A 55,114-nucleotide genomic window follows, 5' to 3' on the forward strand; every position below is an offset into this window, starting at 1 on the left:
GATCGAGCACTCCCGCCTTGTCGAGCACGTGGCGTGCGCGGATGCCGCTCGCCTTTTCGATGAAGCCGGTGCTCGAGGGTTCGAGGGGCGCGCGGGTGCCGGCGGCGATGGCGTCGGCGTGGACGGCGTTCTCCTGCTCCACCCAGGCGTTGAAGCTCGCCACCAGCTCTTCGTTCGAAATGCTGTCCGGGGGGGTGTAGAGGCCGGTGGCGCTGATGTGGACGCGGGTCATGCGCGTGCTTCTAGCGAAGCGCAGGGACGAGCGCGAGAGGGCGGGCGGACTACGGCGGCGACGGACTTACGCGGCGCGCTGGTGGACGACGACGCGGTTGCGGCCGCCGTTCTTGGCGGCGTAGAGCGCGGCGTCGGCCTCCCCCAGCAGCTGGTCGAGCCCGGCGAGCGGGTTGGCCGCGTCCTGCCGCGCGACGCCGACGCTGGCGGTCACCGGCACCGAGCGGCCGTCATGCTCCATCTCCAGCCGGGCGAGCGCTTCGCGCAACCGGTGGGCGAGCTCCACCCCGTCGCATCCGCGTGGCACGAGCACAGCGAATTCCTCGCCCCCCATGCGGACGACGGTGCCGTCGTTGGTGCTGTGTTCGATCGCCCGCGCGACGCGGCGCAGCACCTCGTCCCCGACGCTGTGGCCGTGGGTGTCGTTGATCGATTTGAAGTGGTCGAGGTCGATCATCACCACCGCGCCGATGCGGCCGTGGCGGTCGGCGATATCCTCCAGCGCGCGGCGGTTGGCGACGCCCGTCAGCGCGTCGCGATGGCTGCGATCGCGCGACCGGTGGGTGAGGTCGACGGTCAGCGCCATGGTCATCAGCAGCGCGCCGAGCAGGGCGGCGATGGCGACGAGCAGGTAGAAGAAATTCCAGTAGCTCGAAAACACCGGCGCGCTCGCGACCTCGGCCCCCATGGTCGATAGTTTGAGCGTCGCCGCCCGGCCGAGGTAGCTGAGCAGCGAGAGGAAGATGAACAGCGCAATCACGCGGTCGAGCGGGGTGCCGTTCCGCCGCCGCAGCCGGATCAGCGCCGGCACCAGCATCGCCGCCGCGGTCAGTGCGACGACCACGATCCGCTCCTCCGCAGCGCCGGCAAAGGTGGTCAGCGCGACCCCGACTCCGCCCAGCGCGATCACCGCCGCGGGGTAGCGCGAATCGAGCCGCTCGCCATGGCGGGCGAGGAAGGCGTTGCTGATCACCCACAGCGAAATCCAGTGCAGCGCGACCGCGACGAGGAAGCCGTAGCTCCAGGGAAAGGGGAACATCGGCGCGCGCATCATGTCGAGCGGGATGGCGACGATGCTGAGCGCGGAGCCGATCGCCGCCAGCCGCGCGGCGGGCAGCCGCTCCGCCCGCCAGATCCCGAAAAAGATCAGCGCGAACGCGACGTGCATCGCCGGCAGAAGATAGAAAAAACCCTGTGCCCTCATCCCGATAATCGATCTAGCGCGGGCTACGGCGGCTGTCATGCGAGGTAACGAACGCGCCGCGTCACTGCGCCGCGCGGCGGTTCGCGCTGTCCTACAACGCGCCGCTCCACCCATTGCCCCGTTCCGAGGGCGAAGTGGGGGAGTGGGATGAGCGACAGCGCAGCCGGTGATGAGCGACCGCCGCATCCGCGCACACGATTCGGGCCGCAGCGGCAGGCGCTGTTCCTCGAAGCGCTGGCGGAGACGAGCAATGTCGCGCGATCGGCGCGGGCGGCGGGGATCGGCCTCGCCACCGTGTGGCGCTGTCGCCGCGACCGGCCGGGCTTTGCCCGCGCGTGGGACGACGCGCTCGACCAGGGGCTCGCCGACCTCCACGCGCGGCTGATCGAGCGGGCGCGGTTCGGGACGGTCGAGGAGCAGACCACCTCGAAAGAGGGCGAAACCCAGCGCCGCACGACGCGCAAGGCCGACGACGCGCTCGCCCGCTGGCTGCTGGCGCGGCGGGCCGAGGACCGCGCGACGCTTGCCGCGGCGCGCGACGCGGCGGTGAGCGCGGATTATGACGAGGCGGCGCTGCGCCAGCGGGTGGTGGCGGCGATGGCGGCGCTGCGCACGGGCGAGCTCAGCGAAGCCGAGCTGGCGGACGCCGCGGCGCTCGACGCAGCGGTCGAGGAGCGCAAGGCGGAGATCGAGCGGAGCTGCATCGCGCAGGTGCTCGACGGGCTGAACTCCAGCGAGCGCGCGGTGGTCGACGCGGCGCTGTCGGTGCGCGACCGCGCCGAACTGGGGCGCGCGTGGAGCATCGTGGCGCGGCCCGAACAGCGCCCGCCCGCGGGCGACTGGAGCTGCTGGCTGCTGATGGCCGGGCGCGGCTTTGGCAAGACGCGCAGCGGGGCGGAGTGGATCGACGCCGCCGCGCGCGCGACGCCGCGGCTGCAGATCGCGCTGGTGGGCGCCACGCTCGACGATGCGCGGCGGGTGATGATCGAAGGCGAGAGCGGCCTCCTCTCCTGCGCGCGCGGGCGGACCGCGCCGGTGTGGGCGCCGTCGCTGAAGGCGCTGACCTGGCCCAACGGGTCGATCGCGCGCGTCTATTCGGCGGCGGACCCCGAAAGCCTGCGCGGCCCGGCGCATCACATCGCCTGGGTCGACGAACTCGCGCGTTGGGAAGCGGGGGGCGGGCGCGAGGGCGGCTCGCTCGACCCGCGCAGCGCGGGGCAGGCGGCGCTCGACAACCTCATCATGGGCTTGCGGCTGGGGGAGCGACCGCGGCTGGTCGCGACGACGACCCCGCGGCCGGTGCCTATCCTCAAGCAGCTGATGGCGCGGGCGGGAACGGTGGTGACGCGCGGCAGCACCGCGGACAATGCGGCGAACCTGCCGGCGGCGTTCATCGCCGATATGCGCGCCACCTATGGCGACACGCTGCTCGCGCGGCAGGAGCTGCTGGGTGAGCTGATCGAGGACGCGCCCGACGCGCTGTGGCCGCGCGCAGGCATCGAGGCGACGCGGGTGGCGGCGGTCGGGCCTGCGGATGCGGCGCGCTTCGAGCGCATCGTCATCGGCGTCGACCCGCCCGCGAGCGATCGCGGCGATGCCTGCGGGATCATTGTGTGCGGGATGCTGCGGGGCGAGGCCGAGGGGGCGGGGGAGGGTCCGCGCTACCTCGTGCTCGAGGATGCCAGCGTGGAGCGCGCGTCGCCCGAACGTTGGGCGAACGCGGTGGCGGCGGCGGCGGCGCGCTGGGCCGCGGACTGCGTGGTGGCGGAGGCGAATAACGGCGGGGCGATGGTCGGATCGGTGCTCGCCGCCGCCGACGCCGCGCTGCCGCTGCGACTGGTCCACGCCAGCCGCGGCAAGCACGCCCGCGCCGAGCCGATCGCGCTCAAATGGGCCAACGGCGAAGCGGGCTGCGCCGGCGTCCACGCGCGACTGGAGGACGAAATGTCGGGATTTTGCGGGCACGGCGGCTGGATCGGCCCCGGCCGCTCCCCCGACCGCGCCGACGCGATGGTGTGGGCGATGACCTCTTTGATCGGCGGCGCGCGCACCGCCCCGCGCGTGCGGCGACTTTGAGCGCATCAGCGGCAAGGCATAAGGAACCGATATGGCACAAACTCTGGCACAGCGCATGCGGCAATGGTTCGCCAAGGAGGAGCGGCTGCCGCTCGGCGTGAATGTGGCGACGGGGGCACCGAGCGCGTGGTGGCGCGGCGGGGACGAGCCCGCGCCGCTGCCGGTGAGCTATGCCGGGCGGGTGGCGGCGGCGGTCGACACCAACCCCATCGCCGCGCGGGCGGTGCGGCTGATCGGCGAGGCGCTGGCGGCGGCGCCGTTGCGCGTCGACGCCGACGATGCGGCCCTGGCGACGCGGGTGCGCTCGCTGGTGCGCGCGTCGAGCGGCGGGCAGACGCTGATCGAAAGCCTGGCGCAGGCGCTGCTGCTGCACGGCGATGCGTGGCTGCAGCTGATCGACCGCGGCGATGGGACGCTGGCGGAGCTGTTCGCGCTGCGGCCGGACCGCATGACGCTGGTCACCGGCGACGATGGCTGGCCGTTTGCCGCGGATTACCGGGTGGGCGATGGCCGCGTGACCGACGCGCGTCGCGTCCGGCGGCTGCTGATCGAGGATGCGCGGGGGCGCCCAAACCTCGTCCACCTCAAGGTCGGGCATCCGGCGCGCGACCATGACGGGGCGGGGGCGCTCAACGCGGCCGGCGCCGCCATCGCGCTCCACAACAGCGCGTCGCGCTGGAATCGCGCGCTGATCGACAATGCCGCGCGCCCGTCGGGGGCGCTGGTGCATGAAGGCGGCGCAGGCGTCCCGCTCGGCGACGCGCAGTTCGAGCGGCTCAAGGCGGAGATGGCGGCGCAATTCCAGGGCGCGGCCAACGCGGGACGCCCGCTGCTGCTCGACGGCGGGCTCCGGTGGCAGGCGATCAGCCTGACCCCGGCGGAGATGGACTTCGCCGCGCTGAAGGACGCGGCGGCGCGCGACATCGCCTGCGCCTTCGGGGTGCCGCCGATGCTGCTCGGCGTGCCGGGCGATGCGACCTACGCCAATTATGCGCAGGCGATGAAGGCGCTGTGGCGGCACACGCTGCTGCCGATGGCGGGGCGCATCCTTGGCGGGATCAACGAAGGACTCGCCGGCTGGGGGATCGCGGCGCGGGTGGCGGTCGACCTCGATGCGGTGCCCGAGCTCAGCGAAGACCGCGCGCGGCTGTGGGAAATGGTCGGCGCGGCAGATTTTCTGACGGCGGCGGAAAAGCGTGCGGCGCTCGGCCTCGGCACGCCAGACGACGAACCGCAACGGTGAAGAGGAGGAGAAAGCGATGACCGATCGGGAGATCGAGGCGCTGTGCCAGGCGGCGGCGACGGCGGGGGCGGAGCGCGCGCTGGCCGCGCTGGGGCTGGGCGACGCCGATGCGCGCGATGACGTGCGCGAACTGCGCGAGCTGCTCGGCGCGTGGCGCGATGCCAAGACGAGCGCGTGGAAGGCGACGGTGGACTGGCTGGTGCGCGGCACGCTCGCGCTGCTGCTGGTCGGGATTGCGCTCAAGATGGGGTTCGGCGCTTGGGTGCGCTGACCGCAACGCTCCGGTTCGAGGGGCACGCGGCGCTGTTCGACGTGCGCGATCGCGGCGGGGATGTGATCCGGGGCGGGGCGTTCGGCGATGCCGCCGCGCCGCTGCCGCTGCTGTGGCAGCACGACCCGCTTCGCCGCATCGGCACGGTCGAGGCGGTGGCGGAGGATGCCGCGGGGCTGCGCGTCACCGGGGTGGTCGACGGGGCGAGCGGCTGTTCGCGCGAGGTGGCGGCGCTGCTGCGCGAAGGAGCGGTGGACGGCCTCTCCTTTGGCTACCGCGTGATCGCCGCCGCGCCGGGCGCGAACCCAGGCCCCGGCGGTGCGCCGACGCGGGAGCTGACGCGGCTGGCGGTGGTCGAGGTGAGCATCGTCACCCGCCCGATGCAACCCGCCGCGCGGATCGAACGACTGCTCGGGTGACGCTACGCCAGCGACGCGCAAAACGCTGTCCTACAACCCCGCGATGCAACCAGATCGGCACATCAGCCAGGGAGAATCAGATTGATGCTCGAAGTCAAAGCCGCCGGCGTCTCCGGCGCCAACGCCCCCGCCGCCGTCACCGCCGCGCCGTCGGTCAGCGATGAGCTGGCGGCGTTGCGCACGCGGGTCGATGCGTTGTCGGCGCAGCGGAGCCGGCCGCCGCTCGACGGCGTGAAATCGGCAGACAGCGCGACGCGCGACGCCTTTGTCGACCGCTACCTGCGGCGTGGGAGCGATGTCGGGGTGGAGCTGAAAAGCGTCACCGGCATGACCGGCGCGGAGGGTGGCTTCGCCGTCCCGCGTGAGATTGACGCGGTGATCGGGGCAACGCTGAAAGCGATTTCGCCGATCCGCGCAATCGCCAATGTGGTTCGCACCGGCAGTGCAGGCTACCGCAAGCTGGTGACTCTGGGCGGGACGCCGTCGGGCTGGGCGAGCGAGGTCGCACCGCGGCCGATGACCGGCACCCCGAGCTTTGTCGAAGTGGCCCCGCCGACCGGCGACCTCTACGCCAACCCCGCCGCGAGCCAGGCAATGCTCGACGATGCGGCGTTCGACGTGGAAGGCTGGCTCGCCGACGAGATCGCGCGCGAGTTCGCGCGGGCGGAGGGCGCGGCGTTCGTCGCCGGGAGCGGGGTCAACCAGCCCAAGGGTTTCGTCACCTACGCGACGTCGGCGGACGGCGACGCGACGCGGGCGTTCGGGACGCTGCAGCATGTCGCGTCGGGCGCGGCGGGCAGTCTCGCCAGCGCGTCGCCGCAGGACCGGCTGATCGACCTCGTCCACAGCCTCAAGGCGCCGTATCGCCAGGGGGCGGTGTTCGTGATGTCGAGCGATACGCTCGCACGCGTCCGGAAGATGAAGACCAGCGACGGGCAGTTTCTGTGGAGCCCGGGCCTTAGCGAAGGGCGGGCGGACACGCTGCTCGGTTTTCCGGTGGTGGAGGCGGAGGAGATGCCGGCGATCGCGGCGGACAGCCTGTCGATCGCGTTCGGCAACTTCGCCGCGGGCTATGTCATCGCCGATCGGGGGGAGACGGCGATCCTGCGCGATCCGTACACCAACAAGCCGTTCGTCCACTTCTACGCGACGCGGCGCGTGGGCGGCGCGGTGGTCAACAGCGAGGCGATCAAGCTGATGCGCTTCAGCGCCAGCTAAGCGCGGCGGGCGGGCGGGCGGTCGCGAGCCGCTCGCCCGCGTCGCGGCGCGAACCGGACTGGCGATCTTCGTCGGACGTAAACCAACCAAAACGGCAAAGGGGGGGCGCATGACGCTCGATCAGGGGACGGTGCCGCATGCCGCACCGCTCGCCGAACTGCGCGCGTGGCTGCGTGCGCCGGTGGGCGACGGCAGCCGCGCCGACGACAAGGACGCCGATGCGATCGTGGCGGCGCTCCACGCCGCATCGGAGCAGGTCGAGGCGCTGCTCGGACGCGCGCTGTTGGCGCGCGGCGTGACCGAAAGGCGCGGGGTGACGGGCGGTTGGCAGCGGCTCGCCACGCAGCCGGTGCGGGCGATCACGGCGGTGGAGCGCGTGGCGGCGGACGGGACGCGCGCGGCGTTGCCGATGACGAGCTACGCCATCGAGATCGACGATGCGGGCGCGGGCTGGGTGCGGATCGCGGACACGAGCGTCGCCGGGCGGGTGGCGGTGACGCTGGTCGCAGGGATGGCGGAGCGCGCGGAGGACCTGCCCGCCGCCATCCGTCAGGCGGTGGTGTTGCAGGCGGCGACGCTGCTCGACGCGCGCGACGGTGCGGAGGCGCGGCGCGCGATCGACCCGGCGGCGGCAGGGCTGCTCGCGCCGTGGCGGAGGGCGCGGCTGTGAGCGGGGGCGAGACGATCGCGTCGGCGTGGAGCGCGATGCTGCGCGACACGCTGCGCCACGCGCCGGGGGTCGCGGGGCGGGTGGCGTTCGGTGATGCGAGCGGACGCGCGGGCGTCCCCGTGCTCACCCTCTCAGCCGTGGAGGCGAAACCGTGGCACGCGGCGGAGCGACCGGGGCGCGAGCTACGCGCGACGCTGACGCTGGCCGATCGCGGGGCGGCGGGGCGGCTCGAAGCCATCGTCGCAGCGGTCGAGGCGGCGGTGTTCGGCGCCCCGCGAACCGGGGCGGGCTGGGAAAGCGCAGGCGCGCGCGTGGTCGCGAGCCGCATCGGCCAGCGCAAGGACGGCGCGCGCGAGGCGCGGATCGATCTGCTGGCGCGGGCCTGGTCGGTGTGAGCACGACCCGCGCACTCGGACGACGGCGGCTTTTCAGGAAGGAACCAGGATGGTGATGGAAAAGGGCAGCGGGTTTCTGCTGCGGATCGCCGACGCGGGCGGTGCATATACGACGGTGGCCGGGCTGCGGACGACGCAGCTGTCGATCAACGGTGAGGCGGTCAACGTTACCAACAAGGGATCGGGCGGGTGGCGCGAGCTGCTGTCGGGGGCGGGGGTGCGGTCGGTCAGCATTGCCGGAGCGGGGGTGTTCACCGGCTCCAGTGCAGAGGCGGCGATCCAGGGTCATGCCCTCGCCGGGACGATCGCGCCCTATGAGGTGATGTTCGAGAGCGGCGCCAAGCTGCGCGGGCGATTCCTGGTGGCCCGGCTCGACCATGCGGGCGATTTCAACGGTGAGCGGCAATATACGCTGGCACTGGAAAGCTCCGGCGCGGTGGTGGGCGCGTGAGCGGGTCGGTGCGTGCCAACCCGGTTCGCGGCGAGACGGCGCTGGCGGGGGTGCTGCTGCGGCCGAGCTTCGGCGCGCTGGTCGCGGCGGAGGCGGAACTGGGATCGCTGTTCGCGCTGGTCGAGCGGGTCGCCGAGGGGCGGCTGACGCTGAACGAGGGCATCACGCTCGCCTGGGCGTGTCGTGTCGAACCGGTGCGGTTCACCTCGCGCGAGGCGTTCGCCGAAGCGGTGAGTGCGGGCGGGCTGGCGGCGCTGTCGCGGGCGCTGGCGCCGCTGCTCGCGGCGATCGTGCGCGGTGGGTGAGTTTGCCCGGCGCGCGGCGCGGCTGGCGGGGCTGATGGGCGCGCTGTTCGGTTGGCGGCCGGCGGAGTTCTGGGCGGCGACGCCCGCGGATGTGGCGGCCTTGGTCGACGCAGCGCGCGGGGATGAGGGCGCGGGCGCGGCGATGGACCGCGCGGGGCTGGCGCAGCTTGAGGCGGCGCTGACGGGAGAGCGGGGATGAGCGAGGAGAGGATCGACGTCGCGCTCGACCGCGAGGGCTTTGCTGGTGAGGTCGCGGCGATGCGTGCGACGCTGGAAGGCGTGCTTGGGGGCGCGGCGGACCGGGCGGGGCGCGGCATCGAAGGTGCGCTGCTGCGCGCCGCGCGGGGCGGCGCGGTGGGGTTCGAGGATCTGCGGCGCGTGGCGCTGGGGGTGTTCGACGACATTGCCCGCGCGGCGCTGCGACAGGGGCTGGCGTCGCTTGGGCTTGGCGGGCCCGGCAAGGGGCTCGGCGGCGGCGGCGGCGGGTTGCTCGGACTGGCGGCGGGGCTGCTCGGCGGGCTGGTCGGGGTCGGTGGGCGCGCGACGGGCGGGCCCGTCGCACCGGGCCAAGCCTATCGCGTGGGCGAGCGCGGACCGGAATGGTTCGTGCCGACCACCAGCGGGCGGGTCGAGACCGGCCTCGGCAGCGGGGCCCCGCGCGATGTGCGGATCACGGTCAACGTCGGCGGCGAGGCGGCGCGCGATCCCCAACGGTTCGCGGCGAGCGGGCGGCAGGTGGCGCTGGCGGTGAAGCGGGCGCTGGAGGGGTGAGAAGTTCCTTCGCCCTCCCCCCTGTGGGGAGGGTTCGGGGGATGAGGCTCGGGAGGATCTGCGGCGCGATGTCGCGATGGGTCTCCTCCGCTCGCAGACGCGAGCGGGCCCCCACCCCTGCCCCTCCCCACAAGGGGGAGGGGGATATTTGTCTGGGGACTGGCTTTGCCTTGTGGCTCGCCCCCTCACCCCCGGCCCCTCTCCCCGGGGGAGAGGGGAAGAAGAGGAGACGTTATGCCTTGGTATCTGGCGGCGCGTGAGGGCGTGGACCCGGCGCTCGATCGTGTGCGGGCGGTGCGCGACGTGAAGCGTTTTGCGGCGGAGGGGTGGACGGTCGATTTCCCTCGGCCGGCGATGGCGAGCGTGGTGACGACCGCGGCGGATGCGCTGCGGGTCGACGCGGCGTTTACCTCCCCGGACGAGCTGATCGGGCTGATCTGGGAGAGTGTCGATCGGTGGGACCATCCGCTGACCGCGCGGGCGACGTCGCGCAATTATCGGGGGTGCGTGCTCAGCTTTCGCTGGCGCTCGAGCGGGGTGACGCCGCTCGATGAGCGCAATGGGCCGGTGCTGACGATCGAGGGGCGCGATGCCGCAGGGGCGGCGCGGACCTGGTATGTGCGGCTGTGGAATTATGCGAGCGGCGCGCCCGAGGATGCGCGGGTGACGCTCGATTTCGATGCGCTCGCGGGTGGGTTCCTGCATCCCGACGAGGCGGAGCCGCTGCTCGCGGGCGACATCGACCGAATGTTCGTCAGCCTGACCCCGCCACGGCACGCCGACTTCGCGACGCGGCCGCACGAGGGCTGGGTGGAATTGTCGGGACTCGCCTGCGACGGGGCGGGGTCGGTGCTGAAGCGCGGCGATGCGCTGGTGCCGGCGTCGGCGCGCGGGATCGCGACCGGCTATGACGACCTCTACCACCTCACCCCCGCGCGGGTGTGGGGGATGATCGAGGCGCTCGGCTACGACGGGCCGACGGTGCATTATGTCGGCATGAGCCACTTTCCGGCGCTGGCGCGGGCGGGTGCGGCGTGGCTCGGCGGGGGCGAGGGCGAAGTGCTGAGCGGCCCGGCGCGGGCGTGGCACGTCGCGTTCGCGCAGGAAGCCGCGGCGCGCGGGCGGGAGGTCATTTTCTCGCTGAGCTTCGAGCTGTTTGCTGCGATGTGCCCGGCGGAATGGATGCAGCGCGCGGCCGATGGGGCGCCGGCGCTGACCGTGTGGGAGCCGCCGTCGGCGCTGCTTTCCCCCGCCAACCCGGACACGGTGGCGTGGCTAGGGCGGGTGATGGCGTCGCTCGCGCGGATCGCGCGCGATGCGGGGCTCAGCGTGAAGTTGCAGGTGGGCGAGCCGTGGTGGTGGGTGCAGCCGCAGACGGGCGCGCTGTGTGCCTATGATGCCGCGACGCGGGCGGTGCTGGCGGAGGCGCTGGTGCCGATCGAGGACCTGTCGGCGCCGATGAGCGCCGCGCAGATCGCGATGCTCGACCAGCTGGGCGTGCTGCTGAGCGAAGCGACGCGGGCGGTGCTCGACGCGGCGAAGGCGGCGGTGGCGCCGGCGGCGGTGGAGACGCACCTGCTCGCCTACCTCCCCAGCGTCGTCGATGCGCGGCGGCCGGAGCTGGTGCGCGCGAACCTGCCGGTGGGTTGGACGAGCCCGGCGTTCGATGTGTTGCAGCTCGAGGATTATGACGATGCGGCGCTGGGGCGCTTTGGCGCGAGTGCGGCCAATATTGCGGCGGCGGAGGCGCGGCTCGGCTACCCGCCGGCGCGGCAGCATTATTTCGCGGGCTTCGTGCTCCGCGGCGAGGATGCCGACCAATGGGCGGCGATCGAGGAGGCGGCGGCGCGGGCCGAAGCGCGCGGGGTCGCGGCGACGATCGTCTGGGCGCTGCCGCAGGTGGCGCGCGACGGCTTTACCGCATGGGCTCCGCCCGATCCCGATCCGACGCTGGAGGATGATGTGCTGCCCTTTGCCGATGTCGATTTTCCGCTGGCGCTCGGGCGCGAGGCGAGCGTCACCACCGAATTCTCCACTGCGATCGTCACCGGTCGGTCGGGGGCGGAGCAGCGCGGGGTCGAATGGGACGCGCCGCGGTTGAGCTTCGATGTCGGCGCAGGGGTGCGCGACGAGGCGGACGTAGCGGCGCTGGTCGCATTTTACCGCGCGCGGCGGGGGCCGGCGCAGGCGTTCCGCTTTCGCGACCCGCTCGATGCGGAGAGCGCGGCGGCGGGGGAGGTGCTGGGCGCCGGCGACGGGGTGCGCACGGACTTCGCGCTCGTGAAGCATTACCCCGGCGACGTCGCGCGGCGGATCACGCGGCCGGTGGGGTCGAGCGTGCGAGTGTGGCTTGGCGGGGTCGAGCAGGAGGACGGCTGGGTGCTGGGGGAGCGGGGCACGGTTGCGTTCGCGGTGGCGCCCTCTGCGGGGGTGGAGGTGCGCGCGGCGTTCGCGTTCGACGTGCCGGTGCGGTTCGCGGAGGACCGGCTGGAGGTCAGCCGCGCGACCTTCCTCGCGGGCGCGATCCCGGCGGTGCGGCTAGTCGAGGTGCGCGAGTGAACGGTTGAAGGACTTCTCCCCTCCCCCTTGTGGGGAGGGGCCGGGGGTGGGGGCCGAGCCGCGTCTGCGGCTCGATAAGGCCTGCGGCGCTGACCAAGAGTCTCTTCTGCTCGCGGACGCGAGCAGGACCCCCACCCCTACCCCTCCCCACAAGGGGGAGGGGGTGAGAGAAAGGGATCGAACGATGACCGCATGGCTTTCCGCGCCGTTGGTGCATCTTGCCTGGTGCTGGCGGCTGGCGCGGGGGGATGGCGTCGTGCTGGGGATGACGACGCACGATGCGCCGCTGCACTTCGGCGGGCTGACCTATCGCCCCGAGCCGGGAATCAAGCCCTCCGCCCTCCGCCAGCGGCGCGGCTTCGCGGGGGACAGCCTCGATGTCGAGGGCGCGCTGGCGAGCGCGGCGATCGCCGCGGGCGACCTCGTCGCGGGGCGCTGGAGCGGGGCGGCGGCGACGCTGTTCGTGGCCGACTGGAGCGATGCGGACGCTGCCCCGCTGCGGATCCTCGACGCGGTGGTGGGCGCGGTGACGACTGAGGGCGCGAGCTTCACCGCCGAGCTCGACGCGGATCGTGCGGCGCTCGATGCGCCCGCGGTGCCGCTGACCGCGAGCGGGTGCCGAGCGGAGCTGGGCGATGCGCTGTGCCGGGTGGACCTGGCGCCGCGGACGCATCGGCTGTCGGTGGCGGTGGTCGATGGGCTGGCGGTGACGCTCGGCGGGGCGGTGCCCGAGGGACTCACGCACGGGCGGCTGACGGTGCTCAGCGGGCGGGCGCGCGGGCTGGCCGCGCGAGTGGTGGCGCAGGAGGGCGCTCGGCTGTGGCTGAGCGGCGCGCTGTCCGGGCTGGCGCCTGGCGATGCGGTGCGGGTGAGCGAAGGCTGCGACCGCACCGCGGCGACGTGCAGCACGCGCTTTGCCAACATCGCCAATTTTCGCGGCGAACCGCATCTGCCGGGGATCGACCTGCTGACGCGGTTTCCGGGGGCATGAGCCGGGGGGAGCGGGCCGCCCACGCGGCGCTGGCGCTGGTCGGCGCGCGCTTTCGCCTCAACGGACGCGACGCGGCGCATGGGCTGGATTGCATCGGCGTGGTGCTGGCTGCGCTCGAAGCGGCGGGGGTGCGCGCGGAGGTGCCGCCGCGCCAGCGCTTTGGCGGGCCGGGGCTCGCGGCGGCGCGGGCGCTGGCGGCGACGCACGGGCTCGTGTGCGTGCCCGAGGCGGCGAGCGGCGATGTGCTGCTGGGCGAACTGGTGCCGGGGCGGTTTCACTGTGCCGTCGGGGTGCCCGGCGGGCGGGTCGAAGCGCACGCGTCGCTGCGGCGGGTGGTGCTGACGCCGGGCGCGGCCCCGCCTGAGCTGGAGGCCTGGCGGGTGGGGGCGTGACGCAACCGCTTCCCCCTCCCCGCAAGGGGGAGGGGGTTTTTGATAGGAGATACGAGGCATGGCGACGCTGGTGCTGGGCACGGTGGGGAGCCTGATCGGCGGGCCGGTCGGCGGCGCGATCGGGGCGATGCTGGGGCGCGCGGTGGACGGGCGGCTGTTCGCTCCGCCCGCCCGCGAAGGGCCGCGGCTCGACGAGCTGCGGGTGCAGACGTCGAGCTACGGCACGCCCATCCCCGCCATCTGGGGGCGGATGCGGGTGTCGGGGACGGTCATCTGGGCGAGCGAGATCGCCGAGCGGCGCGAGCAGTCGAGCGGCGGCAAGGGGCGCGCGTCGCAGGTCGATTACCGTTACAGCATCTCGATCGCGGTGGCGCTGTCGTCGCGGCCGGTCGCGGCGGTGCGGCGCGTGTGGGCGGAGGGGCAGCTGCTGGTCGGCGCGGACGGGCAGGCGACAAGTCCGGTGACGCTGCGCTTGCATCACGGTCACGAGGATCAGGCGGTCGACCCGCTGATCGCCGCAGCGGTGGGTGTGGCGGCGTGCCCGGCCTATCGCGGCATCGCTTATGTCGTGCTCGAGGATCTGGCGCTCGGGCCGTTCGGCAATCGGCTGCCGTCGCTGACGTTCGAGATGGAAGGCGAGGGTGACGCGCCGACGCTGGCGACGCCGCTGGTCGAGCGGTTGGGCGCTGCGGATGCGGACGCGCCGGCGGTGCAGGGCCTCGCGCTGACCGACCCCGACCTGTCCGCCCATGCCGAGCTGATCGCGCCGTTCGCGCCGCTGGAACGAGCGGCTGGCGCCGGCTGGCGGATCGGGGCGGACGCGCGCGCGCCGGTCTCGCTGAGCGAGGCGGCGGGGACGGTGGTGCGGCGCACGAGCGGCGCTCCGGCGCGTCCGCGCGCGCTGAGCGTCGACGTGTACGAGCCGGCGCGCGATTATCAGGCGGCGCGGGCGAGTGCGCCGGTGGTCGGCGGCGAGGGCGCGCCGCGCCGGATCGCGCTGCCCGCGGCGATGCCGCTCGGCACGGCGCAGGCGCTGGTAGAGGGCGAGGCGGCGCGGGCCGGCACGAACGCGCCCACCGAACGCTGGCCGCAGGGCTTTGCCGCGCTGGCGCTGGCGCCGGGGCGGGCGGTGCGCCTGTCCGACGGGTCGCTGCGCCATGTGCGCGAGCGCAACGTCGAGGGCGACGGCGTCGAACTGCTGCTCGAACATCCGCCGCTGCCCGTGCCGGCGCGCACGCTTCCCGCCGATCCCGGCACGCCGTGGCAGGCGCCCGATGCGAGCGCTGGCGAAGGCGTGCTGGCGATGGTGCGCGTGCCCGCCGGGGTCGGCGCGGCGGACGCGCCCCGGCTGCTGGTCGCGGCGGCGGGCAGCGGCGCGGGCTGGCGGCAGGGGGAGCTCGCGCTGGTAGCGTCGCCGGGCGCGCTCGAAACCGGGGTCGGGGCGGTTGCCGCCGCCGCGGTGGTCGGGCGCGTCGTCACGCTGCCGACGCCAGCGACAACGCTCGGCTGGGACGACGACAGCGCGGTCGAGGTCGAGCTGGCGGGCGAGCATATGGCGCTGACCGGCGCCGACGATGCGGCGTTGCTGGGCGGCGCGAACCTGATGGCCTGCGACGGCGAGCTGCTCCAGTTCGGGGTGGCGACGCCGCTGGGCGAGCAGCGCTGGCGGCTGACACGGTTGCTGCGCGGGCGCTTCGCCACCGAAGCCGACCAGCCTGGCGCCGGCGTGCTGCTGGTGCAGGACGCGGCGCTGGTGGCGCTGCCGATCGGAGATGCGCCGGGGGCGGTGGGCGGCGCCAGTGCCCTCGTCCTGCGACGCTGGGGCAGCGCGGAGGTTGCCCGCGAGGTGGGCGCAAGCGGCGAGGCGCACAACCTGCCGCTGGCGCCGGTGCATCTGCGCGCGGAGGCGCTCGACGATGGCGGGGCGGTGCTGCGCTGGACGCGGCGGTCGCGCGCCGGGTTCGGCTGGGGCGCGGATGAGGCGGCGCTTGAAGGCGGGGCGGTGGGCTGGCTGGTCACGCTCGGCGACGCAGCGCCGCTGCCGGTCGATGGACACGAGCTGCGGCTCGGCGCGGCGGCGGTGGCCGATCAGCGCGCCCGCGGGCCGCTCCGCCTGACCGTCCGCCAGACCGATTCGCGCGGACAATCGGCGCCCGCCAGCCGGACGCTGCGCCTCTGACACGCTCGTGATATTGCAGAAAAGGATTTGACCTCATGACCGACACCACCCCCCGCCTGTCGCTGCCGCTGCTCGTCCCCGGGCAGGCGCAGAAGGAGGTGACCGTCAACGACGCGCTGGCGACGATCGACGCGTTGCTCGTGCCGCGGGTCGAAGGCGTCGTGGACGCCCCGCCCGCCGCCGCCGAACCCGGGCAGAGCTGGTGCGTCGGGGGCGCACCGAGCGGCGGCTTCGCCGGGCAGGCGGGCGCGCTGGCGCTGCGGATCGCCGGGGGGTGGCGGTTTGCCCAGCTGCCGGTGGGGACGACGCTCCCCGCTGCCGACGGTCTGCGCTGGACGCGCGGTTCGAGCGGGTGGCAGCGCCCGCCGCTCTACACCGCGCCGCCGGCTCCCGCTGCCGGGGAGGTGCAGGACATCGGCGCGCGCGGGGCCCTGTCGATCCTCGCTCAGGCGATGGCAGGGGCCGGGCTGATCCGGCTCGACTGAGGCCGTCGCGCCGGTCACGGCACCGTTGCATGAAGGCAACAGTCGCAAGTTTCTCGTGCGGTCACGTCCCTTGCTCCGCAACCATTCGATCGATAGATGTTTATGCGAGCGTTCAATCGTTCACTGACTAAGGGGATTTCCTATGAGGAAGCTAGCCGTTGCGATGGCACTTGCCTCCACGGCCCTGGCGACGCCTGCGCTTGCGCGGGACAACGCCTGGTACGTGGGTGCCGAAGGTGGCGTGATGATTGTTGAGGACCTGAGCCTCAACGTCGGCGCGCTGCAGAACGCCGCCACTATCAATCACGATCCGGGCTATGACTTCGGTGGTTTCGTTGGTTATGATTTCGGCGCGTTCCGCGCGGAAGTCGAAGCCAGCTACCGCGAAGCGAACGTCACGGACGGCACCTTCAGCGCCGGTGGCATCACCAGCGGCACCGGAACCGGCACCCAGCTCGGCACCTATGACCTCGGCGGCTATTCGAGCGCGCTGTCGTTTATGCTCAACGGCATGCTCGACTTCGGCCCGGATGATGGCCTTCAGGGCTATGTCGGCGCCGGTGCGGGTATTGCCCGCGTGAAGCACTTCGCGGTGCTCGCGAACCCGACGTTCCTCGATGATTCGGACACCGGTTTCGCCTGGCAGGCGATCGCCGGCGTGCGCGCTCCGATCGGCCCGAACGCCGACGTCGGCCTGCGCTACCGCTTCTTCAACGCGGACGACATCCAGCTGAACGATCGCCTGGGTCGCGCCATCGACACGCGCTTCCGTTCGCACTCGCTGATGGGCACGGTGACGTTCAACTTCGGCGCGCCGGATCTTCCGCCGCCGCCGCCGGCTGTGGTTGCTCCGCCGCCCCCGCCGCCCCCGCCGCCCCCGCCGCCGCCGGCTCCCCTGCCGCCCGTCGTCCAGTGCAACACGGGTCCGTACATCGTGTTCTTCGACTGGGATCGCGACAACATCACGGCTGAAGCAGCGGCGACGCTCGACAACGCCGTGTCGGCCTACGCCAACTGCAACAACACGCAGGTGATGGTTGCGGGTCACGCGGACCGTTCGGGTTCGGCCACGTACAACGTCGGTCTCGCCCAGCGTCGTGCCAACAACGTCGCGTCGTACATGTCGTCGCGTGGCGTGTCGGCCGGTTCGATCACCACCCGTTCGTTCGGTGAAACGGTCAACCGCGTCCCGACCCCGGACGGCGTGCGCAACGACCAGAACCGCCGCGTCGAAGTCACTTACGGTCCGAACTCGGGCATGTAAGCCGACTTCCGGCGAGAGCTGGAACGAAGAAGGGCGGTCCTGCGGGGCCGCCCTTTTTTCGTGTGTCCGGGGTGCGTGGATTTGATCGTGGCGCGCGTCCGGCTGGGCGGGCTGGTGCCTTAAATGAGTTGAGGGTGACGAGGGGCTGGCCCAGCGGGATTGGGGAGCCGGAGCGTCACTCTTTCGAGGTTCGGGCGGTGGGATTGGGCAGTGTTCCCGCGTCGAACGACTTCGGGTGCGTTAGATGTCGGTCAGCGACGATGCTGTTCGGCGGTTCGGTTTTGCTGTGATCCGTTTCTCGTCGTGGCGAGCCGATTCAGTGTCACCCGGCGGCGCGTGTCGCGTGGACCCTGAAACAAGTTCAGGGTGACGGTTAGGTTCTTAACCGTCGGATTGGTCATCTGCTTTGTCAGCGTGGCGGTATTTGCGGTGTGTCGGCGTGTCGGCGTGTCGGCGTTCGCGGCGTGCGGGCGTGCGGGCGTGCGGGCGTGCGGGCGTGCGGGCGTGCGGGCGTGCGGTCGGGCGCGCCGCGCCGGCAGGACTGCGCGTGGGGCCATCCAGTCGATCGCCAGCGGTTGCGATGTGGGGCGGAGGCACGCAATATGTCTTTTAGCTCACCGCAATTTGCCTGGAGATCTGCTTGATGCGCCCGCGCTACGTCCTGCCCCTGATCGCTGCCGCCGCCATGTCCGTCGGCTGCACCCCCAACGGTGGCGCGGCGTCCGGCTCGAACCACAGCGGTGCGGAGGATGGGGCGAGGGGCGCGTCCTGGGGCGGCAACGCCGGGAGCATCGAGGGCGCGGCGCTGACCGCGGCGCCATTCACCCTGACCGAGGTCGCCCGGTTCAGCGATCCGTGGGCGATTGCCTTCCTCCCCGGCGACAATGGCGCGCTGGTCACGCAAAAGGGCGGGCGGTTGATGTGGTGGCGCCCCGGCGGGGCGGCGCGCGAGGTCGCGGGCGCGCCGCGTGTTGCGGCCGCGGGGCAGGGCGGGCTCGGCGATGTCGTGCTCGACCCCGATTTCGCGACCAATCGCCGCGTGTGGCTGAGCTGGGCGGCGGCGGGCGAAGGCCAGACCCGCGGTGCGGTGGTCGGTCACGCCACGCTCAGCGCGGACATGAGCCGCATCACCGGCCTGACTGAAGTGTGGCGACAGGTCCCGTTCGTGACCGGCGCGGGCCATTATGGCCACCGCATCGCCTTCGGTCCCGACGGCAAGCTCTACATCAGTTCGGGCGAACGGCAGAAGTTCGATCCGGCGCAGGACCGCGCGAGCAATCTCGGCAAGGTCGTCCGGCTTAATCGCGACGGCAGCGTGCCGGCGGACAACCCCTTTGCGCGGGAGGGCGGGGTGACCGCGCAGCTCTGGTCGACCGGGCATCGCAACCCGCTCGGGCTGGCGTTCACCGGGCAGCGGCTGTGGGTGCTGGAGATGGGGCCGCAGGGCGGGGACGAGCTGAACCTGATCCGGCGCGGCGCCAACTATGGCTATCCGCTGGCTTCCAACGGCGATCATTATGACGGCCGGGTCATCCCCGACCATCGCGAAGGCGACGGCTTTGCGGCCCCGGCGCTGTGGTGGAACCCGGCCATCTCGCCAGGATCGCTGCACATCGTGCGCGGGCAGGCGATGCGGGGCTGGCAGGGCACCGCGCTGATCGGCGCGCTCGGCGGGACCGGCTTGGTGCAGGTCGCGTTCGATGGCGATCAGGCGCGACAGGTGGCGCGCTGGAACCTCGACATGCGCATCCGCGCGATCGGCGAGGCGAGCGACGGGACACTCTACCTCGTCGAGGATGGCGGCAATCGCGGGCAGGGCCGGCTGTTCCGGCTGGCGCCGCGCGGTTAACCGAGCTTCGCGCGGCGCGCCTCTCGCGGACCCCACGTGCATGATGCGCGCGGGTCGCTTATAGCGCGAAGCCCACCGGCGGCGGCCGGTCGTTGAGGAACGAGAGTTCATGAAGATTGCGATGATCGGCTCGGGCTATGTCGGGCTCGTTTCGGGCGCCTGCTTTGCCGATTTCGGGCACGACGTCGTGTGCGTCGACAAGGATCAGGGCAAGATCGACGCCCTGCTCGCCGGGCGGATGCCGATCTACGAGCCGGGGCTGGATGCGCTGGTGGCGAGCAATGTGCGCGCCGGGCGGCTCGCCTTCACCACCGATCTGGCACCCGCGGTGCGCGATGCGGACGCGGTGTTCATCGCCGTCGGCACGCCCTCCCGGCGCGGCGACGGGCACGCCGATCTCAGCTATGTCGAGGCGGCGGCGCGGGAGATCGGGGCGGCCCTCGAAGGCTTCACCGTGGTCGTCAACAAATCGACCGTGCCCGTCGGCACCGGCGACAAGGTCGAGCGTATCCTGAAAGAGGTGAACCCGCATGCCGACGTCGCCGTCGTGTCCAACCCCGAATTCCTCCGCGAAGGCGCGGCCATCGGCGATTTTAAGCACCCCGACCGCATCGTCATCGGCGGCGACGAGCCGCGCGCGCTGGAGGTCATGCGACAGGTCTATCGCCCGCTGACGCTCAACAAGGCGCCGATCATCGAAATGAGCCGTCGCGGCGCGGAGCTCACCAAATATGCCGCCAACGCCTTCCTCGCGGTGAAGATCAGCTTCATCAACGAGATCGCCGACCTGTGCGAGAAAGTCGGCGCCGACGTGCAGGAGGTCGCGCGCGGCATCGGGCTCGACAACCGCATCGGCAGCAAATTCCTCCACGCCGGGCCGGGCTATGGCGGGAGCTGCTTTCCCAAGGACACGCTGGCGCTGCTCAAGACCGCGCAGGATTTCGAGGCACCGCAGCGGATCGTGGAGACCGTGGTCAGCGTCAACGACGCGCGCAAACGCGCGATGGGGCGCAAGGTGATCCACGCGATGGGCGACGACATCGCGGGGAAAACCGTCGCGGTGCTCGGCCTCACGTTCAAGCCCAACACCGACGACATGCGCGATTCGCCGGCGATCGCCATCGTGCAGACGCTGCAGGACGCGGGCGCGACGGTGCGCGCTTACGACCCCGAGGGGATGGAGGCGGCGAAGGCGGTGCTCGACAACGTCGCCTATTGCGACGGCCCCTATGCGGCGATGGAGGGCGCGGACGCGGTGGTGCTGGTGACCGAGTGGGACGCCTTCCGCGCGCTCGACCTCGACCGCGCCAAGGGGCTGCTGAAGGCGCCGATCATGGTCGACCTTCGCAACGTCTATCCGCGCGCCGAGCTTGAGGCCGCGGGCTGGCACTACACGGGTGTGGGGCGATGAGCGTGAAGACGGCGTTCGTCACCGGCGCCACTGCGGGAATCGGGCGCGCCTGCGTCGACCGGCTGGTGGCCGACGGCTGGCAGGTGGTGGCGACCGGGCGGCGGCAGGAGCGGCTCGACGCGCTGGCCGCGGCGCATGGCGACGCGGTCCATCCGCTGCGGCTCGACGCGGCGGACTGCGATGCCTGCGCGGGCGCGCTCGACCTGCTGCCCGAGCGGTTTCGCGCCATCGACCTGCTGGTCGCCAACGCGGGGCTGGCGCTCGGCACCGCGGTCGCGCAGGCGGCGGAGTTCGGCAACTGGCGGACGATGATCGACACCAACATCACCGGCCTTGCCGCGATCGTCCACGCGCTGCTGCCCACGCTGATCGAGCGGCGCGGGGGCGTCGTGCTGCTGTCATCGGTGGCGGCGACCTACCCCTATCGCGGCGGCAATGTGTACGGCGGGACCAAGGCGTTCGTGCGCCAGTTCGCGCTCGGCCTCAGGAGTGATCTCGCCGGAACCGGCGTGCGCGTGACCTCGGTCGAGCCGGGCATGGTCGAGACCGAGTTCACGCTGGTGCGCACCGGCGGCGACCAGGCGGCGTCGGACGCGCTCTATGCCGGCGCCGAGCCGATGACTGCCGCCGACATCGCCGAGACGATCGGCTGGATCGCCGCGCTGCCGCCGCACCTCAACATCAACACCATCGAGCTGATGCCGACGCGACAGAGCTTCGCGGGCTTCGCGGTGGAGCGCGGCTAGCGTTTGAGGAGGGCCACCCCGTCGGCTTCGAAGTAAGTTCCGTTCGGCGTGGTGCCGGAGAAGTTCAACGCGAACTGCTTCGATCCCCTGCGGGCCGAAAAACTAACCCCCGAAGCGGCCCGATATGCGTCCGCCGGAGATCACGCCGTCGAAGGATGCGGTGTTGCCATCGAGCTTGTCGGACCCGCGGAGCGTTCCCAACCTTTCCTCGGCATAGGTGCCGTCCGATCTCCGCAGGCGGCCGATCAGATCGACGGCCACGGTGACTTCGCCGGTGGCCGGATCGGCCTGCATGGTCACTTTGCTCGCTTCGAGATCGGTGAACGTTGGAGTCGCCGCCTGCTGCATCACGTGATTGGTGATGAAGGTCGACGTGCCCCACTGGACGATCTGTGCCGGTAGGCGGTCTGTGAGCCGTGTCGGCACGCCAAACACACACGCCGCTTCCAACCTCGGTCTGGACGACGCGGCAAACAGGGTGGCTGCGCGCACATAGTCGAAGCGGAGTCCCGCATAGGCGCGGTCGTCGATGACCAGACGATCGATCTCCCCCGTCGGCGATGTGCGTCGGAAGGATTCGACCAGTGTGTTGGCCGTGTTGCGATCCTGCTGTGTGAACGTCAGGTCGACCGTTGAAATGTTCGGCGGACTGGTAACGCGGTAGGTGGGACCGGACCGACCGGAGGTGATTACCAAGCCCTCCCCGAAAACGCTTGCGCTGCCAAACCGGGTTGCTAGCCTCGCGCGATGCGCCAGGTACTGATCGCCATCGCCGCCTGTGCCAGCCTTATCCCGATGAGCGCCGCTGCCCAGACGCGTGCTCCACAAACCGCCGACGTGCCGCTTGCGCCGGCGCGCAGCTATGCCGCGCTGATCGACCGGCGCGATCCGGTGTATGAGGCGGGGCGGGCGATGGCGGCGCGCACGCTGACGTCGGAGGCGATCGTGCGCGGGGCGCTCGCGCGCATCGCCGACCCGCGCATCGAAGGGCAGATCAACGCGGTGATCGCGGTCAGCCCCGATGCCATCACGCAGGCGCGGCGGCTCGACGCCGAACGGCGCGCAGGTCGCGTGCGCGGGCCGCTGCATGGCGTGCCAGTGCTGATCAAGGACAATATCGAAGTCGCCGGGCCGCTGCCGACGACGGCGGGGAGCCTCGCGCTCGCGCAGAACGTCACCAACCGCGATGCGCCGCTGGTGGCGCGGCTGCGGGCGGCGGGCGCGGTGATCCTCGGCAAGGCGAACCTCTCCGAATGGGCCAACATCCGCTCCGAAAACTCGTCGAGCGGGTGGAGCGCGGTGGGCGGGCTGACGCGCAACCCGCATGACCTGTCGCGCACCGCCTGCGGCTCGTCCTCGGGCAGCGGCGCGGGGGTCGCGGCGGGGCTCGCGCTGGCGGCGATCGGAACGGAAACCAACGGGTCGATCACCTGCCCCGCCGGGGTCAACGGCATCGCCGGGTTCAAGCCCACCGTCGGGCTCGTCAGCCGCACGCATGTCGTGCCGATCTCGGGCACGCAGGACACCGCGGGGCCGATGACGCTGTCGGCGCGCGATGCGGCGCTGGTGCTCGACGCCATCGCGGGAAGCGACCCCGCCGACGCCGCCACCCGCGAGGCTGATGCGCGGCGCGGCGCGGGCTATGCCGCGGGGCTGCGGCCCGACGGCTTGCGCGGGCTTCGCATCGGCGTTGTGCGCGGCGCGCTTGGGCGGCGGGCGGACATCGTTGCGCTGTTCGATGCCGCGCTCGCCCGGATGCGCGGGGCTGGCGCAACCATCGTCGAGCTGACCGACGAAGAGGGCGCCTATCGCGGGCTGGGCGAAGCGGAGACGGCGCTGCTGATGAGCGAGCTGCGCGGGACGATGGACGAATATCTGCGCACGCGTCCGGCGGGGGTGCCGGGGCCGCGCAGCCTTGACGAGGTGATCGCCTTCAACCGGCGGGAGGCCGCGCGCGAGCTGCGGTATTTTGGGCAGGACAGTTTCGAGCGGGCGGCGCGGTCGCCGGCGCTCGACAGCGCCGAATATCGCCGCAACCGCGATACGGCGGTGCGGCTGGCGACGACCGGGCTCGACCGGTTGCTGTCCGGGCGCGCGGGCGGGGGCGCGCCGCTCGACATGATCCTCGGCGTCACCAACGGGCCGGGGTGGAGCATCGACCTCCTCAACGGCGACAATTTCGCAGGGCCGTCGTCGAGCGGGCTGCCGGCGATCGCGGGCTACCCGCACCTCACCGTGCCGATGGGGACGGTGGAGGGGATGCCGATCGGGCTGAGCTTCATCGGCGCCAAGTGGAGCGACGCCCAGCTGCTGTCGGCGGGCGCCGCCTATGAAGCGCTGGCGCCGATGCGGCCGCGCCCCACCTTCCGCTCCGGCCTCGCCCCCGAACGCGCCGCCCCGCCGGTCGCGCGGCGACGGTGAACGGTGCGGGGGGGATCGGGGCGGGCGCGACAAAACTCGGCGTCAGTCGTCGTCGACCTCGTGGTCGAGCGCGTCCTGGCGCACGCCGATGGTGCGCGCGGCGAGGCGGACTTCGACCTGAAAGGTGACGAGCCCGGCGATCAGCAGCAGCATCGCGGCCATGAACATCAGCGCGATGACGGTGCCGAGCTCGAATTTGGTGAGCGCGGCGACGAACAGCAGCATGACCACGCTGGCGACGACGATCGCGGCCGCGACGGTCAGGAAAATCGCCCAATTAACGACGCGCATCCGCCGGTCGAGTCGGGCCAGCTCGCGTTGAATACGGTCGTGTTCAGGACCGCTTTCGTCGAAAATCTGCGTTTCGAGCTTGCGGGCGCGGTCGATCACCCGCGCCAGCCGACCGGTGCAAACGTTGAGAAACGCGCCGATGCCCGCGAGCAGGAATACCGGCGCCACCGCGAGCTGGATCGTCTGAGCGACGATGCGGACGGCGGGTTCGGACGGGATCATGCGGAAAACGCTAGGTGGACGGCGCGGGGGGGGGCAAAGTTCCCGGCCCGCGCCATCCGCCATCCGCCGGTCGGTCCGTTCGCGCCCGGAGCGGCGGTCGTCGCGTCCGCGCGGCGGTCGGCCGCGTCGGCGCGCACTTCGCGCACGCCAGTGCTGCGCAGGACCGCGCGATACTGGTCGGCCGCTTCGCCCCGTGCGCGCGCGGCACAAAGTTGATCGCCGGTGGCGACACGGCGACGCAGGCGGTCCGCACTGGCCGGGTCGGCGACCTGCGCGACGGCGGCGCGGGCCTGTTCGGCAAGCCCGGCGCAGCGATAATCGTCGGCGGCGCGGGCGGGGGAGGCGAGCAGGGCGGTCGCGCCGAGCGCGAAACCGATACCGGCAGAAACGACGGTCTTGTTCATGGGGGAGAGCTCCGGAGTTGCATCGCCCCCGCCCATGTCGCGCCGAAATGAGCCTCGGTCACGCCGCGCAGGTCGCGATGTTGCGGCGCACATAGGTTGGCGCGGGCGGGGCTTCAATCCACATATTCGGTTCAGCGTCATTCACCGGGTCACTGACGTGAGTGAGTGGCCCGCGGCTTTGGCGCGCAACGGTGCTGGTAGATGCGGATTGTGCGCTTATGGTCGGAGCGCCAGAGGCACGCATCGGCGAGCCGGGTGGGAGAGCGGCATTGATACGGATCGGGTTGAACATGACGCGGCCGGTGGCGCCTTGATCGACCTTGCCAGCATCGACTGGGCGGCGCTGCTGCCATTCATCGCGATCGGCTTTGCCGCGCAGCTGGTCGATGGCGCGCTGGGCATGGCGTTCGGCGTGATCACCTCGACGCTGCTGGTGGGGGTGATGGGGGTCCCCCCCGCGACGGCTTCGGCGCGGGTGCATGTGGTGGAGATTTTCACCACCGGCGTGTCGGGGATCAGCCACCTCATCCACCGCAATATCGATAAGCGGCTATTTCTGCGGCTGCTGGTGCCCGGCGTCGTGGGCGGGGTGGCGGGGGCCTATCTCGTCAGCCAGGTGGCGGGGGAGATCGTGAAGCCGCTGGTGCTCGCTTACCTGATCACGATCGGGCTGTTCCTGCTGTGGCGCGCGGCCAAGCACAAGCTGGAGGTGAAGGACCCGCGCATCGTCGCGCCGCTGGGGCTGATCGGCGGCTTCCTCGACGCGGCGGGCGGGGGCGGCTGGGGGCCGGTGGTGACGTCCAACTTGCTCGTGCAGGGGGCGGAACCGCGCAAAGTCGTCGGCACGGTGAGCGCGGTCGAATTTCTGCTGACGCTCGCCATTTCGGCGACCTTCATCAGCCAGCTGGGCATCGCCGATATCGCCGGCGCCACACTCGGCCTGTTGATCGGGGGGGTCTGCGCGGCGCCGGTCGGCGCGATCGTCGCGGGGCGGCTGCCGGCGCGGCTGATGCTCGGCATGGTCGGCACGGTGCTGGTGCTGACGAGCGGTTACGGCCTTTACCGCGCGCTGGTGTGAAGGGGGTCGGGGGCGACGCGACGCCGCCCCCGAATCCGGGTCAGGCGAGCGCGGACTTCAGCCGGTCGACCAGATCGACGCGCTCCCACGGGAAGCGATCGCCGTCCGCCTTGCGGCCGAAATGGCCGTACGCGGCGGTCTGGCGGTAGATCGGACGGTTGAGCGACAGGCCTTCGCGAATGCCGCGCGGGGTGAGGCCGCCGAGCAGCTCGAGCCGCATGATCGCGTCTTCGATGGCACTGTCCTCGAGCGTGCCGGTGCCGTGGGTGTCGACGTAGAGCGACAGCGGCTCAGAGACGCCGATCGCGTAGGCGAGCTGGATCGTGCAGCGCCTGGCAAGGCCGGCGGCGACGATGTTCTTGGCAAGATAGCGCGCGGCGTAGGCGGCGCTGCGGTCGACCTTGGTCGGATCCTTGCCGGAGAAAGCCCCGCCACCGTGCGGCGCGGCGCCGCCATAGGTGTCAACGATGATCTTGCGCCCGGTGAGCCCGGTGTCGCCGTCGGGTCCGCCGATCTCGAAGCGGCCGGTCGGGTTGATGTGATAGACGGTCTCGTCGCTCAGCCACGCGGCGGGCAGCACGCGCGCGACGACGTCCTTCACATAGGCGTGAAGCTCCGCCTCCTTGTCGCCCTCGTGATAGCCGGGCTTGTGCTGGGTGGAGACGACGATCGCGGTTGCCGCGACCGGGCAACCGTTCTCGAAGCGGAGCGTCACCTGGCTCTTGGCGTCGGGTTCGAGGAAGGGCGCGGCGCCCGAGTGGCGGTCCTTCGCCATTTCGGCGAGGATGAGGTGCGAATAATAGAGCGTCGCGGGCATCAGTTCGGGCGTGTCGTCGGTGGCAAAACCGAACATGATGCCCTGATCGCCCGCGCCTTCGTCCTTGTTTTCGGCAGAATCGACGCCCTGCGCGATTTCCGCCGACTGGCCGTGCAGATGGTTTTCGAACGAGAAGGTGTTCCAGTGGAAGCGATCCTGCTCGTAGCCGATGTCCTTTACCACCTGGCGAACGGCGGCCTCGACCTCGGACTCGACGCCATCGGCCCAGCGGTCTTCGGTCATGATGCCGCGGCCGCGGATTTCACCGGCGATGACGACGCGATCGGTCGTGCACAGCGTTTCGCAAGCGACGCGCGCTTCGGGATCCTTGGCGAGAAACAGGTCGACGATGGCGTCGCTGATCTGGTCGGCGACCTTGTCCGGGTGACCCTCCGACACCGATTCGGAGGTGAAGAGATAATCCGAGCGCATGCGGCCTCACGTCATATAAAGAATGCTTTAAGTGCCGCGCTCACTAGCGGCGCGGTCGGCGCGATGCAATGGCAGCCGCCACCAGCAGGACGAGCGCCAGCAGCAGCGGCAATGCGTTGCCGAAACGGGCGAACGGCGTCGGGGCGCGGGCGCCAGGCACGGCGCCGTCGATCCGCCCCGCTTCGCCGAGCGGGATGCGCGCAAGCACGCGACCGCTGGCGTCGATGATCGCGCTAACCCCGGTGGGGGTGGAGCGAATGACCGGCAGCCCCTCCTCGATCGCGCGCAGACGGGCCTGGGCGAGGTGTTGCGGCGGGCCGGCGGGACCGAACCAAGCATCGTTGCTAGGATTGAACAACCAGCGCGGGCGATGCGCGCGGTCGACCACACGGCCCGAAAAGATGATCTCGTAACAGACCGCCACGCCGACCCCGCCGGTCAGCGGCCAGTCGAGCGTGCGCGGGCCCGCACCCGGCCAGAAGTCGAAATCGCCGGGAGTCAGCCGCGCAAGGCCGAGCGGCTCCAGCATCGAGCGCATCGGCAGATATTCGCCATAGGGGACGAGGTGCGCCTTGTCGTAGCGCAGCGGATGCAGCCGCCCGCCCGGCGCAAGCGCGAACACCGCGTTGCGCGCGCCAATGACGCGGGTCCCCTGCGCGTCGGTCTCGAGCCGCGGCGCGCCCGACAGCAGCCAGTCGTTGCGCTCCAGCGCCGCAGTCGCATCGCGCCGCGCCCAGTCGGGGGCGATGTCGTAATAGTGCGGGGGGTAGCCGCTCTCGATATAGTCGGTGATGCCCGCTTCGGGCCACAGCAGGAGCCGCGGCGTGGCGTCGGGCAGCGAGGCCGGGCGCGCGCTCTGGCGCAGCAGGCGGCGCATATTGTCATCGCGGACGCGCGGGTCCCACTTGTCGCCCTGCGCGATGAGGGGCTGCACCACCGTCACCTGCGGCCCTGGCGGGAGCGTCGGGCTGAGCGCCAGCCAGGCGGCGCCGACGCCCCACGCCGCAAGCAACGCCAGTGCGGTCCGCATGGCGGCGGTGCGGTTGGTGGCAAGGAGGGTGAGCGCGCCGGCGGCGAGAACGATGAGGCCGCTCTGTCCGTAGCTGCCGATCATGGCGGCGGGCGCGGCGGCGGCGGGGGCGATCGCGGCGAGGGGATTCCAGGCAAAGCCCGAGAAGACCCAGCTTCTGAACCATTCGCCGACGATCCACGCCCCGGCGAAGGCGAGCACCAGCGGCAGGGAAGGCGCGCTCGCGCGGCGGCCGGCGACGGCCTTGGCGACCAGCGCGGCGAACCCGGGCCAGACCGCGAGATAGACCGCGAGCGCGGGCACCGCGAGCATCCCCAGCCAGGCGGGCATGTTCGACTGAAAGGTAAAGGCGGTGGCGATCCAGCCGTTGCCGATGGTGAAGATGCCGACGCCGAACCCCCAACCGCGCCAGAAGGCCGACGCCGGCGACTTCGCGCTTGCGATGCCGGTCACCAGCCCGGCGAGCGCGAGCAGAGTCAGCGGCCACAGATAGGTCGGCGCAAAGCCGAGAGCGGCCGCCGCTCCCAGCGCGGGCGGCAACCAGCGGCGCGCCGGGCTGTCCCACGCGACGGCGAGGCGGCGGGCGAGGGGGTGGGGCGGCGCTGCGGCGATGGGGGCGGACATTGCGTGGCGACATAGCGCGGGCGCGCGCGCTCCACCATCCGGCGCGACGCCGGTCTGCGGGAGGGGTGGGGTGGAAATCCGCGCCGTGAACCCCCTCGTCACCCTGAACTTGTTTCAGGGTCCTGTGCAGCGCCCCGCCGCGTGGATGCTGAAACAAGTTCAGCATGACGGAAGGGGGGAGGGGGGGGGATGGGATGGCGTGGCGCGGCCGTGCCAACGCTCCCCTGGACGCGCGGGGGTGCGAGAGCGATAGGGTGGGGCATGACCCTGCGCCCGTTCCACCTCGCCATTCCCGTCGATGATCTTGCCGCCGCGCGTGGCTTTTACGGCGGATTGCTCGGTTGCGCGGAGGGGCGGTCGTCGGAGCGCTGGGTGGATTTCGACTTTCGCGGGCATCAGCTGGTCGTCCATCGCGTCGAGCGGCGGGGCGATGCGGGCGTCAATCCGGTCGATGGGCAGCAAGTGCCGATCCCGCACTTCGGGCTAGTGCTGGCGCTCGACGATTTCGATGCGCTGGCGGAGAGGCTGACCGCTGCGGGGGTGGCGTTCGGCGTCCCGCCGACGACGCGCTTTGCCGGTCAGCCGGGGGAGCAGCGCACGATGTTTCTGCGCGATCCGGCGGGCAATGCGCTTGAGTTCAAAGCCTTTGCCGACGACGCGATGCTATTCGCGACCTAGCGCGCGGGCAGCGTTGGCGTCGGCGCGGTGGGCGTCATTGCGGGAGCGCTGCGGGCGGCGGGGGCCTCGCACGCGCCGTCCTGACCGCCGCCCGGCCCCTCGAGCAGCCCGGCGAGCGCAAAGCCGGCGACGATGAGGATGATGAAGCCCGCAGTCACCCAGCCGAGGTACCGGTCGATGAACGCCTTGATCGGCGCGCCGAACACGCGGAACAGCACGCCGACGCCAAAGAACAGCAGCGCCCGCGACAGAAGGCTCGCCCAGACGAAGGTGGCGAGGTCGAGCTGGATGAAGCCCGCGGTGATGGTGATCAGCTTGAACGGGATCGGCGTCGCGCCCTTGAGGATGATGATCTCCGCCCCGTAGGTGCGCAGCATGCAAGCCGCGGCGGGAAAGCTCTGCGCGAGCCCGAGCGCGTCGAGCATCGCGGTGCCGACGCTTTCGAACAGCAGATAACCGATGGCATAGCCGACGAGGCCACCCAGCACCGACGCGATGGTGCACACCCAGGCGTAACGCAGCGCCTTTTTGGGCTCGGCGAGGCACATCAGCCCGAGCAGCGGGTGCGGCGGGATGGGAAAGATGCTGGATTCGAGGAACGCCACCGCGAACAGCCACCAGACGGCGTGCGGATGCGAGGATTTGGTGAGAGTCCAGTCGTAGAGGCGACGCAGCATGTCCGCGCGCGCTTAGGCGGGGCTGAAGGCCTTGGCTAGGGGGTGTCGCTTCGCCCTCCCCACCTGGCAGGCGAGGGGCGCAAGATACGCCCCAAATGGGGGCTGTGCCCGACTGGGTGGATGGATGAAGCTGGGCGCATGTTTGAAGCCCTAGTTTTGCTCGCCCTCAGTGCCGCGCAAGCTACCGCGGCGCCGCCCGCGGCCCCGACCCAGGGACCGCCAGCGCCAGCCAGCGCGCCCGTCCCACGCCGGCCTGCTGCCGCCACGGCCCCGGCGACCGAGGATGCGGCTGCTGCGTCAACGCGGCGGGCCGCGGGTTGGACCCTCCCCCGCTCCCGGGCAAACAACGGTGAGGTGCCACCGGCGGCGCAGCTGGATCTCACCGAACCCGCACCTCCCGCAGCGTCGCCGTCGCCCGCCGCAGGATTTCGAGCGACGGAGCCGCGCACGCGCCGAATGCTTCGCCGCCCGCGTCCGCGGAGAGCGAAGGGTCTGCTCGAGCTAGCGAGCGGCCTGGCGCCGGATGCCCGGGAACGGACAGGGCGCGGTCAGACGAAGAATTGCGTGATCCATTCGGCGATCAGCGCGGGCTTTTCCTCGCCTTCGATTTCGACCGACAGTTCGAGCGTCTGCTGCCACTGGCCAGGGCGCTTTTCGGCGAGCTCGAGCAGCTTGAAATGGCCACGCACACGCTTGCCCGAGCGCACCGGCGTCAGGAAGCGGACTTTGTTGCCGCCGTAGTTGATGCCCATCTTCACGCCTTCGATGCCGGGCGCGTCGGATCGGGCCATCATCACCGGGAACAGCGAGAGGGTGAGGAAGCCGTGGGCAATCGTGCCGCCAAAGGGGGTCATCGCCGCCGCCGCAGCATCGACGTGGATGAACTGGTGGTCGCCGGTCGCGTCGGCGAATTTGTCGATCATCGCCTGGTCGATGGTGATCCAGTCGCTGGTGCCGATGGTCTGGCCGACCCGGGCCTGCATTTCCTGCGGGGTGATAGTGGATTTGCTCACGACGCGGTCTCCTGTTCGTTGGGCGGATGTGGCGCGGGCTCGGGGCCGAGCGACACCTGCATCGGCAGCGAGAAGATGATCGCTTCACGCTCGAACGCCTCGACCAACGCGACCGCCGCGCGGTGCCGCACCGCAGTCGCCTTTGTCATGTCGAGGTCGGGCACGTCGAACAGCCATTCATGGTCGAGGCTGGACGCGCCGAAGCCGGTGAAGCTGCAGCGCACCAGCTCCGCACCGACGCTCTCCGTCGCAGCGCGCACGACATCGGGCACGCGCGCGAGCTGCCGTGCCGACGTGTCGTTGTGCACCCCGAACGGCACCGAGAAACGCCGCCGGCTGAGGTCGGAGAGGTTGCGCACCTCCTGATCGAGCAGCTTCTGGTTCGAAATGATGATGCGCTCGCCGGTCAGCGCCCGCAGCCGGGTGGTCTTGAGGCCGATGCGCTCGACCGTGCCCGTCGTCTGCCCATAACCGATGGTGTCGCCGACATGGAACGGCCGGTCGAAGATGATCGCGAGCGCGGAAAACAGATCCTCGAACACGCCCTTGGCGGCGAGGCCGATGGCGATGCCGCCGATGCCGAGGCCGGCGATCAGCGCGGAGACGTTGACGCCGAAGCTGCCCAGCACCGCGATGCCGGCGATGGTGAACAGCGCGACCGTCACCAGCACATTGATCAGCGTCAGCGCATTGGACAGCGTTTCGCTCGATCCCGATCGCGCGCGCCTGCGAATGACGGTGAGGATCAGCTCGCGCACCCAGATGGCGACCTGAAACGCGGCGACGACGAAGAACAGCAACTCGACGACGTCGGCGACGCGCGGCGGAGTGCTGGCGATCGGCACCGCAATTCGCGCGGCTGCAAAGGCCAAGAACCATTTCTTGGTGCGGGCAAGGACGCTCAGCGCAATGGCGAAGACATCGTCCGGCTGGCGGCGCGCGGCCAACTGGCGGATCCGTCGCCGCACGACCCGCAACCCGAAGTAGAACCCCGCCGCGATCGCCGCGGCGATGAGGATGTCGATCAGGTGCGCGGCCCACCACTGCTGCGTGTCGGCGAAGAGGTCCGCCAGGTTTGCGATATTTGCCTTCACGGCGGCTTTGGGGGCGGCGGGGGCGGCGATCATGGGTTCGACGCTGTGCCACCGTCAAAGAGTCGGCGCAATCGCGCGCAGAAAGCCACGGCCGCGCCGGTGTAGGAAAAATCCTAACATCGGCGTTGCGGTGTTGGATTCTGTTCTTCAAATGTTCCTCACGCGGCGGGTCGAGTCGAACGATCGGAACCGCCGGAGAAGTTCGGGGAAGACGAATGATCGAGGAACGACCCTTGCTGATGCAGATCCAGCATTTCCTGCGCGACCATGCGATGGCCCGCACGCGTTTCGGGCGTGAGGCGGTGGGCGACCCACGGCTGGTCGACGACCTCAGCCGGGGGCGCGAGCCATCCGAGCGAACCCGCGAAAAGGTGCTCGCCTTCATCGCCAGCCAGCGCGCCGCTGGCGCCCCGCTCCCGGCTGCCAAGCCGCAGCGTGAGCCGGTTCGCCGCGGCCCGGCGCCGGTGTCGGAGATGGACCGGCGGGCGATGGCGGCTCATCCCTCCAGCGAGGCCGCCGAGGCGCGCGAAACGGCGCGTGAGGCGCTGCGTCGCCGCCGTTCGAGCGCGCCGGCGCTGATCGCCGAACTGCTCACGCGCGGCGGCGGCGCGGTCGAGCTGTCCGAGGCGACCGAGCGCGAATGGTTCAGCGCGACGTTCGAAGGTGCGCGCCACCGCATCACGCTGTCGCTTCCCGCCGGCGCACCCCTTCCCGGAGCGATCGCCGAACTCGACGCGGCGGCGCTGGAGCTGCGCGGTGGGCTGGTGGTCGACTGCGTGGTCAGTGACACCGGCGCGGTGTCGGACGCGCGCACGGGCGCCGTCCGTGAGGTGATCGTCGAGGTGCTGACCGTCGACCTGATCGGGTGAGGCGCGCCCCAGGGGTTGCCGCGCGTGGCCCAAGCGGCCACCAAGCGGAGCGTACATCTTCGCCAAGGGACTCTCATGACGCTTCGCCTGCTTGCCGCCGTATCGCTCCTTGCCATCGCCGCGCCGCTTGCGGCGCAGACCGTGCCGTCGCCGCTCGCGCCGCAAGCGCATGCGCAGACCGCGCGCGACGTCCGCTTCGTCAGCGCCATGCCGGCGACGGCGGGGGGCACGCTGATCCTGCCGCTCGCCAATGCAGCGGCGCTTGATCGGGTCGTCGGCGTGGACGCGGGCACGCGCGCCGCGCTGCGCCGGGCAGTCGACGCTGCCGAATATCGCTTCGGCGCGCGCGCGACCCAGTCGCTGCGCGGCATCGGCAGCTGGGACCGCATCCTTCTCGTCGGGCGCGGTGAAGGGGCGAGCGCCGCCAGCGCGACCGCGCTCGGCCAATTGATCGGCCGCAACACCGCGACCGAACGCGGCGCGGTGACCATCCTTGCCGAGGGAATGAGCGCCGAGCAGGTCGCGGACCTCGCCACCGGCATCGGCATCGGCGGCTATCGCTCCGACCTCTACCGCACGCGTGAGGCATCGGCAGCGGCGGCGCTAGGCACCATCACCATCGTCCATGATGAGGCCGCAGGCGCGCAGCGGGCCTTCACCGCGCGCGGGCAGGCGCTGGTCGATGCGGTGCACTTCACCCGCGACCTCATCAACGCGCCGGCCAATGTGGTCTACCCCGAAAGCTTTGTCGAACGTACCCGCCAGGCCTTTGCGGGCTTGCCGGGCGTCACGATCGAAGCGCTCGACGTGCCGGCGATGCAGCGGCTCGGCATGGGCGCGCTGCTGTCGGTGGGGCAGGGATCGCAGCGCCCGCCGCGGCTGATGGTGGTGCGCTATCGCGGGGCGGGGGCGCCCGCGGGCGGTCCGCTGGTGTTCGCGGGCAAGGGCATCACGTTCGATTCGGGCGGCATCTCGATCAAGCCGGGCTCGGGCATGGAGAGCATGAAGATGGACATGTCCGGCGCGGCGGCGGTGACCGGCGGGGTGCTGGCGCTCGCCCGCGGTCGCGCGCCGGTCGACGTGGTGGCGATCGCCGCGCTCGCCGAGAACCTGCCGAGCGGCACCGCCACGCGCCCCGGCGACGTCGTCCGCGCGATGAACGGCAAGACCATCGAGATCATCAACACCGACGCCGAAGGCCGCGTCGTGCTCGCCGATGCGCTGTCCTGGGCGAGCGCCAATTTGCGCCCCGCGGCGGTGGTCGACGTGGCGACGCTGACCGGCGCGATCGGCACGGCGCTCGGCGACGATTACGCCGGCCTCTTCTCGCGCCACGACGGTCTCGCCCGCCAGCTCGAGGCGGCGGGGCAGAGCACGGGCGAGGCGATGTGGCGCATGCCGCTGCACCCGAGCGTCGGTGAGGACGTCAAATCGCCCATCGCCGACCTGCGCAACAGCGGCGGCGGTGGTGGTGGCGCGAGCTTTGGCGCCTGGTTCATCGGCGAGTTTGTCCCGCGCGAAACGCCGTGGGCGCACATCGACATGGCCAACGTCGCCTGGGGCTCGGCCAACGACAGCCATTCGGGCGGCGGTCACGGTTGGGGGGTCTGCACGCTCGAACGCTTCGCGCGCGATTTTCGTCCGGGCGAACTCGGCGCAGCGCAGTAAGCGCGACGCGAAGCGCTTGATCGCCGGCCCCGCGCGCGCCAACCTGCCCCCCGGGAGAGCGGAGGCGGGAGGCGCGCGTTGGACCGGACGACCAGTCAAGCCGTGGAGCGCGAGGGCGCGACGCGCACGCTCGCCTTCGCCGATCTCGGCGCGGCCCTGCGCGGCGGGATGCGCGATTTCCTCGCGGCGCCGTCAGCCTGCGCAGGGTGGCGAGCAATGCGGGGGTGATGTTCGGCTGGGCGGCGCTGATCGCGCTGCTGCTGATGCTGGCGATGGTTCCTGCGCTGCTGGGGCTGCTGCTGGCGCTGCCGATCCTCGGCCACGCGACGTGGCACCTCTACCGGCGGGCGGTGGGATCACCGTGAAGCGCAACATGGTCTGGCCGATCGCGGAAGCGAGCCGCGTCGTGCTGCTCGAACGCTTTCCGCCGCGCTATGCCCGCGTGGTCGCGCACCACGTCACCTACGGCCGCGTCGAGCGCGCGAGCGACGTCCCCACCCCCCAAGCCGCGCGCGTCGTCGGCCGCGTCGACAATGGCGCGGGGGTCGAGGCGCTGATCGTCGAGCTGAACGGCTCGACCGATCGTCCGCTCGGCGGCACCTATCACCTCACCTGGTCGCTGGGCGAAGGCCGTGCCGCCAAGGAGAGCAATGACGCCATCGCCGCGCACGGCTGGACGCCGTTCGAGGAGGAGGTGGCGCTGCGACTGGAGGCGGCGGAGGCGTATTGATCGCGATATGACGTACTGCTGGGGCGTATCGTCACTCCCCCTACCAAGACGACGCTCCAAGGGAGGCTGACGCCAGAAATTCGCACTCCAGGTTTCGACAGCGGCAGGTGAGTCGAAGTTAAGGCAAAAATCCCCAGGTTGTGTTTGCTCGACTGCGCCACGTTTTACTTTCACCAACTTTGCCAGCTCACCAGCAGCAAATTCGATGCAGCGCGGCCACAGCACGACAGGTGCGGTGACCGAGGTAGAACTTCAGCTTGGTGCGAGTGGTGGTCAAGCTTCAGATCGTTTGCCTCTTCGCCTCGGTAAGCTTAGAATACTCTAGTATCGACGCTATTGGGCCGTGTGCAGGTTCGAATCTTTCCGCAGAGGTGATGTGCTAACACCCGCTTTCCCGCGCAAGTCGAGACGCCTTGGCCTAACCTTCACCACGACCGAACTCAAAACTGTTTGGAAAAAGGTAGTCCGACAATCGTTGCGCAATTCTCCCATCCCAGATCCGTTCGATGGACTCGACTTCCATATAAAGCTAGCTGACAATGTTGAACGTATAGTAGATGATGTTGTGTCCGGCCGCTATCGAACAGCGTCTCACACACGGATATTGGTCGAAAAGAGCAAGGGCATCTGCCGACAAATAGTCCAAATGCAGCCATCAGACGCCATCGTCCTTCAGGTTCTTGCAAACAGGCTTTGGCGAGATTCGAAGGGCAAAGCCCCAAGTCCGAATGCATTTTACGCCCATAGTCATCAGCCGTTCAAAAAGAGAAACGTGAATAAATACGACTATGAGTTTGGATATGGGCCAATCGCCGCCTGGTTAGACTTTCAGACAACCGTCTTGGGATTTGCAAAGACCAAGAAGTACATAGTAGTCGCCGACATAGCGAACTATTATGATATGATAGTCTATAAATACTTAAGGGCTACATTAGCTAATCTAAGTTTGGGCGTTATTGCCGAACTCGACCTCCTTTTGGGCGTATTGGAGGCCGCAAAGTGGAAGCCGGACTATCTTCCACCCATAGGTCTAGGAATCCCCCAGATTGATCTTGATGCGCCGCGTCTCTTGGCCCACATTAATCTCTTCGAAATTGACGACTTTTTCGAGAATCACAAGGGCGCTGTCGAATACGCGCGATACATGGACGACATGGACATTGGTGTCGACTCGTTACTGGAGGGCAAGAAGGTTCTTAGGGACTTAGACCTTTTGCTTCACTCAAGAAACTTACGACTAAATAACGCCAAGTGCAAAATACTAGCGAGAGATAAGGCTATAGAGCATTTTGCGGGTGAGGGAAAATCAGTTCTTGGATTTTGTGTCGGAGTGCTCTGCCACCGATGTCGCCAAGGCGCGCAGTATGCGGAGAGCGCACCGAATTTGGACATCGACGGGGCGATACGACCGGGGAAATGGAGAGAAACTACTCAAGCGCTTGTTGTCCCTACAGCGGCAGGGCTACGAAGTATTCTCTCCCAATGAACTTGGTAACTTTGCAATTAATAGACCCTCGGTCAGACAAACTGCGTTCAACATTCTTTCGCACCTGGTCCCGGGAGAAGATTTGGTCAACCTTGTGGCAAATGTATTGAGAGTTGGCGATTTAGTCGACGATGCGTCGTTTCTTTGGATGGTCCGTTCCCTTATTGCGTGTCGGTATACAAAGCCCGTTCCACTTCGTACGCGCGAAGAACTGGTGCAGGCGTTTAACGACGCACCCCGCGTGGGCCTTTACTGTGCTCTGATGCTGCAATCACGGATTGGAAATGTCACGGCCCTCATGACCTTGATCGAAAGTCGACGAAGCGAATGGAGTCGAGAAAACTATCTGATACGAGCGGTGACATCCCTAATCCCGCTATTTACCAGCACGCGTAGTAGATCCGTGCTAATTGGTATGCTGTCGCGTTGGTCTGATACGAGCGGAAAGTCGGCTCTGGAGTTTGTCACCAGCTTAGGTAGCGATGCGAACGTTTACAAGAGAGTCCGTCCATTTCTCGGGGCGCATAGCACCTCTCAACTCCAGCAGTATTCTCATGAGAAATTCCTGCTCTTGCTCGAAGCAGTCATGAATCCAAGCGTTGCGAAAACAGACCGACGTCGGCTTCATCTTTCTCAGCAGCAATTAGACAACGACTTTTATTATAGCAGACAACGAAGACGCGTTTGGATGGCGTCACCTTAAGGAAACGTACACTTCCCCAGCCTCCTCGCGAAACTTCTCGCTCATCGCGCGCATGCCGGTTTCCGCGTCTACGCCGAGCGGCGCTTCGTTGGGCAGCGACGGCGGTAGCGCTTCTTCCGGCGGGGGGGCGTTGTGTTGGCGGGCGGCGAAGTCTCGCACTTCCTGCGTGATCTTCATCGAGCAGAACTTGGGGCCGCACATGCTGCAGAAGTGGGCGGTCTTGGCGCCTTCTGCGGGGAGCGTCTGGTCGTGGTATTGCTCGGCGGTGTCGGGGTCGAGGCTCAGGTTGAACTGGTCGCGCCAGCGGAATTCGAAGCGCGCTTTGGATAGCGCGTCGTCGCGGACCTTGGCGGCGGGATGGCCCTTGGCGAGGTCGGCGGCGTGGGCGGCGAGCTTGTAGGTCACCACCCCCACCTTCACATCGTCGCGGTCGGGCAGGCCCAGATGCTCCTTGGGCGTGACGTAGCAGAGCATCGCCGTCCCGAACCAGCCGATCATCGCCGCGCCGATGCCGCTGGTGATATGGTCGTACCCCGGCGCAATGTCGGTGACGAGCGGCCCCAGCGTGTAGAAGGGCGCCTCCCCGCACGCGGCGAGCTGCTTGTCCATATTCTCCTTGATCTTGTGCATGGGGACGTGCCCCGGCCCTTCGATCATCACCTGCACGTCCTGATCCCACGCGCGGCGGGTGAGCTCGCCCAGCGTGTAGAGCTCGGCGAACTGCGCCTCGTCGTTGGCGTCGGCGATGCTGCCGGGGCGCAGGCCATCGCCCAGGCTGTAGGCGATGTCGTACGCCTTCATGATCTCGGTGATCTCGTCGAAGCGTTCGTAGAGGAAGCTCTCGCGATGATGCGCGAGGCACCATTTGGCCATGATCGAGCCGCCGCGGCTGACGATGCCGGTGACGCGCCGCGCGGTCATGGGCACGTAGGGGAGCCGCACCCCGGCGTGGATGGTGAAGTAATCGACGCCCTGTTCGGCCTGCTCGATCAGCGTGTCGCGGAAGATCTCCCACGTCAGATCTTCGGCGATGCCGCCGACCTTTTCGAGCGCCTGGTAGATGGGGACGGTGCCGATCGGCACGGGCGAATTGCGGATGATCCACTCGCGCGTGTCGTGGATGTTGCGCCCGGTGGAGAGGTCCATGACCGTGTCCGCGCCCCAGCGGATCGCCCAGACGAGCTTGTCGACCTCGCTCGCCACGTCGGACGCGACCGCGCTGTTGCCGATGTTGGCGTTGATCTTGACGAGGAAGTTGCGGCCGATCGCCATCGGCTCGCTTTCGGGGTGGTTGATGTTGGAGGGGATGATCGCGCGGCCGCGCGCGACCTCGTCGCGGACGAACTCGGGCGTCACATAGTCGGGGATGGCGGCGCCGAAGCTCTCCCCGTCGCGCGCATATTCGCGCAGCATTTCGCGGCCGAGATTCTCGCGCGTGGCGACATATTCCATCTCCGGCGTGACGATGCCGCGGCGGGCGTAGTGCATCTGGCTGACGTTGGCGCCGGCGCGCGCGCGCAGCACGGTGCGGCGGACGTTGGGGAAGGGCTTGACCCCGCCCGAGCGGTCGGGGCCGAGCTGGCCGTTGTCTTCGGGGCGCACCTCGCGCTGCGCCACCTCCTCGACATCGCCGCGCGCGCGAATCCAGTCGCGGCGCAGCTCGGGAAGGCCGGCGTCGATGTCGATGCGCGCAGCGGGGTCGGTGTAAGGCCCGCTGGTGTCATAGACGCGCACCGGCGGCTCGCCCCCCTCGAGCGCGATCTCGCGCATGGCGACGCGCAAGGGACCGACGTGGACCTTGGTCGAGCCGCGGATGGGGCCGGTGGTGACGCTCGGCAGCGCGCCTTCGCCGGGGGTCGCGGGGGTGCGGGGGTCGCGGTCGGCCATGTCTCGTCGCTCTCGCTCTCTCATCGTCGTCGCGCAGGCGCGGATGGAGGGCGTGGCGGACGACGGTTGAGCGGCCCGCTCCCTTCCCTCCGCCCGTGCTAACGGGTTCAGGTTCGACGGGTCGTGGGGCGCGACGCCCACCTCTCAGCTCGCGCGAGCTCCCCGGGGATGCGGCCAAGCGTAGGGGAGGTCGGCGCGGGGGGCAAGCGGCCTGCTTGCGCCCCCGCGTGTCGGCGACGCTTATTCAATAGTGTAGCCGGCCACCCGCAGCGCACCTTCTTCGCGGGCCAGGGTCACGGTCTCCAGCGCGCCGGGCCGGTTGGCGAAGTCGGTGCGAAAACGGACCATGAACAGACCGTTCGGCCCGGCGGGCACGTCGTCGGTCGAGGCGAGCCGCCGCGAGAGGACGGCGCCCATCGGCGTGCGGACCTCGCGATGAATGCGGTTCCAGGCGTCGATCGGATTGCTCTGCCGCATTTGTGCGACCACGCCCGCGTGGGCGTCGGCGTAGCGGCCTTCGTCCATCAGCGCGAGCCAGCCGCGCGCGGCGCTGGCCGGGGTCGTTTCGACGGCGTCTGCGCCCGGCTGGAGCGGGGCGCTCTGTTGCGGCGCCAGGGTCAGCGCGGCGAGGGCGAGAGTCAGGATCATGGCAATCACTCCGATCAGCGCGGTCGGGCGATAGGCGCGGCGACCGTCACGGGTTGGTGGCGATGCCGCTGGTGGCGGCGGGGCAGGCGCGGGCGCATCCCCCAACGCGTTGTCCCCTTCGCTTTGGTGGAGCTGACGGGCCGCTTCACGGCTGCTGGACACCCCCAATTTCCGCCGCGCCTCGCGCAGTCGTTCGTTGATGGTGTGCACCGACAGGTCGAGCTCGCGCGCGATCGACTTTGCGTCGTGTCCGCGCAGCAGCAGGCGCAAGACCAGCTTCTCCTTTTCGCTGAGGCGATCCACGGCGGCGTTCATGGCGGAAGGGTTATGGACCGACACTGCCTGCCGCCACCCCAAAAATCTTGGGTGCGGGAAGGGGACTCTCGCCAAGCTCCGCGCGATTGCTTACACCGCCCGACCATGACCGATGCCGTGATGCAGCCCGACAATCCCGCCGACGATGTGACGCAGGAGGGCGGGACGCCCGACCTGTTCGCGAAGTTCGATCCGATCATCGAACAGCGCCGCGCGCTGCTGGCGACGGGGGTGACCGACCCGTTCAGCCTGGTCATGCAGGAGGTGAAGTCGCCGACCGTCGCGATCTGCAACGGGCGCGAGACGATTCTGCTCGGCACCTACAATTACATGGGCATGACCTTCGACCCCGACGTGCTGGCGGCGGGGAAGGCGGCGCTCGACGATTTCGGCAGCGGCACGACCGGCAGCCGCGTACTCAACGGCACCTATAGTCCGCACAAGGACTGCGAAGCGGCGCTGCGCGAATTCTACGGCATGGACCATGCGATGGTCTTTTCGACCGGCTACCAGGCGAACCTCGGCATCATTTCGACGATGGCGGGGAAGGGCGATTACATCGTCCTCGACATCGACAGCCACGCCAGCATTTGGGACGGCTGCGCGCTGGGCAATGCGGAAGTCGTGCCGTTCAAACACAACGACGTCGACGCGCTCGAAAAGCGCCTGCGCCGCCTCCCCGCTGACGCGGGCAAGCTGGTGGTGCTGGAGGGTGTCTATTCGATGCTCGGCGACGTCGCGCCGCTGAAGGAGATGATCGCGGCGTCGAAGGCCGCAGGCGCGATGGTGCTGGTCGACGAGGCGCACTCGATGGGCTTCATCGGTGACCACGGCCGCGGCGTGGCGGAGGCACAGGGGGTGCTGGACGACGTCGATTTCGTCATCGGCACTTTCTCCAAGAGCGTCGGCACCGTCGGCGGCTTCTGCGTCTCCAACCATCCGAAGTTCGAGGTGCTGCGGCTGGTGTGCCGCCCCTATGTCTTCACCGCCTCGCTGCCGCCGAGCGTGGTGGCGACCGCGGCAACCTCGATCCGCAAGCTGATGCACGGCGGCGAGGCCAAGCGCGCGCATCTGTGGGAGAACAGCCGCACGCTGCATGGCGGCCTGAAGGCGCTCGGCTTCCAGCTCGGCACCGACGAGCCGCAGTCGGCGATCATCGCGGTGATCATGCCCGACCTCGAAAAGGGCGCGATGATGTGGGAGGCGCTGCTCGAGAACGGGCTTTACGTGAACCTCGCGCGGCCGCCCGCGACTCCGGCGGGCATGACGCTGCTGCGCTGTTCGCTGTGCGCGGAGCATAGCGCCGAGCAGGTGCAGGACATCCTCGCGCGTTTCGAGCGGGCGGGGCGGGCGGTGGGGATCCTTCCCGCTCAATAGAAGACGGCGAGCGCCGCGCAGACCGCGGCGCCGACCACCACGTTCATCGGGATGCCGATGCGCAGGAAGTCGGCGAAGCGATAGCCGCCGGCGGTATAGACCAGCGTATTCGTTTGATAGCCAACGGGGGTCGCAAAGCTCGCGCTCGCGCCGAACATCACCGCGATGATCAGCGGGCGCGGGTCGATGCCCAGCGCTTCGGCAAGCGCGATCGCGAGCGGGGTCATGATCACCGCGACGGCGTTGTTGGTCACCATCTCGGTCAGCAGGCTGGTGATGGCGTAGATGCCGACCAGCACCAGCCACGGCGGCGCGTGGGCGAGCCAGGGCTGCATCCAGCCGACGACCATTGTCACGCTGCCCGCGCCCTGCAGCCCCGCGCCGAATGCCAGCATGGCAAAGATCAGCATCAGCACATTAGCGTCGATCGCGCTCCAGGCATCGTCGGGGTCGAGACAGCCGGTGAGCAGCACGACCGCCACGCCGACCATCGCCGCAACCTCGATCGGCCAGCCGAACAGCGCCGCGCCGATCACGACCCCTGCCAGCGTCGCCACCGCGATCCACGCCTTGTCGCGGCGAAACGTCCTGGCGCGCGCGTGCGCGACATCGACGAGGTTCACATTCGCGCGCATGCCCTGCACCGCGTCGCTGCTGCCCGCGACCATCAGGCGGTCGCCGGGGCGAAGCCGCACCGAGGCAAGGTCGGGACCCGGACGCTGACCCGGCCGGCGCAAGCCCAGCACGCGCACCTTCAGCCGCGACAGGAACGGCACCTCCTTGAGTTGGCGACCGATCGAGGGGTGCGAGGGGCCGATTGCGGCTTCGACATGCTGCAGGTCCGCGGGCGCGCCGCGGCCGACTAGCGTCACCCCGCCGTCGCGAACGCTGAGGCCGATTTCGAGGCCCGGCATCGGGGTCAGCGACAGCAACTCGTCCGACGTGCTCTCCACGATCAGCACGTCCCGGGGCTGAAGGATTTGCAGGGCAGCGTCGGTGCGAATGGTTCGCCCGCCGCGGCGCACCGCGCGCAGCGCCAGCCCCGGCCGCCGCGCCAGCACGCTCTGCGCCCAGCTCCGCCCGATGAGGTCGCTGTCGGCGAGGACGCGCAGGTCGGAGAGATAGGGCCGCTCGTCCGCGCCGTCGTCGCCATCCTCCCGGTCGGGCAGCAGCCAGCGCCCCGTCAAAAGGAGGAACGCCGCGCCGGCCGCCGCGGAAACCAGACCGATGCGGGTGATTTCGAACAGGGTGAAGCGCGGCTGCCCTTCGGCTTGCGCGACGCCGTCGACGAGCAGGTTGGTCGAAGTTCCGATCAGGGTCAGCCCCCCGCCCAGGATGGCGAGGTAGGAAAGCGGGATCAGGAGCCGGCTGGCGGCGATGCCGACAGCTCGGGCGAGGCGCTTCACCACCGGTATCAGCACGATCACCACCGGCGTGTTGTTCATCACCCCCGATGCGGCGACGGTGCCGACCGCGAACTCCGCCAGTGCCGCGCGCGGGTGGCGGGCGGAGCGGCGCAGGGCGTAAGCGGCAATACTCTCGAGCGCGCCGGTGCGTTGCAATGCCCCCGACAAGATGAAGATGGCGCCGATGGCAAGCGGTGCGCCGTTGCTGAACACCCCCGTCATTTGCGTCGGCGTGACAAAGCCGAGCAGCAACATGGCGACCGCGCCGGTCATGGCGACGACGACCGGCGGGACCCGCTCCGACGCGAACGCCACCAGCATCGCGATCAGGGTCGCGATGCCGATCCAGGGGGCCATGGTCGGATCGATCGTCAAGCTCATCCCTCGCCTTTACGCCACACAGGGCTGAACGAAAGCGGCCTTGGCGCGTTCATCTGGCACACCCGAAAACGAAACGCAGGCGCTCGATCCGCGAGCGCGAGACAAGAAGGTTGACTTGACCCAGCAGGACAAAGCCACCGAGCAACAACAGCTCGCCCAACAGGCGCTTGAGGCGAAGCAGCGTGCCGATGCCGATCAGTCGCGCGACTACCTGGATCGGCAGGAGCCGACCGCGGGCGACGGCCCGGTGCCCGGCATGAACCCCGACGCGCCGGTGATGGGCGCGTTCGATGCCGAGGGGCATCGTCCGATGCTCGAACGCAGCCGGAAGGCGCGCTGATGCAGGTCCAGATCAATCATCATGACAGCGTCGCGGACCGCGCGCTCGATGTGGCAGCGACCAAAACCCGTTTGCGCGAACGGCTCGCGCGCTTTGGCGAGCGGCTAACCCGGGTCGAGCTCCACGCCAAGGATATCGATGGCACGACCAACGGCGACAACGGCATCGAAGTGACGATCGAGGCACGACCGGCCGGGGAGGCTCCGCTCGCGGTGAGCGAACGGTCGCGGACCATCGATACGGCGTTCAATGGCGCACTTTCGACGCTGGTCGAGCGGCTCGATCGCAACTTTGGGACGGCTGACCGCGTTCGGTAGTCGAACCCCGTTTCTTCAAGGAGTGAACACCATGGGTCTGTTGCGGACCGCCATCATCGCCGCGAGCGGTTATGGCATCTATCGCTGGATGCAGAAGCCGGAACATGCCGGCGCCACCCCCGCGGCGTTCGCCGATGGCGAGGCGACCGACGTTCACGCCACCCCGATCCGCAATGCGGGACCGGAGGCGATGAAGTCGGACGTCAAGGACTGGGACATGATCGACCAGCAGGCCGACGAAAGCTTCCCGTCGAGCGACCCGCCCGGCAACTACTGAGCGCGCACCTGCATCAACGCCGGGGTCCCCAGCGGACCCCGGCGTTGATGCTATGTTATGCGTTCCGCGACCAGGCTGTCGACCACCGCCGGATCGGCGAGAGTCGATGTGTCGCCCAGCGCAGCGGCGCTGACCTCGCCCTCCGCGATCTTGCGCAGGATGCGGCGCATGATTTTGCCCGACCGGGTCTTGGGAAGCGCGGGCGCGAACTGGATGGCGTCGGGAGCGGCGATGGGGCCGATCTCGCGGCGAACCCATTGCACCAGCTCGCCGCGCAGCGCCTCCGACGGCTCGTCGTGCGCGTTGAGCGTGACATAGGCGTAGATACCCTGGCCCTTGATGTCGTGCGGCATGCCCACGACCGCGGCCTCCGCTACCTTGGGGTGAGCCACGAGCGCGCTCTCCACCTCGGCCGTCCCCATGCGGTGGCCGGATACGTTGATCACGTCATCGACGCGGCCGGTGATCCAGTAATACCCATCCTCGTCACGCCGGCACCCGTCGCCGGTGAAATAGCGGCCGGGGTAGGTGGTGAAGTAGGTCTGGAAAAACCGGTCGTGATCGCCCCAAACGGTGCGCATCTGTCCGGGCCAGCTCTTTTCGATGCACAGATTGCCCTCGCATGCGCCCTCCAGCGGGCGACCGTCGTTGTCGACGATCTGCGGCACCACGCCGAACAGCGGCTTGGTCGCGGAGCCGGGTTTGAGGTCGGTCGCGCCGGGCAGGGGTGCGATCATCGCGCCGCCGGTTTCGGTCTGCCACCAAGTGTCGACGATCGGGCAGCGATGATCGCCGACGACGCGGTGATACCATTCCCACGCCTCCGGGTTGATCGGTTCCCCCACCGACCCGAGCAGCCGCAGCGACGCCCGGCTGGTGGCGGTGACCCAATCGTCCCCTTCCCGCATCAGCGCGCGCAATGCGGTCGGCGCGGCGTAGAAAATCTCGACCGCGTGTTTGTCGATCACCTCCCAGAAGCGGCTCGGCGTCGGATGGTTGGGCACCCCTTCGAACATCAGCGTCGTCGCGCCGTTGGCGAGCGCGCCATAGACGACATAGCTGTGCCCGGTGACCCAGCCGACGTCCGCCGCGCACCAGAATATCTCTCCCGGGCGATAGTCGAACACGTAACGGTGGGTCATCGACACCCAGGTGAGATAGCCGCCACTGGTGTGCAGCACGCCCTTCGGCCTGCCGGTCGAACCCGAGGTATAGAGGATGAACAGCGGGTCCTCCGCCGCCATCGGTTCGGCGGGACAGTCGGAAGAGGCGGCCGCGACGAGCTGCGCATAAGGTAGGTCGCGGCCCGTCTCCATCGGGACATCGGCGCCAGTGCGGGCGACGACGATCACCCGCTCGACGCTCGGGCAGGATCGCAGCGCAGCGTCGACGTTGGCCTTGAGCGGCACGCGTTTGCCACCGCGCAGCCCTTCGTCGGCGGTGATCACCAGCCGACTGTCGCAGTCGCGGATGCGTCCGGCGAGCGCCCCGGGCGAGAAGCCGCCGAATACGACCGAATGGATCGCGCCGATGCGCGCACAGGCGAGCATGGCCACCGCCGCTTCGGGGATCATCGGCAGGTAGATGGTGACGCGGTCGCCCTTGCGCACACCGAGCGCGCGCATCGCGCTCCCCAGTCGGCAGACGCGGTTGTGGAGCTCGCGATAGGTTATGCGCCGGCTCTCCGACGGATTGTCGCCCTCCCAGATGATCGCCGTCTGATCGCCTCTCTCGTCGAGATGGCGATCGAGGCAATTGGCGGCGACGTTGAGCGCCCCGTCGGCGAACCATTCGATGCCGAAGTCCGCTTCGTCGAAGCTCCAGTTGCCGGCGACCGTCGGCGGCGTGATCCATTCGAGGTGCATCGCCTCGCGCAGCCAGAATCGATCCGGGTCGGCGGCGATCTCGTCGCACATGCGGTCGCGCGCGTCCGCGCCGATCATCGCCCGCTCCGCCCATTCGGCGGGCACCGGATAGACATGCGCTTCGCTCATCGGCGGCCCTCTCCAATTTGTTTTGCGCGAAGCTTAGCGGGGAGGGCGGGGTTGTGAAGTGGCGGTGCGCGGCGTGCCATCTTCCCTCCCACAAGGGGGAGGGAAGAGTGCCCTCCCGCTTGCCACGACCCGCGCGGGCACTAAGTCTCGCGCCATGCCGTTTCTTCTCAAATCGCTGCGCGTGCTCGGGTGGAGCATCGCGTGGCTGATCATCGTCCTCGGCCTCGCGCTGACGATCGTGCCGCCGATGCTCGACCGCATCTATTATGATGGACCGGTGAGCGGGCATTATGATGGCGAACGCTTCTTCAATCCCGGCGGTGACGACACGTTCAGGATGCCCGCGGGCCGGTCGCGGGGGAGTTTTCTGCTGCGCTGGCTGACCGGCAGCGACGACCGTCCGGCGTGGCCCGATCGGGTGGCGGTGACGCCCGGCTATGGCGACCCGCAGCTCGTCGCCTGCCCGCCGCAGGAAGCGACGCCGCAGGAGCCGTGGGCCCGCTGTAATGCAGGGTCGCTCGATCCACAGGCGATGAGCGTGACCTGGGTCGGCCACGCGACGGCGCTGGTGCAGACCGCCGGCTTTGCCATGCTCACCGACCCGATCTGGTCCAACGTCGCCGGGCGCTGGGGGATCGGCCCGCGTCGCGTCGCCGCGCCCGGCATCCGCATCGACGACCTACCCAAGATCGACCTGATCGTCATCAGCCACAATCACTATGACCACCTCGACATCGCGACGCTCAAACAATTGTGGGAGCGCGATCGGCCGCTGATCGTTACGGGGCTCGGCAACGACACGATCCTCGCCAAGGCGGGCATTCCATCGCGCGGGCTCGACTGGGGCGGCGTCGCCGAACATCCCAAGGGAGTGCGCGTGCGCGTCGAGCGCAACCATCACTGGGGCAGTCGCTGGGGCACGGATCGCAACCGGGCGTTGTGGTCGGCCTTCACCATCGATACCGGCGCGGGCCGCGTCTATTTCGCGGGAGACACCGGCTTCGGCGACGGGCGCTGGCCGGGCGAGGCGGTCGCCGACGGGGCGCCGGTGCGGCTCGCCATCCTGCCGATCGGTGCGTTTCGCTTTGCGCCGGGGATGATGAACACCGGCAGCCACGTCGGCCCGCAGGATGCGATCCGCATCTGGGACCGGCTCGGTCGCCCGCCGACGCTGCCCATCCACTGGGGGACGTTTCGCCTCTCCAACGAAGCCTATTGGACGCCGCCGCGGATGCTGGCGGAACTGCAGCGTTGCGTGGGGAGCCCGGGGGAGGCCTTTGCGGCAAAGACGATCGGTGCGGCTTGGGCGGTGCCGCCGGTGGGGGCGCGCGGGGCGCCGGTCGACGAAGCGCGGCTCGCGGCGTGCACGCAGAGCGCTGCCGTCCGCGCGTTCCAGTAACGCCGCGACGATGCCGCTTAACCCCGCGCGCCGAACCCGCTAAGCTCACGGCGTGACAGCGACCCCCGCCCCAATGCTCGCCGCGCTCGGCTCGGCGCTGGCGATGACGCTGATCGTCGGCGTGCGCTATCTCGCAACGTCCGGAGCCTTCGCGGCGGTCACGGCGCGGGTGCGGCCGGGGCTCTACGCCGGGCTCACCCCACAGATCCGCAAGGAGATCGGCTGGAGTCTCGCTTCCGCTGCCATTTATGGCGTGCCCGCGGGGATCGTCGCCTGGGGCTGGCAGACGCACGGCTGGACGCGCATCTACACCGACTGGAGCGCGATGCCGCTGTGGTGGGCGCCGGTCAGCGTCGCGCTGTATCTGTTCGCGCACGACACGTGGTTCTACTGGACCCATCGCGCCATGCACGAGCCGCGGCTGTTCAAGGCGATGCACGCCGTCCACCACGCCAGCCGCCCGCCCACCGCCTGGGCGGCGATGAGCTTTCATCCGTGGGAGGCGCTGACCGGCGCAATCGTCATTCCGGCGCTGGTGTTCGTCATCCCCATCCACGTCGCGATGCTCGGCCTGGTGCTCGGCATCATGACGCTGATGGGAATCACCAACCATATGGGCTGGGAGATGCTGCCGCGCGGCATCGTTCACGGTCCGGTAGGCAAGTGGCTGATAAGCGCCACGCATCACCAACGGCATCATGAGCGCTATCGGGGGAATTATGGCCTCTACTTCCGTTTCTGGGACCGCCTGTGCGGCACCGACCTCGGCCTTGCGTCGTGGGATGGGCATCGCGCTCGCGTTGACGCTCGTCGCGTTGAGCGCGGCGCCGTCGGCGGCTGAACCCGCCGTCGCGGCGGCGACCGCGGGCGGCCGACTGGTGCCGCTGACGCTCACCGTTGAAGGGCAGCGCAGCATGCGCGGGCAGCTCCTCGTCTGCATCACCGCCAACGCCGGAGCCTTTCCCGATTGCCGCCGCGATCCGGGGGCGACGCGGCTGGTGGTACCGTTGAGCGATGCGGGGACGCTGCGCGCGAGCCTTGCGACCGGGCGCAACTACGCCGTCGCGATCATCCACGACGAAAACGCCAACGGTCGGCTGGACAAGGTGATGGGCATCCCGCGCGAAGGGTTCGGCTTTTCGCGCAATCCCGCGATCCGCATGGGCCCGCCGCGCTTCAATGCGGCGGCGTTCCACCTCGATGGCCCCGAGGCGGAGGAGGTGCGGCTGCGCTACATGCTCTGATCGTCACGCGGCGGTGGGTCGGCCCGCGCCGCTGCGTCACGCATCGCTAGCGCCATCCCGCGCACCATCAGCGCATTGACGACCGCAAGGACACCCCCGAGGCCCGCAATGATGGCGGTAACGATCGCGGCGGTCCGTAAGCCGCCGTCGCTCGACCGCGCAATGGCCGCCGCCAGCAGCGCGATGGCCAGCAGCGCCCAGCCGATCCGCCGCGTGCGCGCGATCACGGGGGGCAGCGGGCGGTTATCCATACCCACGCTCCTACAGCGCGGCGACAGCGTCTGAACAGTCCGGCGCTCGCGACCGATTCGCTTTTTCGCGGCAAAGCTGCTATGGCGCAGGCGTTACCGATGGGTCCGCGCCGCTGTTGGAGTGCGGAACCTCTGGCGGAAGCTGCGCGCGCTTGACCTGACCATCCCACGTTCCGCGATCTCTGTCTCTCCCCGGCGCCGTGTTGGCGACGTCGGTGCCGGGATTGCTGACCGGTCGGGCCCGGCGCGCCGACGCATTCGCCAGCGATGAAAGGGCGATACATGACGGCCAAGGCGAATGCCTTCGATGTTGGCGATTATGTGGTGTACCCCAAGCATGGGGTCGGGCGCGTGGTGGAACTGCTGGAGCAGGAAATCGCGGGCATGAAGCTCGAACTGTACGTGCTGCGGTTCGAGAAAGAGAAAATGACCCTGCGCGTGCCCGTCAACAAGATCGAGAGCGTCGGCATGCGCAAGCTGTCGTCGGACAAGACGATCAAGGAAGCGCTCGACATCCTCAAGACCAAGCCCAAGGTGAAGCGCACCATGTGGTCGCGCCGCGCCCAGGAATATGAGGCAAAAATCAATTCGGGCGAGATTTCGGCTATCGCCGAAGTAACGCGCGACCTGTTCCGCCCCGAAGACCAACCCGAGCAGAGCTATTCCGAACGGCAGATCTTCGAGGCCGCGTGCAGCCGCCTCGCCCGCGAGGTCGCCGCGCTCGAGCAGATCGACGAGAAGGCGGCACAGGCCAAGATCCTCGACATCCTGCGCACGCACGCCCCGCAATATCACCCGCCGACGGGCGCTGCGGCCGCAGCTGCCGAGAGCGAGGCCGAAGCACCCGCGCAGGGTTGAGCCGGCGCCATGCCCGCGTCATCCGACGCGCGGCGTGGCGAACTGCTTGCCTTGGCGCCCTTCCGGCACTACCGCGCCGACGTCCCGTTGAGTCTTCCGACTCCGCGGGGCGTCGTCGTGCGCGTGCGGTGCTGGCGGCAACATCGGCCCTTTTGGCCCGCCCCGGGATGGTCCCGCGGGCGGAGGAAAGACCGGCGGACCCAACCGCCTGGCCGGAACATCGATGAAGGACAATTGCATGGCCTCACAGGCTCATCCGACGCGCGACGAATTCGCCGCGCTGCTCAACGAAACGCTCGGCGGCGCCGACACCCAGTTCGAAGGCCGGGTCGTCAAGGGCACCGTCACCGCGCTCGAGAACGACCTCGTCGTGATCGACGTCGGCCTCAAGAGCGAAGGCCGCGTTCCGCTGCGCGAGTTCGCGCCGCAGGGGCAGAAGGCCGACCTCAAGGTCGGTGACGAGGTCGAGGTGTTCGTCGACCGCGTCGAGAACGCTTATGGCGAAGCGATGCTGTCGCGCGACCGCGCGCGCCGCGAAGCCGCGTGGGACCGCCTCGAAGGCGACTTCTCCAAGGACGGCCGCGTCGAAGGCACCATCTTCGGCCGCGTCAAGGGTGGCTTCACCGTCGACCTCGGCGGCGCGGTGGCGTTCCTCCCCGGCAGCCAGGTCGATATCCGCCCGGTGCGCGACGTGGCGCCGCTGATGGACATCCCGCAGCCGTTCCAGATCCTCAAGATGGACCGCCGCCGCGGCAACATCGTCGTCTCGCGCCGCGCCATCCTCGAAGAAACGCGCGCCGAACAGCGTTCGGGTCTGATCCAGAACCTCACCGAAGGTCAGGTGATCGACGGCGTCGTCAAGAACATCACCGACTATGGCGCGTTCGTCGACCTCGGCGGCATCGACGGCCTGCTGCACGTCACCGACATGAGCTACAAGCGGGTTAACCACCCTAGCGAAGTCATCAACATCGGTGACACCGTGCGCGTGCAGATCGTCCGCATCAACCGCGAGACGCAGCGCATCAGCCTCGGCATGAAGCAGCTCGAGAGCGATCCGTGGGAAGGCGCGAGCGCCAAGTATCCGGTCGGCGGCGTCTTCACCGGTCGCGTCACCAACATCACCGAATATGGCGCGTTCGTCGAACTGGAGCCGGGCATCGAAGGCCTGGTCCACGTCAGCGAAATGAGCTGGACCAAGAAGAACGTCCACCCCGGCAAGATCGTGTCGACCAGCCAGGAAGTCGAAGTCTCGGTGCTCGAGGTCGACAACGACAAGCGCCGCATTTCGCTGGGCCTCAAGCAGGCGCAGTCGAACCCGTGGGAGGCCTTTGCCGACGCCCACCCGATCGGCTCGATGGTCGAGGGCGAGGTCAAGAACTCGACCGAATTCGGCCTGTTCATCGGCCTGCCCGGCGACGTCGACGGCATGGTCCACATGTCCGACATCGCCTGGGGCATCACCGGCGAGGAAGCGCTCGCGCTGCATCGCAAGGGTGAGATGGTGCAGGCGGTCGTGCTCGACGTCGACGTCGACAAGGAGCGCATCAGCCTCGGCATGAAGCAGCTCGAGAAGGGCGCTCCGGCGGTCGGCTCGGCGGGCGCCGCGGCGGGTGCGGGCCTGCGCAAGAACGAAGTCGTCACCGTCACCGTGCTCGAAGTGCGCGACGGCGGGCTCGAAGTGCAGGTCGGCGAAGACGGCGCGACCGGCTTCATCAAGCGCAGCGACCTTGGCCGCGACCGCGACGAACAGCGCGCGGAACGCTTCCAGCCGGGTCAGAAGTTCGACGCGATGGTCACCGGCTTCGACCGTTCGAAGAAGCCGACCTTCTCGATCAAGGCGCGTCAGATCGCCGAAGAGAAGCAGGCGGTCGAACAGTACGGCTCGTCGGATTCGGGTGCGTCGCTCGGCGACATCCTCGGCGAAGCGCTGAAGGCTAAGCGCGACAACTGAGCTTTCGCAAAAGCAGGTACGAGGAAAGGGGCGTCGGCGAGAGCTGGCGCCCCTTTCGCGTAAGCAGGCCTAGCTCGGCCGGTTTTTCCCATCATTGTTTTGGCCCGATCATTGCATCATTTCCCCGACTCGGACGTTGAGCGGGAAAATTCAGCTCGGGGGACGTCGATCATGGTGCGATCAGAACTGGTGCAGGAACTCGCCGAACGGCACCCGGACCTGCGGCTGCGCGATGTCGAGGCGATCGTCGACACGATCTTTGACGCCATGGTCGAAGAGCTCGCGGCCGGGGGCCGGGTCGAGCTGCGCGGTTTCGGCGCCTTTTCCGTCCGCCACCGCGATGCGCGCGAAGGCCGCAATCCCCGCACCGGCGAACCGGTGGCGGCACCGGCTAAGGCCGTGCTGCATTTCAAGCTGGGCAAGGGCCTCCACGAAGCGATCAACCCCGCCGCCTGACACTGGCACGCAATTGCGTCGGTGCCGCTGCTCTGGCAGGGCGCGCGCGTGCATCGCGTGACGCGGACGTGGCGGAATCGGTAGACGCAGCGGACTTAAAATCCGTTTTCCCCTGGAAGTGCGGGTTCAAGTCCCGCCGTCCGCACCACATCGCTCGTCGAGGGGTGGTTGGTGATCGGCTGCCGACGACGCATAACGCTGGCCATGCTCCGCCCCCGCCGCTCCCCTGCCGAAAGTCCGACCGTTCGCCTGACCGGGGGAGTCCGGTTTCGGAGGTGGTTCGCCGGAATCGCCACGGGCGTGGTCGCATCGCTCACCCTCGCGAGTTGCGGCATGGGTGGCAGCGGGCCGGTAGAGGTGGTGGTGCTGTCGCCGATGCAGCGCAGCGTTGCCGCCGCCGCGACCACGCTCTCCACCGCCGACCGCGTGCTGCTCGACTCGGTTGCGGGGCCACTGGTGCGCTTTGGGCGCGACGGTCAGATCGAACCCGCGCTGGCGGATCGCTGGACGGTCATCGACAACGGACAGAGCTATATCTTCCGCCTCAGCCGCGCGCGTTGGAGCGACGGGCGTCGGGTCAACGCGCGCGACGTGGCCGCCGCGCTGAATGCTCGACTGCGGTCGGCGCGCGCGCGCCCAGCCATGCGCGGCGAATTCGCCGACGTCGAAAGCGTCCGCGCGCTGACCGACAGCGTCGTCGAGGTGCGCCTGCGGCAACCGCGCAGCGACGTGCTCGACCTGCTCGCGCAGAGCGATGTCGCGATTCTGCGCGAGCGGCGCGGGTGGGGGCCGTTCGCGTTGGCATGGGATGGCGCGACGGCGCTGCTCCGTCCTCAGGCGCCGCCGGGCGCCGATCCGCTGCCCGCTGACGCTCAACCCGCGGTGCGGCTGCGCGGAGGCGAACCGCGCCGGGCGGTGACGCGCTTCGCCGCCAATGATCTCGACGCCGTGCTCGGCGGAAAGTTCGACAGCTGGCCCTATGTCGCGGCGGCGCGGATTGCCGAAGAGCGAGTCACGATCGATCGCGCCCCCGGGCTGTTCGGGCTGGCGGTGGTGTCGCGCACCGGCGCTCTCGCGCGTGCCGAAGGGCGGCGCGCGCTGGCGATGGCCATCGATCGCGAGCGGATCGTCACGAGCTTCGGCGCCAACGGCTGGGAGGCGCTGGCGCTGCTGCGCCGGCCGCGCGACGGCACGCCCGCGCCCGGGGTGCCGCAGTGGATCGACGCGCCCCTTGCGGAGCGCCGCACGCGCGCCGCCGCGGCGGTGACCGGCGATGACCATAGGGTGCCGCTGCGGATCGCGCTCGGGCGCAGTCCGGGGGAGCGCATCCTCTACGCCCGGCTGCGCGCGGACCTCGCGCGCATCGGTGTTGATCTGCTGCGGGTCGAGCCCGCAGCGAACGCGGACCTGCGTCTGATCGACGACCTCGCGCCGAGCGACGATCCGCTCTGGCCAATGCGGCGGCTCGGCTGCGGGCGAGGGCCGGTGTGCAATGATGCGTGGCGCGACGCGATGGCCGCCATCGCCGTCGCGCCCGATGCCGCTACCCGCGCGCAGCGTGTGACCGAAGCGGAGAGCGCGCTGCTCGACGATGCGCTGTTCATCCCGCTCGCAACGCCGTGGCGCTGGGCGCTGTCTACGTCGCGCGCGGGTATCATCGCCAACGCCCGCGGGCGGCACAGCTTGACGCACCTCGCCGCGCCACCCAACTGACCGACACCGCCAACGGGGGAATTTGACCCATGCCGACGATCGACCCTGCCGCATTCGACCGCATGGCGCAGAGCATGGGCATGAACCGGCGCGATCCGGCCGCCATCCGGCGCCGGCTCGAATGGCTGGAAATGCTGCTCGAGCGCGCGATCACGGTGCCGGGGACGCGCATGGGCGTGGGGCTCGATTCGGTGCTGGGCATGGTGCCGGTGATGGGCGACGTCGTCTCCGCCTGCATGGGCGCCTACCTCGTGTGGGAGGGGCGCAATCTTGGCATGTCGCGCTGGCAGCTTGCGCGCATGGCGGGGCGGATCGGGGTCGATACGGCGATCGGCGCGGTGCCGTTCGTCGGCGACGCGTTCGACTTCGTCTACCGCTCGAACACTAAGAATTTGAGGGCGATCAAGCGGCATCTGGACCGCCACCACCCCGCCGGGGCGACGCTCGACGCGACGCCGACGCGCCCGCTGCTCTAGCGCGCGCAGCCGATCGCCGCAGCGTCGATTGCGCTGGCCGCGCCGCGCGCCGGAAACGTACTCCGCCAGTTGCGCGCGTCGACGATGGCTGGTCGGTCCGCTCGCAGGGCGGCGAGGATGGCGGCATCCTGCGCAGGGGACGGCGCCCACAGGGTGCGTCCGTCTCCGGCGAGCGGGACGCGGGCGCCACCGACGCGCAGTGTCGCCTCTCTGACCACTCGGCCATCGGGGGGCGCGATGCTGACCTGGCCACGCACGCCGCGGTTGGGCCAATAGCCGACGCGAAGCACGCCGCCGCCGGCGCGCCCGCCGCGCGCCAGCGCCCAACAGTGCGGTACGGGCGCGTCGTCACGAAACGCCCCCCAGCGGTCGAACACACCCAGCGAAACGCGCGCGGGCACGGCTGCAAGCAGCGCCGGCGTGAGCGCGAGGAGCAACGCCGTGCGCCTCATGC

The 55,114-nt window shown here is 69.7% G+C and carries 58 protein-coding genes, 1 tRNA gene and 1 riboswitch (2 of these 60 running past the window's edge); of the genes, 42 read left to right on the forward strand and 17 right to left on the reverse strand.

Annotated elements, in window-relative coordinates; translation table 11 throughout:
- Positions 1–232, reverse strand: partial view of a beta-ketoacyl-ACP synthase III gene (locus ACRYJK_RS11080; RefSeq protein ID WP_482667644.1) — the beginning only. Its footprint begins 908 nt before the window's first position; only the first 232 of its 1,140 coding nucleotides appear in the window; it begins with the start codon at positions 230–232; the stop codon falls past the left edge of the window.
- Between the two features lie 66 nt (positions 233–298).
- Positions 299–1,435 (reverse strand): GGDEF domain-containing protein, encoded by a 1,137-nt coding sequence (locus ACRYJK_RS11085; RefSeq protein ID WP_482667645.1) that lies wholly within the window; start codon positions 1,433–1,435, stop codon positions 299–301.
- A 147-nt stretch (positions 1,436–1,582) separates the two neighbouring features.
- On the opposite strand from ACRYJK_RS11085, the gene ACRYJK_RS11090 reads away from it, so the two are divergent.
- The 20 genes from ACRYJK_RS11090 (at position 1,583) to ACRYJK_RS11185 (ending at position 21,130) form a co-directional block, all read left to right on the forward strand.
- Positions 1,583–3,511, forward strand: a complete 1,929-nt coding sequence (locus ACRYJK_RS11090; RefSeq protein ID WP_482667646.1) for a terminase large subunit domain-containing protein — start codon at positions 1,583–1,585, stop codon at positions 3,509–3,511.
- Between the two features lie 31 nt (positions 3,512–3,542).
- Positions 3,543–4,754: a phage portal protein gene (locus tag ACRYJK_RS11095; RefSeq protein WP_482667647.1), complete on the forward strand. Its 1,212-nt coding sequence runs from the start codon at positions 3,543–3,545 to the stop codon at positions 4,752–4,754.
- A 16-nt stretch (positions 4,755–4,770) separates the two neighbouring features.
- Complete coding sequence (locus tag ACRYJK_RS11100) at positions 4,771–5,025, forward strand: DUF6127 family protein (RefSeq protein ID WP_482667648.1); 255 nt, start codon at positions 4,771–4,773, stop codon at positions 5,023–5,025.
- The gene (locus ACRYJK_RS11105; protein ID WP_482667649.1) at positions 5,013–5,444 is read left to right on the forward strand and encodes an HK97 family phage prohead protease; all 432 of its coding nucleotides are present in this window, start codon (positions 5,013–5,015) and stop codon (positions 5,442–5,444) included. Before ACRYJK_RS11100 ends, ACRYJK_RS11105 begins: the two co-directional genes overlap by 13 nt.
- A gap of 84 nt (positions 5,445–5,528) precedes the next feature.
- Positions 5,529–6,662 (forward strand): phage major capsid protein, encoded by a 1,134-nt coding sequence (locus ACRYJK_RS11110; protein ID WP_482667650.1) that lies wholly within the window; start codon positions 5,529–5,531, stop codon positions 6,660–6,662.
- A 109-nt stretch (positions 6,663–6,771) separates the two neighbouring features.
- Positions 6,772–7,332, forward strand: a complete 561-nt coding sequence (locus tag ACRYJK_RS11115; RefSeq protein WP_482667651.1) for a head-tail connector protein — start codon at positions 6,772–6,774, stop codon at positions 7,330–7,332.
- Entirely contained in the window at positions 7,329–7,727 is a 399-nt protein-coding gene (gene gp17, locus ACRYJK_RS11120) for a tail completion protein gp17 (protein WP_482667652.1), read from the forward strand. Before ACRYJK_RS11115 ends, gp17 begins: the two co-directional genes overlap by 4 nt.
- A 49-nt stretch (positions 7,728–7,776) precedes the next feature.
- Entirely contained in the window at positions 7,777–8,178 is a 402-nt protein-coding gene (locus tag ACRYJK_RS11125) for a phage tail tube protein (protein ID WP_482667653.1), read from the forward strand.
- Complete coding sequence (locus ACRYJK_RS11130) at positions 8,175–8,483, forward strand: GTA-gp10 family protein (protein WP_482667654.1); 309 nt, start codon at positions 8,175–8,177, stop codon at positions 8,481–8,483. Before ACRYJK_RS11125 ends, ACRYJK_RS11130 begins: the two co-directional genes overlap by 4 nt.
- A complete protein-coding gene (locus ACRYJK_RS11135) occupies positions 8,476–8,682 on the forward strand; it encodes a phage tail assembly chaperone (protein WP_482667655.1) in 207 nt (68 codons plus the stop codon). The genes ACRYJK_RS11130 and ACRYJK_RS11135 overlap by 8 nt, the downstream gene beginning before the upstream one ends.
- Positions 8,679–9,254 (forward strand): tail tape measure protein, encoded by a 576-nt coding sequence (locus ACRYJK_RS11140; RefSeq protein WP_482667656.1) that lies wholly within the window; start codon positions 8,679–8,681, stop codon positions 9,252–9,254. Before ACRYJK_RS11135 ends, ACRYJK_RS11140 begins: the two co-directional genes overlap by 4 nt.
- Before the next feature lie 234 nt (positions 9,255–9,488).
- Positions 9,489–11,813 (forward strand): phage distal tail protein, Rcc01695 family, encoded by a 2,325-nt coding sequence (locus tag ACRYJK_RS11145; RefSeq protein WP_482667657.1) that lies wholly within the window; start codon positions 9,489–9,491, stop codon positions 11,811–11,813.
- A 184-nt stretch (positions 11,814–11,997) separates the two neighbouring features.
- The gene (locus tag ACRYJK_RS11150) at positions 11,998–12,804 is read left to right on the forward strand and encodes a DUF2163 domain-containing protein (RefSeq protein ID WP_482667658.1); all 807 of its coding nucleotides are present in this window, start codon (positions 11,998–12,000) and stop codon (positions 12,802–12,804) included.
- Positions 12,801–13,196, forward strand: a complete 396-nt coding sequence (locus ACRYJK_RS11155; protein WP_482667659.1) for a peptidoglycan endopeptidase — start codon at positions 12,801–12,803, stop codon at positions 13,194–13,196. The genes ACRYJK_RS11150 and ACRYJK_RS11155 overlap by 4 nt, the downstream gene beginning before the upstream one ends.
- 58 nt (positions 13,197–13,254) lie before the next feature.
- Positions 13,255–15,375, forward strand: coding sequence for a GTA baseplate fiber-binding domain-containing protein (locus ACRYJK_RS11160; RefSeq protein ID WP_482667660.1), 2,121 nt, complete (start codon positions 13,255–13,257; stop codon positions 15,373–15,375).
- 35 nt (positions 15,376–15,410) lie between these two features.
- Entirely contained in the window at positions 15,411–15,860 is a 450-nt protein-coding gene (locus tag ACRYJK_RS11165; RefSeq protein ID WP_482667661.1) for a DUF2793 domain-containing protein, read from the forward strand.
- Positions 15,861–16,002: 142 nt separating this feature from the next.
- Positions 16,003–17,124, forward strand: coding sequence for an OmpA family protein (locus ACRYJK_RS11170; protein ID WP_482667662.1), 1,122 nt, complete (start codon positions 16,003–16,005; stop codon positions 17,122–17,124).
- Positions 17,125–17,767: 643 nt separating this feature from the next.
- Positions 17,768–18,973, forward strand: a complete 1,206-nt coding sequence (locus ACRYJK_RS11175; RefSeq protein ID WP_482667663.1) for a PQQ-dependent sugar dehydrogenase — start codon at positions 17,768–17,770, stop codon at positions 18,971–18,973.
- Positions 18,974–19,082: 109 nt separating this feature from the next.
- Complete coding sequence (locus ACRYJK_RS11180; protein ID WP_482667664.1) at positions 19,083–20,384, forward strand: UDP-glucose dehydrogenase family protein; 1,302 nt, start codon at positions 19,083–19,085, stop codon at positions 20,382–20,384.
- Complete coding sequence (locus ACRYJK_RS11185; RefSeq protein WP_482667665.1) at positions 20,381–21,130, forward strand: SDR family NAD(P)-dependent oxidoreductase; 750 nt, start codon at positions 20,381–20,383, stop codon at positions 21,128–21,130. The genes ACRYJK_RS11180 and ACRYJK_RS11185 overlap by 4 nt, the downstream gene beginning before the upstream one ends.
- A 102-nt stretch (positions 21,131–21,232) precedes the next feature.
- On the opposite strand, the gene ACRYJK_RS11190 is transcribed toward ACRYJK_RS11185, so the two are convergent.
- On the reverse strand, positions 21,233–21,826 hold the full coding sequence (locus ACRYJK_RS11190) for a hypothetical protein (protein WP_482667666.1): 594 nt from the start codon (positions 21,824–21,826) through the stop codon (positions 21,233–21,235).
- A gap of 51 nt (positions 21,827–21,877) precedes the next feature.
- On the opposite strand from ACRYJK_RS11190, the gene ACRYJK_RS11195 reads away from it, so the two are divergent.
- Positions 21,878–23,551: an amidase gene (locus tag ACRYJK_RS11195; RefSeq protein ID WP_482667667.1), complete on the forward strand. Its 1,674-nt coding sequence runs from the start codon at positions 21,878–21,880 to the stop codon at positions 23,549–23,551.
- Between the two features lie 42 nt (positions 23,552–23,593).
- Here ACRYJK_RS11195 and ACRYJK_RS11200 read toward each other — a convergent pair whose 3' ends face one another.
- Complete coding sequence (locus ACRYJK_RS11200) at positions 23,594–24,064, reverse strand: DUF2721 domain-containing protein (protein ID WP_482667668.1); 471 nt, start codon at positions 24,062–24,064, stop codon at positions 23,594–23,596.
- A complete protein-coding gene (locus tag ACRYJK_RS11205; RefSeq protein WP_482667669.1) occupies positions 24,061–24,468 on the reverse strand; it encodes a hypothetical protein in 408 nt (135 codons plus the stop codon). Before ACRYJK_RS11205 ends, ACRYJK_RS11200 begins: the two co-directional genes overlap by 4 nt.
- Positions 24,469–24,778: 310 nt before the next feature.
- On the opposite strand from ACRYJK_RS11205, the gene ACRYJK_RS11210 reads away from it, so the two are divergent.
- Complete coding sequence (locus tag ACRYJK_RS11210) at positions 24,779–25,546, forward strand: sulfite exporter TauE/SafE family protein (RefSeq protein WP_482667670.1); 768 nt, start codon at positions 24,779–24,781, stop codon at positions 25,544–25,546.
- Between the two features lie 40 nt (positions 25,547–25,586).
- On the opposite strand, the gene metK is transcribed toward ACRYJK_RS11210, so the two are convergent.
- The gene (gene metK / locus ACRYJK_RS11215; RefSeq protein WP_482667671.1) at positions 25,587–26,795 is read right to left on the reverse strand and encodes a methionine adenosyltransferase; all 1,209 of its coding nucleotides are present in this window, start codon (positions 26,793–26,795) and stop codon (positions 25,587–25,589) included.
- 43 nt (positions 26,796–26,838) lie between these two features.
- The gene (gene lnt, locus ACRYJK_RS11220; RefSeq protein WP_482667672.1) at positions 26,839–28,449 is read right to left on the reverse strand and encodes an apolipoprotein N-acyltransferase; all 1,611 of its coding nucleotides are present in this window, start codon (positions 28,447–28,449) and stop codon (positions 26,839–26,841) included.
- Positions 28,450–28,710: 261 nt separating this feature from the next.
- On the opposite strand from lnt, the gene ACRYJK_RS11225 reads away from it, so the two are divergent.
- Positions 28,711–29,127 (forward strand): VOC family protein, encoded by a 417-nt coding sequence (locus tag ACRYJK_RS11225; protein WP_482667673.1) that lies wholly within the window; start codon positions 28,711–28,713, stop codon positions 29,125–29,127.
- Here ACRYJK_RS11225 and ACRYJK_RS11230 read toward each other — a convergent pair.
- The 3 genes from ACRYJK_RS11230 to ACRYJK_RS11240 form a co-directional block, all read right to left on the reverse strand.
- Positions 29,124–29,804, reverse strand: coding sequence for a YqaA family protein (locus tag ACRYJK_RS11230; protein WP_482667674.1), 681 nt, complete (start codon positions 29,802–29,804; stop codon positions 29,124–29,126). The genes ACRYJK_RS11225 and ACRYJK_RS11230 overlap by 4 nt on opposite strands.
- Positions 29,805–30,352: 548 nt before the next feature.
- Positions 30,353–30,787: a MaoC family dehydratase gene (locus ACRYJK_RS11235; protein ID WP_482667755.1), complete on the reverse strand. Its 435-nt coding sequence runs from the start codon at positions 30,785–30,787 to the stop codon at positions 30,353–30,355.
- A gap of 26 nt (positions 30,788–30,813) precedes the next feature.
- Complete coding sequence (locus ACRYJK_RS11240) at positions 30,814–31,944, reverse strand: mechanosensitive ion channel family protein (protein ID WP_482667675.1); 1,131 nt, start codon at positions 31,942–31,944, stop codon at positions 30,814–30,816.
- 182 nt (positions 31,945–32,126) lie between these two features.
- Here ACRYJK_RS11240 and ACRYJK_RS11245 point away from each other — a divergent pair, with 182 nt between their 5' ends.
- The 6 genes from ACRYJK_RS11245 to ACRYJK_RS11270 all read left to right on the forward strand — a co-directional run bounded on the left by ACRYJK_RS11245 (position 32,127) and on the right by ACRYJK_RS11270 (position 36,664).
- Positions 32,127–32,780, forward strand: coding sequence for a hypothetical protein (locus tag ACRYJK_RS11245; protein ID WP_482667676.1), 654 nt, complete (start codon positions 32,127–32,129; stop codon positions 32,778–32,780).
- A gap of 75 nt (positions 32,781–32,855) precedes the next feature.
- Entirely contained in the window at positions 32,856–34,448 is a 1,593-nt protein-coding gene (locus tag ACRYJK_RS11250; RefSeq protein WP_482667677.1) for a leucyl aminopeptidase, read from the forward strand.
- 78 nt (positions 34,449–34,526) lie between these two features.
- A complete protein-coding gene (locus ACRYJK_RS11255) occupies positions 34,527–34,676 on the forward strand; it encodes a hypothetical protein (RefSeq protein WP_482667678.1) in 150 nt (49 codons plus the stop codon).
- Positions 34,655–34,813, forward strand: a complete 159-nt coding sequence (locus tag ACRYJK_RS11260; RefSeq protein WP_482667679.1) for a hypothetical protein — start codon at positions 34,655–34,657, stop codon at positions 34,811–34,813. Before ACRYJK_RS11255 ends, ACRYJK_RS11260 begins: the two co-directional genes overlap by 22 nt.
- Entirely contained in the window at positions 34,810–35,178 is a 369-nt protein-coding gene (locus ACRYJK_RS11265; RefSeq protein ID WP_482667680.1) for a hypothetical protein, read from the forward strand. The genes ACRYJK_RS11260 and ACRYJK_RS11265 overlap by 4 nt, the downstream gene beginning before the upstream one ends.
- A gap of 772 nt (positions 35,179–35,950) precedes the next feature.
- Entirely contained in the window at positions 35,951–36,664 is a 714-nt protein-coding gene (locus tag ACRYJK_RS11270) for an RNA-directed DNA polymerase (protein ID WP_482667681.1), read from the forward strand.
- Between the two features lie 694 nt (positions 36,665–37,358).
- On the opposite strand, the gene thiC is transcribed toward ACRYJK_RS11270, so the two are convergent.
- Both thiC and ACRYJK_RS11280 read right to left on the reverse strand, forming a co-directional pair.
- Positions 37,359–39,254 carry a phosphomethylpyrimidine synthase ThiC gene (gene thiC, locus ACRYJK_RS11275; protein WP_482667682.1) on the reverse strand — a complete coding sequence of 632 codons (1,896 nt, stop codon included), beginning with the start codon at positions 39,252–39,254 and terminating at the stop codon, positions 37,359–37,361.
- Positions 39,255–39,320: 66 nt separating this feature from the next.
- Positions 39,321–39,429, reverse strand: a riboswitch (TPP riboswitch).
- Positions 39,430–39,494: 65 nt separating this feature from the next.
- Entirely contained in the window at positions 39,495–40,292 is a 798-nt protein-coding gene (locus tag ACRYJK_RS11280; RefSeq protein ID WP_482667683.1) for a helix-turn-helix domain-containing protein, read from the reverse strand.
- A gap of 45 nt (positions 40,293–40,337) precedes the next feature.
- Here ACRYJK_RS11280 and spt point away from each other — a divergent pair, with 45 nt between their 5' ends.
- Positions 40,338–41,594, forward strand: a complete 1,257-nt coding sequence (gene spt / locus ACRYJK_RS11285) for a serine palmitoyltransferase (RefSeq protein WP_482667756.1) — start codon at positions 40,338–40,340, stop codon at positions 41,592–41,594.
- On the opposite strand, the gene ACRYJK_RS11290 is transcribed toward spt, so the two are convergent.
- Complete coding sequence (locus ACRYJK_RS11290) at positions 41,588–43,381, reverse strand: SLC13 family permease (RefSeq protein WP_482667684.1); 1,794 nt, start codon at positions 43,379–43,381, stop codon at positions 41,588–41,590. The genes spt and ACRYJK_RS11290 overlap by 7 nt on opposite strands.
- 115 nt (positions 43,382–43,496) lie before the next feature.
- Here ACRYJK_RS11290 and ACRYJK_RS11295 point away from each other — a divergent pair, with 115 nt between their 5' ends.
- Genes ACRYJK_RS11295 through ACRYJK_RS11305 form a run of 3 tightly spaced genes read left to right on the forward strand, consistent with a single transcriptional unit; the run spans position 43,497 to position 44,315 of the window.
- Positions 43,497–43,721 (forward strand): hypothetical protein, encoded by a 225-nt coding sequence (locus ACRYJK_RS11295; RefSeq protein WP_482667685.1) that lies wholly within the window; start codon positions 43,497–43,499, stop codon positions 43,719–43,721.
- Entirely contained in the window at positions 43,721–44,038 is a 318-nt protein-coding gene (locus ACRYJK_RS11300; protein WP_482667686.1) for an HPF/RaiA family ribosome-associated protein, read from the forward strand. Before ACRYJK_RS11295 ends, ACRYJK_RS11300 begins: the two co-directional genes overlap by 1 nt.
- A gap of 31 nt (positions 44,039–44,069) precedes the next feature.
- Positions 44,070–44,315 (forward strand): hypothetical protein, encoded by a 246-nt coding sequence (locus ACRYJK_RS11305; protein ID WP_482667687.1) that lies wholly within the window; start codon positions 44,070–44,072, stop codon positions 44,313–44,315.
- A gap of 50 nt (positions 44,316–44,365) precedes the next feature.
- Here ACRYJK_RS11305 and acs read toward each other — a convergent pair whose 3' ends face one another.
- Entirely contained in the window at positions 44,366–46,309 is a 1,944-nt protein-coding gene (gene acs / locus ACRYJK_RS11310) for an acetate--CoA ligase (RefSeq protein WP_482667688.1), read from the reverse strand.
- A 154-nt stretch (positions 46,310–46,463) separates the two neighbouring features.
- On the opposite strand from acs, the gene ACRYJK_RS11315 reads away from it, so the two are divergent.
- The 3 genes from ACRYJK_RS11315 to ACRYJK_RS11325 all read left to right on the forward strand — a co-directional run bounded on the left by ACRYJK_RS11315 (position 46,464) and on the right by ACRYJK_RS11325 (position 48,952).
- Positions 46,464–47,708 (forward strand): MBL fold metallo-hydrolase, encoded by a 1,245-nt coding sequence (locus ACRYJK_RS11315; RefSeq protein ID WP_482667689.1) that lies wholly within the window; start codon positions 46,464–46,466, stop codon positions 47,706–47,708.
- A gap of 73 nt (positions 47,709–47,781) precedes the next feature.
- Positions 47,782–48,549: a sterol desaturase family protein gene (locus ACRYJK_RS11320; RefSeq protein WP_482667757.1), complete on the forward strand. Its 768-nt coding sequence runs from the start codon at positions 47,782–47,784 to the stop codon at positions 48,547–48,549.
- Positions 48,491–48,952 carry a DUF2141 domain-containing protein gene (locus ACRYJK_RS11325; RefSeq protein ID WP_482667690.1) on the forward strand — a complete coding sequence of 154 codons (462 nt, stop codon included), beginning with the start codon at positions 48,491–48,493 and terminating at the stop codon, positions 48,950–48,952. Before ACRYJK_RS11320 ends, ACRYJK_RS11325 begins: the two co-directional genes overlap by 59 nt.
- On the opposite strand, the gene ACRYJK_RS11330 is transcribed toward ACRYJK_RS11325, so the two are convergent.
- A complete protein-coding gene (locus tag ACRYJK_RS11330) occupies positions 48,940–49,203 on the reverse strand; it encodes a hypothetical protein (RefSeq protein ID WP_482667691.1) in 264 nt (87 codons plus the stop codon). The two genes, ACRYJK_RS11325 and ACRYJK_RS11330, sit on opposite strands and share 13 nt — an antisense overlap.
- 282 nt (positions 49,204–49,485) lie before the next feature.
- Here ACRYJK_RS11330 and ACRYJK_RS11335 point away from each other — a divergent pair, with 282 nt between their 5' ends.
- The 6 genes from ACRYJK_RS11335 to ACRYJK_RS11360 all read left to right on the forward strand — a co-directional run bounded on the left by ACRYJK_RS11335 (position 49,486) and on the right by ACRYJK_RS11360 (position 54,660).
- Positions 49,486–50,061, forward strand: a complete 576-nt coding sequence (locus tag ACRYJK_RS11335) for a CarD family transcriptional regulator (RefSeq protein WP_482667692.1) — start codon at positions 49,486–49,488, stop codon at positions 50,059–50,061.
- Positions 50,062–50,299: 238 nt separating this feature from the next.
- The gene (rpsA, locus tag ACRYJK_RS11340) at positions 50,300–52,015 is read left to right on the forward strand and encodes a 30S ribosomal protein S1 (protein WP_482667693.1); all 1,716 of its coding nucleotides are present in this window, start codon (positions 50,300–50,302) and stop codon (positions 52,013–52,015) included.
- Positions 52,016–52,186: 171 nt separating this feature from the next.
- Positions 52,187–52,471, forward strand: a complete 285-nt coding sequence (locus ACRYJK_RS11345) for an integration host factor subunit beta (RefSeq protein WP_482667694.1) — start codon at positions 52,187–52,189, stop codon at positions 52,469–52,471.
- Positions 52,472–52,533: 62 nt separating this feature from the next.
- Positions 52,534–52,619 (forward strand) — tRNA-Leu (locus ACRYJK_RS11350).
- 152 nt (positions 52,620–52,771) lie between these two features.
- Positions 52,772–54,184: an ABC transporter substrate-binding protein gene (locus ACRYJK_RS11355; RefSeq protein ID WP_482667695.1), complete on the forward strand. Its 1,413-nt coding sequence runs from the start codon at positions 52,772–52,774 to the stop codon at positions 54,182–54,184.
- A 29-nt stretch (positions 54,185–54,213) separates the two neighbouring features.
- Positions 54,214–54,660: a DUF4112 domain-containing protein gene (locus tag ACRYJK_RS11360; protein WP_482667696.1), complete on the forward strand. Its 447-nt coding sequence runs from the start codon at positions 54,214–54,216 to the stop codon at positions 54,658–54,660.
- On the opposite strand, the gene ACRYJK_RS11365 is transcribed toward ACRYJK_RS11360, so the two are convergent.
- A complete protein-coding gene (locus tag ACRYJK_RS11365; RefSeq protein WP_482667697.1) occupies positions 54,657–55,097 on the reverse strand; it encodes a hypothetical protein in 441 nt (146 codons plus the stop codon). The genes ACRYJK_RS11360 and ACRYJK_RS11365 overlap by 4 nt on opposite strands.
- A gap of 11 nt (positions 55,098–55,108) precedes the next feature.
- Positions 55,109–55,114: the 3' portion of a histidine phosphatase family protein gene (locus ACRYJK_RS11370; RefSeq protein ID WP_482667698.1), read on the reverse strand. The gene runs 618 nt beyond the window's last position; only the last 6 of its 624 coding nucleotides appear in the window; its start codon lies beyond the right edge, outside the window; its stop codon occupies positions 55,109–55,111.

Source organism: Sphingomonas sp. BLHR8 (genome assembly GCF_056821725.1).

Coding starts and splice junctions, on each gene's coding strand:
- ACRYJK_RS11085 (WP_482667645.1), bottom strand. CDS start 1,435: ATGAGGGCACAGGGTTTTTTCTATCTTCTGCCGGCGATGCACGTCGCG.
- ACRYJK_RS11090 (WP_482667646.1), top strand. CDS start 1,583: ATGAGCGACAGCGCAGCCGGTGATGAGCGACCGCCGCATCCGCGCACA.
- ACRYJK_RS11095 (WP_482667647.1), top strand. CDS start 3,543: ATGGCACAAACTCTGGCACAGCGCATGCGGCAATGGTTCGCCAAGGAG.
- ACRYJK_RS11100 (WP_482667648.1), top strand. CDS start 4,771: ATGACCGATCGGGAGATCGAGGCGCTGTGCCAGGCGGCGGCGACGGCG.
- ACRYJK_RS11110 (WP_482667650.1), top strand. CDS start 5,529: ATGCTCGAAGTCAAAGCCGCCGGCGTCTCCGGCGCCAACGCCCCCGCC.
- ACRYJK_RS11115 (WP_482667651.1), top strand. CDS start 6,772: ATGACGCTCGATCAGGGGACGGTGCCGCATGCCGCACCGCTCGCCGAA.
- ACRYJK_RS11125 (WP_482667653.1), top strand. CDS start 7,777: ATGGTGATGGAAAAGGGCAGCGGGTTTCTGCTGCGGATCGCCGACGCG.
- ACRYJK_RS11140 (WP_482667656.1), top strand. CDS start 8,679: ATGAGCGAGGAGAGGATCGACGTCGCGCTCGACCGCGAGGGCTTTGCT.
- ACRYJK_RS11145 (WP_482667657.1), top strand. CDS start 9,489: ATGCCTTGGTATCTGGCGGCGCGTGAGGGCGTGGACCCGGCGCTCGAT.
- ACRYJK_RS11150 (WP_482667658.1), top strand. CDS start 11,998: ATGACCGCATGGCTTTCCGCGCCGTTGGTGCATCTTGCCTGGTGCTGG.
- ACRYJK_RS11155 (WP_482667659.1), top strand. CDS start 12,801: ATGAGCCGGGGGGAGCGGGCCGCCCACGCGGCGCTGGCGCTGGTCGGC.
- ACRYJK_RS11160 (WP_482667660.1), top strand. CDS start 13,255: ATGGCGACGCTGGTGCTGGGCACGGTGGGGAGCCTGATCGGCGGGCCG.
- ACRYJK_RS11165 (WP_482667661.1), top strand. CDS start 15,411: ATGACCGACACCACCCCCCGCCTGTCGCTGCCGCTGCTCGTCCCCGGG.
- ACRYJK_RS11170 (WP_482667662.1), top strand. CDS start 16,003: ATGAGGAAGCTAGCCGTTGCGATGGCACTTGCCTCCACGGCCCTGGCG.
- ACRYJK_RS11175 (WP_482667663.1), top strand. CDS start 17,768: ATGCGCCCGCGCTACGTCCTGCCCCTGATCGCTGCCGCCGCCATGTCC.
- ACRYJK_RS11180 (WP_482667664.1), top strand. CDS start 19,083: ATGAAGATTGCGATGATCGGCTCGGGCTATGTCGGGCTCGTTTCGGGC.
- ACRYJK_RS11185 (WP_482667665.1), top strand. CDS start 20,381: ATGAGCGTGAAGACGGCGTTCGTCACCGGCGCCACTGCGGGAATCGGG.
- ACRYJK_RS11195 (WP_482667667.1), top strand. CDS start 21,878: ATGCGCCAGGTACTGATCGCCATCGCCGCCTGTGCCAGCCTTATCCCG.
- ACRYJK_RS11200 (WP_482667668.1), bottom strand. CDS start 24,064: ATGATCCCGTCCGAACCCGCCGTCCGCATCGTCGCTCAGACGATCCAG.
- ACRYJK_RS11205 (WP_482667669.1), bottom strand. CDS start 24,468: ATGAACAAGACCGTCGTTTCTGCCGGTATCGGTTTCGCGCTCGGCGCG.
- metK (WP_482667671.1), bottom strand. CDS start 26,795: ATGCGCTCGGATTATCTCTTCACCTCCGAATCGGTGTCGGAGGGTCAC.
- lnt (WP_482667672.1), bottom strand. CDS start 28,449: ATGTCCGCCCCCATCGCCGCAGCGCCGCCCCACCCCCTCGCCCGCCGC.
- ACRYJK_RS11225 (WP_482667673.1), top strand. CDS start 28,711: ATGACCCTGCGCCCGTTCCACCTCGCCATTCCCGTCGATGATCTTGCC.
- ACRYJK_RS11230 (WP_482667674.1), bottom strand. CDS start 29,804: ATGCTGCGTCGCCTCTACGACTGGACTCTCACCAAATCCTCGCATCCG.
- ACRYJK_RS11235 (WP_482667755.1), bottom strand. CDS start 30,787: ATGCAGGCCCGGGTCGGCCAGACCATCGGCACCAGCGACTGGATCACC.
- ACRYJK_RS11240 (WP_482667675.1), bottom strand. CDS start 31,944: ATGATCGCCGCCCCCGCCGCCCCCAAAGCCGCCGTGAAGGCAAATATC.
- ACRYJK_RS11245 (WP_482667676.1), top strand. CDS start 32,127: ATGATCGAGGAACGACCCTTGCTGATGCAGATCCAGCATTTCCTGCGC.
- ACRYJK_RS11250 (WP_482667677.1), top strand. CDS start 32,856: ATGACGCTTCGCCTGCTTGCCGCCGTATCGCTCCTTGCCATCGCCGCG.
- thiC (WP_482667682.1), bottom strand. CDS start 39,254: ATGGCCGACCGCGACCCCCGCACCCCCGCGACCCCCGGCGAAGGCGCG.
- spt (WP_482667756.1), top strand. CDS start 40,338: ATGCAGCCCGACAATCCCGCCGACGATGTGACGCAGGAGGGCGGGACG.
- ACRYJK_RS11290 (WP_482667684.1), bottom strand. CDS start 43,381: ATGAGCTTGACGATCGATCCGACCATGGCCCCCTGGATCGGCATCGCG.
- ACRYJK_RS11300 (WP_482667686.1), top strand. CDS start 43,721: ATGCAGGTCCAGATCAATCATCATGACAGCGTCGCGGACCGCGCGCTC.
- ACRYJK_RS11305 (WP_482667687.1), top strand. CDS start 44,070: ATGGGTCTGTTGCGGACCGCCATCATCGCCGCGAGCGGTTATGGCATC.
- acs (WP_482667688.1), bottom strand. CDS start 46,309: ATGAGCGAAGCGCATGTCTATCCGGTGCCCGCCGAATGGGCGGAGCGG.
- ACRYJK_RS11315 (WP_482667689.1), top strand. CDS start 46,464: ATGCCGTTTCTTCTCAAATCGCTGCGCGTGCTCGGGTGGAGCATCGCG.
- ACRYJK_RS11320 (WP_482667757.1), top strand. CDS start 47,782: ATGCTCGCCGCGCTCGGCTCGGCGCTGGCGATGACGCTGATCGTCGGC.
- ACRYJK_RS11325 (WP_482667690.1), top strand. CDS start 48,491: ATGGGCATCGCGCTCGCGTTGACGCTCGTCGCGTTGAGCGCGGCGCCG.
- ACRYJK_RS11330 (WP_482667691.1), bottom strand. CDS start 49,203: ATGGATAACCGCCCGCTGCCCCCCGTGATCGCGCGCACGCGGCGGATC.
- ACRYJK_RS11335 (WP_482667692.1), top strand. CDS start 49,486: ATGACGGCCAAGGCGAATGCCTTCGATGTTGGCGATTATGTGGTGTAC.
- rpsA (WP_482667693.1), top strand. CDS start 50,300: ATGGCCTCACAGGCTCATCCGACGCGCGACGAATTCGCCGCGCTGCTC.
- ACRYJK_RS11345 (WP_482667694.1), top strand. CDS start 52,187: ATGGTGCGATCAGAACTGGTGCAGGAACTCGCCGAACGGCACCCGGAC.
- ACRYJK_RS11360 (WP_482667696.1), top strand. CDS start 54,214: ATGCCGACGATCGACCCTGCCGCATTCGACCGCATGGCGCAGAGCATG.